The 57,671-nt window shown below is 68.9% G+C and carries 50 protein-coding genes and 4 pseudogenes (2 of these 54 cut by a window edge); 29 read left to right on the forward strand and 25 right to left on the reverse strand.

Features of this window, described 5'->3' with window-relative positions; translation table 11 throughout:
* Positions 1 to 158, reverse strand: partial view of a DUF7455 domain-containing protein gene (locus tag TY25_RS44065; RefSeq protein WP_029903635.1) — the 5' portion only. Its footprint begins 37 nt before the window's first position; the window shows 158 of its 195 coding nt (coding positions 1-158); it begins with the start codon at positions 156 to 158; its stop codon lies beyond the left edge, outside the window.
* A 312-nt stretch (positions 159 to 470) separates the two neighbouring features.
* Here TY25_RS44065 and TY25_RS16475 point away from each other — a divergent pair, with 312 nt between their 5' ends.
* Entirely contained in the window at positions 471 to 791 is a 321-nt protein-coding gene (locus TY25_RS16475) for a DUF952 domain-containing protein (protein WP_088606703.1), read from the forward strand.
* Positions 792 to 793: 2 nt separating this feature from the next.
* Here TY25_RS16475 and TY25_RS16480 read toward each other — a convergent pair whose 3' ends face one another.
* Both TY25_RS16480 and TY25_RS16485 read right to left on the reverse strand, forming a co-directional pair.
* Complete coding sequence (locus TY25_RS16480) at positions 794 to 1,441, reverse strand: response regulator (protein WP_042257123.1); 648 nt, start codon at positions 1,439 to 1,441, stop codon at positions 794 to 796.
* On the reverse strand, positions 1,438 to 2,634 hold the full coding sequence (locus TY25_RS16485) for a sensor histidine kinase (RefSeq protein WP_042257126.1): 1,197 nt from the start codon (positions 2,632 to 2,634) through the stop codon (positions 1,438 to 1,440). Before TY25_RS16485 ends, TY25_RS16480 begins: the two co-directional genes overlap by 4 nt.
* A gap of 93 nt (positions 2,635 to 2,727) precedes the next feature.
* Between TY25_RS16485 and TY25_RS16490 the strand changes: the two genes are divergently transcribed.
* The gene (locus tag TY25_RS16490; RefSeq protein WP_041562956.1) at positions 2,728 to 3,210 is read left to right on the forward strand and encodes a cation:proton antiporter regulatory subunit; all 483 of its coding nucleotides are present in this window, start codon (positions 2,728 to 2,730) and stop codon (positions 3,208 to 3,210) included.
* A 4-nt stretch (positions 3,211 to 3,214) separates the two neighbouring features.
* Positions 3,215 to 4,399 (forward strand): cation:proton antiporter, encoded by a 1,185-nt coding sequence (locus tag TY25_RS16495; protein WP_042257127.1) that lies wholly within the window; start codon positions 3,215 to 3,217, stop codon positions 4,397 to 4,399.
* Here the strand turns inward: TY25_RS16495 and TY25_RS16500 are convergent.
* Complete coding sequence (locus TY25_RS16500) at positions 4,389 to 5,147, reverse strand: rhomboid-like protein (RefSeq protein WP_226887244.1); 759 nt, start codon at positions 5,145 to 5,147, stop codon at positions 4,389 to 4,391. The two genes, TY25_RS16495 and TY25_RS16500, sit on opposite strands and share 11 nt — an antisense overlap.
* A 172-nt stretch (positions 5,148 to 5,319) precedes the next feature.
* On the opposite strand from TY25_RS16500, the gene eat reads away from it, so the two are divergent.
* The 4 genes and pseudogenes from eat (at position 5,320) to TY25_RS16520 (ending at position 10,370) form a co-directional block, all read left to right on the forward strand.
* Complete coding sequence (gene eat, locus TY25_RS16505) at positions 5,320 to 6,729, forward strand: ethanolamine permease (protein WP_042257128.1); 1,410 nt, start codon at positions 5,320 to 5,322, stop codon at positions 6,727 to 6,729.
* Positions 6,726 to 8,134 (forward strand): annotated as a pseudogene (locus TY25_RS16510) (ethanolamine ammonia-lyase subunit EutB). Before eat ends, TY25_RS16510 begins: the two are co-directional and overlap by 4 nt.
* Before the next feature lie 170 nt (positions 8,135 to 8,304).
* Complete coding sequence (gene eutC, locus TY25_RS16515) at positions 8,305 to 9,087, forward strand: ethanolamine ammonia-lyase subunit EutC (protein ID WP_042257232.1); 783 nt, start codon at positions 8,305 to 8,307, stop codon at positions 9,085 to 9,087.
* Between the two features lie 356 nt (positions 9,088 to 9,443).
* Positions 9,444 to 10,370 (forward strand): alpha/beta fold hydrolase, encoded by a 927-nt coding sequence (locus TY25_RS16520; protein ID WP_226887245.1) that lies wholly within the window; start codon positions 9,444 to 9,446, stop codon positions 10,368 to 10,370.
* Positions 10,371 to 10,566: 196 nt separating this feature from the next.
* On the opposite strand, the gene TY25_RS16525 is transcribed toward TY25_RS16520, so the two are convergent.
* Both TY25_RS16525 and TY25_RS16530 read right to left on the reverse strand, forming a co-directional pair.
* Positions 10,567 to 11,457: an AfsR/SARP family transcriptional regulator gene (locus TY25_RS16525; RefSeq protein ID WP_042257129.1), complete on the reverse strand. Its 891-nt coding sequence runs from the start codon at positions 11,455 to 11,457 to the stop codon at positions 10,567 to 10,569.
* Positions 11,454 to 11,951, reverse strand: coding sequence for a cupin domain-containing protein (locus tag TY25_RS16530; RefSeq protein ID WP_052383015.1), 498 nt, complete (start codon positions 11,949 to 11,951; stop codon positions 11,454 to 11,456). The genes TY25_RS16525 and TY25_RS16530 overlap by 4 nt, the downstream gene beginning before the upstream one ends.
* Before the next feature lie 96 nt (positions 11,952 to 12,047).
* Here TY25_RS16530 and TY25_RS16535 point away from each other — a divergent pair, with 96 nt between their 5' ends.
* Positions 12,048 to 12,965, forward strand: a complete 918-nt coding sequence (locus tag TY25_RS16535) for a LysR family transcriptional regulator (RefSeq protein ID WP_162184207.1) — start codon at positions 12,048 to 12,050, stop codon at positions 12,963 to 12,965.
* A 79-nt stretch (positions 12,966 to 13,044) separates the two neighbouring features.
* On the opposite strand, the gene TY25_RS16540 is transcribed toward TY25_RS16535, so the two are convergent.
* A complete protein-coding gene (locus tag TY25_RS16540) occupies positions 13,045 to 14,418 on the reverse strand; it encodes an RNA polymerase sigma factor (RefSeq protein ID WP_029899983.1) in 1,374 nt (457 codons plus the stop codon).
* A gap of 270 nt (positions 14,419 to 14,688) precedes the next feature.
* Positions 14,689 to 15,447: a polyphosphate--glucose phosphotransferase gene (gene ppgK / locus TY25_RS16545; protein WP_042257133.1), complete on the reverse strand. Its 759-nt coding sequence runs from the start codon at positions 15,445 to 15,447 to the stop codon at positions 14,689 to 14,691.
* A gap of 170 nt (positions 15,448 to 15,617) precedes the next feature.
* Between ppgK and TY25_RS16550 the strand changes: the two genes are divergently transcribed.
* Positions 15,618 to 16,541, forward strand: a complete 924-nt coding sequence (locus tag TY25_RS16550) for an inositol monophosphatase family protein (RefSeq protein ID WP_370466266.1) — start codon at positions 15,618 to 15,620, stop codon at positions 16,539 to 16,541.
* 64 nt (positions 16,542 to 16,605) lie between these two features.
* On the opposite strand, the gene cei is transcribed toward TY25_RS16550, so the two are convergent.
* A complete protein-coding gene (cei, locus tag TY25_RS16555) occupies positions 16,606 to 17,283 on the reverse strand; it encodes an envelope integrity protein Cei (RefSeq protein ID WP_029899980.1) in 678 nt (225 codons plus the stop codon).
* Positions 17,284 to 17,772: 489 nt separating this feature from the next.
* On the opposite strand from cei, the gene TY25_RS16560 reads away from it, so the two are divergent.
* Positions 17,773 to 18,075, forward strand: coding sequence for a DUF4193 domain-containing protein (locus tag TY25_RS16560; RefSeq protein ID WP_014986697.1), 303 nt, complete (start codon positions 17,773 to 17,775; stop codon positions 18,073 to 18,075).
* Between the two features lie 47 nt (positions 18,076 to 18,122).
* Here TY25_RS16560 and TY25_RS16565 read toward each other — a convergent pair whose 3' ends face one another.
* A complete protein-coding gene (locus TY25_RS16565; protein WP_042257135.1) occupies positions 18,123 to 18,608 on the reverse strand; it encodes a DUF3093 domain-containing protein in 486 nt (161 codons plus the stop codon).
* A gap of 156 nt (positions 18,609 to 18,764) precedes the next feature.
* On the opposite strand from TY25_RS16565, the gene dut reads away from it, so the two are divergent.
* Both dut and TY25_RS16575 read left to right on the forward strand, forming a co-directional pair.
* Positions 18,765 to 19,256 carry a dUTP diphosphatase gene (dut, locus tag TY25_RS16570; RefSeq protein WP_042257137.1) on the forward strand — a complete coding sequence of 164 codons (492 nt, stop codon included), beginning with the start codon at positions 18,765 to 18,767 and terminating at the stop codon, positions 19,254 to 19,256.
* Between the two features lie 5 nt (positions 19,257 to 19,261).
* The gene (locus tag TY25_RS16575) at positions 19,262 to 20,101 is read left to right on the forward strand and encodes a DUF3710 domain-containing protein (RefSeq protein WP_042257240.1); all 840 of its coding nucleotides are present in this window, start codon (positions 19,262 to 19,264) and stop codon (positions 20,099 to 20,101) included.
* Between the two features lie 522 nt (positions 20,102 to 20,623).
* Here the strand turns inward: TY25_RS16575 and TY25_RS16580 are convergent.
* A complete protein-coding gene (locus tag TY25_RS16580) occupies positions 20,624 to 21,346 on the reverse strand; it encodes an alpha/beta fold hydrolase (protein WP_226887246.1) in 723 nt (240 codons plus the stop codon).
* Between the two features lie 128 nt (positions 21,347 to 21,474).
* On the opposite strand from TY25_RS16580, the gene TY25_RS16585 reads away from it, so the two are divergent.
* The 3 genes from TY25_RS16585 (at position 21,475) to TY25_RS16595 (ending at position 23,362) form a co-directional block, all read left to right on the forward strand.
* Positions 21,475 to 21,852, forward strand: coding sequence for an OB-fold nucleic acid binding domain-containing protein (locus tag TY25_RS16585; protein WP_029899976.1), 378 nt, complete (start codon positions 21,475 to 21,477; stop codon positions 21,850 to 21,852).
* A 3-nt stretch (positions 21,853 to 21,855) separates the two neighbouring features.
* On the forward strand, positions 21,856 to 22,569 hold the full coding sequence (locus TY25_RS16590) for a DUF3159 domain-containing protein (protein ID WP_172595824.1): 714 nt from the start codon (positions 21,856 to 21,858) through the stop codon (positions 22,567 to 22,569).
* A gap of 166 nt (positions 22,570 to 22,735) precedes the next feature.
* Positions 22,736 to 23,362: a sigma-70 family RNA polymerase sigma factor gene (locus TY25_RS16595; protein ID WP_052281235.1), complete on the forward strand. Its 627-nt coding sequence runs from the start codon at positions 22,736 to 22,738 to the stop codon at positions 23,360 to 23,362.
* Positions 23,363 to 23,400: 38 nt separating this feature from the next.
* Here TY25_RS16595 and TY25_RS16600 read toward each other — a convergent pair whose 3' ends face one another.
* Both TY25_RS16600 and TY25_RS16605 read right to left on the reverse strand, forming a co-directional pair.
* A complete protein-coding gene (locus TY25_RS16600) occupies positions 23,401 to 24,072 on the reverse strand; it encodes a potassium channel family protein (protein WP_014986689.1) in 672 nt (223 codons plus the stop codon).
* A gap of 2 nt (positions 24,073 to 24,074) precedes the next feature.
* Positions 24,075 to 24,740, reverse strand: a complete 666-nt coding sequence (locus TY25_RS16605; protein WP_029899972.1) for a potassium channel family protein — start codon at positions 24,738 to 24,740, stop codon at positions 24,075 to 24,077.
* 240 nt (positions 24,741 to 24,980) lie between these two features.
* Between TY25_RS16605 and TY25_RS16610 the strand changes: the two genes are divergently transcribed.
* From TY25_RS16610 to TY25_RS44775, 3 genes and pseudogenes are all read left to right on the forward strand, one after another.
* Entirely contained in the window at positions 24,981 to 26,969 is a 1,989-nt protein-coding gene (locus TY25_RS16610; RefSeq protein ID WP_042257142.1) for an APC family permease, read from the forward strand.
* Positions 26,970 to 27,032: 63 nt separating this feature from the next.
* Positions 27,033 to 27,722: pseudogene (locus TY25_RS44770) on the forward strand (TRAM domain-containing protein); the annotation flags it as partial.
* 729 nt (positions 27,723 to 28,451) lie between these two features.
* Positions 28,452 to 28,688: pseudogene (locus tag TY25_RS44775) on the forward strand (class I SAM-dependent RNA methyltransferase); the annotation flags it as partial.
* A 152-nt stretch (positions 28,689 to 28,840) separates the two neighbouring features.
* Here TY25_RS44775 and TY25_RS16620 read toward each other — a convergent pair.
* Both TY25_RS16620 and TY25_RS16625 read right to left on the reverse strand, forming a co-directional pair.
* Positions 28,841 to 29,644 (reverse strand): enoyl-CoA hydratase, encoded by an 804-nt coding sequence (locus tag TY25_RS16620; protein ID WP_042257146.1) that lies wholly within the window; start codon positions 29,642 to 29,644, stop codon positions 28,841 to 28,843.
* Positions 29,645 to 29,715: 71 nt separating this feature from the next.
* The gene (locus tag TY25_RS16625) at positions 29,716 to 30,594 is read right to left on the reverse strand and encodes a CPBP family intramembrane glutamic endopeptidase (protein ID WP_042257147.1); all 879 of its coding nucleotides are present in this window, start codon (positions 30,592 to 30,594) and stop codon (positions 29,716 to 29,718) included.
* Between the two features lie 149 nt (positions 30,595 to 30,743).
* Here TY25_RS16625 and TY25_RS41705 point away from each other — a divergent pair.
* Positions 30,744 to 30,884: pseudogene (locus TY25_RS41705) on the forward strand (DUF1330 domain-containing protein); the annotation flags it as partial.
* Between the two features lie 38 nt (positions 30,885 to 30,922).
* On the opposite strand, the gene TY25_RS16630 reads toward TY25_RS41705, so the two are convergent.
* Both TY25_RS16630 and glsA read right to left on the reverse strand, forming a co-directional pair.
* Entirely contained in the window at positions 30,923 to 31,603 is a 681-nt protein-coding gene (locus TY25_RS16630) for an SIMPL domain-containing protein (RefSeq protein ID WP_042257148.1), read from the reverse strand.
* Positions 31,604 to 31,731: 128 nt separating this feature from the next.
* Complete coding sequence (gene glsA, locus TY25_RS16635) at positions 31,732 to 33,597, reverse strand: glutaminase A (RefSeq protein WP_081868917.1); 1,866 nt, start codon at positions 33,595 to 33,597, stop codon at positions 31,732 to 31,734.
* Positions 33,598 to 33,764: 167 nt separating this feature from the next.
* Here glsA and dxs point away from each other — a divergent pair, with 167 nt between their 5' ends.
* Both dxs and TY25_RS16645 read left to right on the forward strand, forming a co-directional pair.
* A complete protein-coding gene (gene dxs, locus TY25_RS16640; RefSeq protein ID WP_042257150.1) occupies positions 33,765 to 35,690 on the forward strand; it encodes a 1-deoxy-D-xylulose-5-phosphate synthase in 1,926 nt (641 codons plus the stop codon).
* A 56-nt stretch (positions 35,691 to 35,746) separates the two neighbouring features.
* On the forward strand, positions 35,747 to 36,133 hold the full coding sequence (locus TY25_RS16645; protein ID WP_146153915.1) for a DUF5655 domain-containing protein: 387 nt from the start codon (positions 35,747 to 35,749) through the stop codon (positions 36,131 to 36,133).
* 104 nt (positions 36,134 to 36,237) lie between these two features.
* Here TY25_RS16645 and TY25_RS16650 read toward each other — a convergent pair whose 3' ends face one another.
* The gene (locus TY25_RS16650) at positions 36,238 to 36,447 is read right to left on the reverse strand and encodes a hypothetical protein (RefSeq protein ID WP_042257152.1); all 210 of its coding nucleotides are present in this window, start codon (positions 36,445 to 36,447) and stop codon (positions 36,238 to 36,240) included.
* Between the two features lie 53 nt (positions 36,448 to 36,500).
* On the reverse strand, positions 36,501 to 37,235 hold the full coding sequence (locus TY25_RS16655; protein WP_063602734.1) for a CGNR zinc finger domain-containing protein: 735 nt from the start codon (positions 37,233 to 37,235) through the stop codon (positions 36,501 to 36,503).
* A 96-nt stretch (positions 37,236 to 37,331) separates the two neighbouring features.
* On the opposite strand from TY25_RS16655, the gene TY25_RS16660 reads away from it, so the two are divergent.
* Positions 37,332 to 37,745 carry an SRPBCC family protein gene (locus TY25_RS16660; protein ID WP_042257154.1) on the forward strand — a complete coding sequence of 138 codons (414 nt, stop codon included), beginning with the start codon at positions 37,332 to 37,334 and terminating at the stop codon, positions 37,743 to 37,745.
* A gap of 235 nt (positions 37,746 to 37,980) precedes the next feature.
* Here TY25_RS16660 and TY25_RS16665 read toward each other — a convergent pair whose 3' ends face one another.
* Both TY25_RS16665 and TY25_RS16670 read right to left on the reverse strand, forming a co-directional pair.
* Complete coding sequence (locus tag TY25_RS16665; protein WP_042257156.1) at positions 37,981 to 39,234, reverse strand: ribonuclease D; 1,254 nt, start codon at positions 39,232 to 39,234, stop codon at positions 37,981 to 37,983.
* A 151-nt stretch (positions 39,235 to 39,385) separates the two neighbouring features.
* Entirely contained in the window at positions 39,386 to 40,024 is a 639-nt protein-coding gene (locus TY25_RS16670) for a DUF3000 domain-containing protein (RefSeq protein ID WP_036561166.1), read from the reverse strand.
* Between the two features lie 209 nt (positions 40,025 to 40,233).
* On the opposite strand from TY25_RS16670, the gene hemE reads away from it, so the two are divergent.
* On the forward strand, positions 40,234 to 41,289 hold the full coding sequence (gene hemE, locus TY25_RS16675) for a uroporphyrinogen decarboxylase (protein WP_042257160.1): 1,056 nt from the start codon (positions 40,234 to 40,236) through the stop codon (positions 41,287 to 41,289).
* 138 nt (positions 41,290 to 41,427) lie between these two features.
* Here the strand turns inward: hemE and gyrB are convergent, their stop codons facing one another.
* Positions 41,428 to 43,401, reverse strand: a complete 1,974-nt coding sequence (gene gyrB / locus TY25_RS16680) for a DNA topoisomerase (ATP-hydrolyzing) subunit B (RefSeq protein WP_042257161.1) — start codon at positions 43,399 to 43,401, stop codon at positions 41,428 to 41,430.
* Between the two features lie 464 nt (positions 43,402 to 43,865).
* Between gyrB and TY25_RS16685 the strand changes: the two genes are divergently transcribed.
* The 3 genes from TY25_RS16685 to TY25_RS16695 all read left to right on the forward strand — a co-directional run bounded on the left by TY25_RS16685 (position 43,866) and on the right by TY25_RS16695 (position 46,532).
* Positions 43,866 to 45,212 carry a protoporphyrinogen oxidase gene (locus tag TY25_RS16685; protein WP_042257162.1) on the forward strand — a complete coding sequence of 449 codons (1,347 nt, stop codon included), beginning with the start codon at positions 43,866 to 43,868 and terminating at the stop codon, positions 45,210 to 45,212.
* Positions 45,213 to 45,530: 318 nt separating this feature from the next.
* The gene (gene hemQ, locus TY25_RS16690; RefSeq protein WP_042257163.1) at positions 45,531 to 46,226 is read left to right on the forward strand and encodes a hydrogen peroxide-dependent heme synthase; all 696 of its coding nucleotides are present in this window, start codon (positions 45,531 to 45,533) and stop codon (positions 46,224 to 46,226) included.
* 99 nt (positions 46,227 to 46,325) lie between these two features.
* On the forward strand, positions 46,326 to 46,532 hold the full coding sequence (locus TY25_RS16695; RefSeq protein WP_042257166.1) for a hypothetical protein: 207 nt from the start codon (positions 46,326 to 46,328) through the stop codon (positions 46,530 to 46,532).
* A 237-nt stretch (positions 46,533 to 46,769) separates the two neighbouring features.
* Here the strand turns inward: TY25_RS16695 and TY25_RS16700 are convergent, their stop codons facing one another.
* Positions 46,770 to 47,378, reverse strand: coding sequence for a TetR/AcrR family transcriptional regulator (locus tag TY25_RS16700; RefSeq protein WP_052383016.1), 609 nt, complete (start codon positions 47,376 to 47,378; stop codon positions 46,770 to 46,772).
* Between the two features lie 55 nt (positions 47,379 to 47,433).
* Between TY25_RS16700 and TY25_RS16705 the strand changes: the two genes are divergently transcribed.
* Complete coding sequence (locus TY25_RS16705; RefSeq protein WP_042257167.1) at positions 47,434 to 48,879, forward strand: M14 family zinc carboxypeptidase; 1,446 nt, start codon at positions 47,434 to 47,436, stop codon at positions 48,877 to 48,879.
* Between the two features lie 281 nt (positions 48,880 to 49,160).
* On the opposite strand, the gene TY25_RS16710 is transcribed toward TY25_RS16705, so the two are convergent.
* Positions 49,161 to 50,504 carry a flavin monoamine oxidase family protein gene (locus TY25_RS16710; RefSeq protein WP_226887247.1) on the reverse strand — a complete coding sequence of 448 codons (1,344 nt, stop codon included), beginning with the start codon at positions 50,502 to 50,504 and terminating at the stop codon, positions 49,161 to 49,163.
* A gap of 18 nt (positions 50,505 to 50,522) precedes the next feature.
* A complete protein-coding gene (locus tag TY25_RS16715; RefSeq protein WP_042257169.1) occupies positions 50,523 to 51,893 on the reverse strand; it encodes a flavin monoamine oxidase family protein in 1,371 nt (456 codons plus the stop codon).
* A 64-nt stretch (positions 51,894 to 51,957) separates the two neighbouring features.
* Here TY25_RS16715 and TY25_RS16720 point away from each other — a divergent pair, with 64 nt between their 5' ends.
* Positions 51,958 to 52,560 (forward strand): TetR/AcrR family transcriptional regulator, encoded by a 603-nt coding sequence (locus TY25_RS16720; RefSeq protein WP_042257171.1) that lies wholly within the window; start codon positions 51,958 to 51,960, stop codon positions 52,558 to 52,560.
* A gap of 766 nt (positions 52,561 to 53,326) precedes the next feature.
* Positions 53,327 to 57,671: the 5' portion of a type I polyketide synthase gene (locus TY25_RS16725; RefSeq protein WP_081868918.1), read on the forward strand. 965 nt of this gene lie beyond the right edge of the window; the window shows 4,345 of its 5,310 coding nt (coding positions 1-4,345); the start codon lies at positions 53,327 to 53,329; its stop codon lies off the right edge, out of view.

Here is a 57,671-nt window from a genome sequence, read left to right on the forward strand (position 1 = left end):
TCCAACTCACGCAGTCGATCCATGTGTTCGTTCGCGTGGTGCTGGCAGAAGAGCAACTCGCCACCTGCGGGCAGAACGGCGCGCACTCGAGCTGCCGCCCCGCAGCGGTCGCAACGATCGACCGCGGTCAGTGGGGTGCTAGTCAGGGTTCCTGGCATGACTCCTCCGTCCTGGCTCCCGGTTCACAGACCGTTCGCCTGGTGTGGGGCCCGTGGTCACTCCGCGGGCTCGCTACCGCTACTTCCCAGCAGTGGTATGACTACTCTGTCAGACGTTCGGGACGGGGGCTTTGTTCCCGTGAGTGATTCGGTGTGTTTTCGATAACACGACCAGGGATTTCGCTACTGGCGAACATTCCAGGTCACGCTTCGAACTCAGTTGTGGTCACCAACTCGAACAGGCCGATCCAGTTGTCTACCGGGAGATTACCCGTGACCTATGACACTCACACGCTCGTTCACATATGTACTTTGGGCGAGTGGCTTTCCGCCCGGCAAACCGGTGAGTATCGGGCGCCGTCGCTCGATGAGGTCGGGTTCATCCACCTGTCGGCGCCGGAGCAGGCGCATCTGCCGGCCAACCGGCTCTTCGCGGGCCGCCGCGACCTGGTGCTTTTACGGCTCGATCCGGCCCGGCTGGGTGCACCGGTGAAGTGGGAACCCGGCGTGCCAACGGACCCGGAGTCGATGCTCTTCCCGCATCTGTACGGTCCGCTGCCGACCGGTGCGGTCGTCGCGGTCGAGGAGTTCCAGCCCGGCCCCGACGGCTCGTTCGCGCCACTGGCGAAATGAGGCTAGCGGTCGCGAACCTCGCGCGCCACGATGGCGGCCTGAACCCGTGACCGCACACCGAGTTTCGTCAGCACCCGGGAGACGTGCGTCTTCACCGTCGTCTCGCCGATGAACAGCTTGCCCGCGATCTGCGCGTTGGACAGTCCGTCGCCCAGGCAGTCCAGCACCTCGCGTTCGCGTTCGGTGAGGTCGGCGAGCCCGTCCGGCTCCGGTTGCGCCGCATCGGGATTCACCGCGGCGAACGCCGAGATCACGGCCCGGGTCACCTCGGGGGCGAGCACGCCGTCGCCCGCGGCCACGGTGCGGACGGCATCGATCAGCGCCTGCCCCGACGACGACTTGAGCACGAACCCCGACGCGCCGGCCCGCAGCGTCCGGAAAACGTACTCGTCCAGGTCGAAGGTGGTCAGGATCAGCACCTTGGCGAGCCCGTCGGCGGTCACCCGCTCGGTCGCGGTGATGCCGTCCACCCCGGGCATGCGCACGTCCATCAGCACGACGTGCGGGCGCAGCGCCTTGGCCTGCGACACCGCGACGTCGCCGTCGGCGGCCTCGCCGATCACCTCGATATCGTCCTCGGCGTCCAGGATCATCCGCAGTCCCGCGCGGATGGCGGCGTGGTCGTCGGCGATCAGCACCCGGATTGTCATGACGCGCTCGCGATCGAAACCGGCAGGGTCGCTTGCACTTCCCAGGTGCCTGCGTTGGATCCGGCCGTGAAGCTGCCGCCCAGCGCCGCGGCCCGCTCGCGCATGTTGATCAAGCCGCGGTGCGGGTCGCCGTTCTCGCTGCGGCGCACCGTGATCGCCGGTACCGGATTGCGGACCGCCACGCGCAGTTCTCCGTCCCGCGCACTCACGTCGATGTCGACCCCTTGTCCCGGTGCGTGTTTCATGGCGTTGGTCAAAGCCTCCTGGATGATGCGGTACGCGGCCTGGTCGACCGCGCTCGGCAGTTCGGTGTCGTCGAGGGTTTCGCTGACCCGCACCGCGATTCCGGCCGCGCGGGCGGCATCGACCAGGATGGACAACTGCGCGAGCCGTCGCGGGGCGGCCACCTCGTCCTCGCCCTCGCCGTCGCTGCGCAGCAGGCCGATCATCGTCCGCATCTCCTGCAGGGCGCTGACGCTGTTGGTGCGGATGGACTGCATGATCCCGGTGACCGCGGCGTCGGGCTGCTTGCGGGCCAGCACCCCGAGCGCGGCCTCGGACTGGATCGCGATGGCCGAGAGATGGCCGGCGATCACGTCGTGCAGGTCGCGGGCCATGGTGGTGCGCTCGTCGGCGATGGCCGCACGGCGGTCGAGCTCGGCGACCAGGGTCAGCGCCTGCGCCCTGGCCCGTTCGGCCCCGGCGATGTCCTTGTGCGTGCGCACCGAATTGGCCCACCACAGCGGTGTGGCGATGAACGCGAGCACCACCAGCAGCGCCAGCGAGATGGCCCGCAGGTCGTGCGCGACGACGGCGGTGACGAGCACCAGCAGCACCGAGAACGTGGCCCAGCCGATGATCACCCCGCGCGACGTGCGTTTCGCGGAATACAGCACCGCCGCGTACATCAGATCGCCGTAGATCAGCCACACCGGCACCGAGGGGCCGATCCAGATATCGATACTCAGCGGGATCAGCCCGACGAGCATCGCGGGCACCGGCATTCGGCGCCGCGCCATCGTCAGCAGGCACAGCGGAGCGAGGATCGCGAGCCGGGCCGGAAACGGGACCGCACGCCCGAGGTCGATCAAGGCGAACAGGTTCGACGCATACAGCGCCGCGCCGCCGGCGAACACCAGCAGCGCGCCCAGCGCATCCCGCGCCGTTCCCGGAATCTCCGACCATTGCCGCACGCTTCCATCTCAGCACAGCCCTGACCAGGCGCCATCCGCCGAAGTGATGACCGCACCGGCGGACGGGCGAGACCTCGGTCTACCCTGGAGTGTGTGAATGTCGACGTCACTGCGCTACCCGGAATTGGAGTCCGAAAAGACTTCGAGGTGCGGTCGGGCCGCCGGATCGGCGTGGTCGCACACCGCGACGGCGACATCGATCTGATCGTCTCCAAACTCGACGATCCGGACGCCTGCGCCGCGCAGATTCCGCTGAGTACCGACGAGGCCGCCGTGCTGGCCAACCTGCTCGGTGCGCCCCAGCTCGTGGCCAAACTCAACGACGAGCACAGCGATCTGCCCGGCATCACCACCCGGCAGATGGCGATCGCGGAGGAGTCCCCCTACGCGGGTCGCACCCTCGGCGAGACCGCGATGCGCACCCGGACCAAGGTGTCGATCGTCGCGGTGATGCGTGCCGGGCAGTTGCATCCCTCACCCGGACCGGATTTCACCTTCACCACGGGCGACCTGCTCGTGGTGGTCGGTACCCCGGAAGGCCTCGACGCGGCCGCGAAGATCTTGACCCACGGCTGAGCCCGTGACCGAAACCGCGCTCGCCCTGATCGAGCTCGGAGCGATTCTCTTTGCCCTCGGCATGTTCGGGCGGCTGGCGGGGCGCTTCGGGATGTCGCCGATCCCGCTGTATCTGCTCGGCGGCCTCGCCTTCGGCCAGGGCGGCTTCATCAAACTCACCGCCGCCAACGAATTCGGCCATGTGGCAGGCGAAATCGGCGTCGTGCTGCTGTTGCTGCTGCTCGGCCTGGAATACACCGCGCCGGAACTGATGACCGGCCTGCGCCGTTCGTGGGCGGCGGGCCTGGTGGACCTGGTCGCGAACGCGACGCCCGGTGTGGTGGTCGCGTTGATCCTCGGCTGGGGCACGATCGGCGCCGTCACCATGGGCGGGGTCACCTATATCTCCTCGTCGGGCATCGTGGCGAAGGTGCTCGACGATCTCGGGCGGCTCGGTAACCGGGAGACGCCGGTGATCCTGTCGATCCTGGTGTTCGAGGACCTGGCGATGGCGGTGTACCTGCCGATCCTCACCACCATCCTGGCCGGGGTGAGCTTCGCCAGCGGACTGAAATCGCTCGCCGTCGCGCTGACCGCGATCACGGTGGTGCTCGTGGTGGCGCTGCGCCACGGGCGCTATGTCTCGGCCATTGTGGACAGCAACGACCGCGAGGTGTTCCTGCTCAAGCTGCTCGGCGCGGCGCTGCTGGTGGCCGGTGTCGCGTCCGCGTTGAACGTGTCCGCGGCGGTGGGGGCGTTCCTGCTCGGCATCGCGATCTCCGGATCGACCGCGCACGAGGCCGCGAAACTGCTGGAGCCGCTGCGTGATCTGTTCGCGGCGATCTTCTTCGTGGCGTTCGGCCTCACCACCGATCCGACGGCGATTCCACCGGTGCTCGGCTGGGCGGTAGGGCTGGCGGTGGTCACCGTGCTGACCAAGGTCGCGACCGGCTGGTGGGCGGCGAGCAGGCAGGGCATCCGGCGGATGGGTCGTGCGCGGGCCGGCGCGGCGCTGGTCGCGCGCGGGGAATTCTCGATCGTCATCGCGGGCCTGGCGGTGACCGTCGGCGGGGTCGACGGTCAGCTGGCCGCGCTCGCCTCGGCGTATGTGCTGCTGATGGCGATCCTGGGGCCGATCGTGGCGCGGGTGGTGGAACCGGTCGTCGGGCTGGTGCAGCGGCGTACCAAGCCCGCTGTGCTCACCGGCTGACCGGCACCGGCTCCTTCGCCGCCGTTCGCCGCTGTACCCAGCGGCCGAGCAGCGTCGCCAGCGCGCCGACGACGAAGCCGATGGCGGCCCCGCACAGGTGGCCGTAGTCGGTGAAGGTCGGCCCGATCCACAGCGCCGCGACCAGCACCACGGTGAGCGTGCCCGCCCACAGCAACCGGACCGGTCCGCGGAACCGGAACGCCATCGCGGCCAGGACCGCCGAAAAGCCGTAGCTGGTACCGACATCCGCGGCGACCGCCACCTTCAACGGAATGACGCCGCGGTCGATGGCGTGCGAGATACCGGTGACGGTGAGCAGTGTCGCGCCGATATGCCCGGTGGCGAACAGCACGATCCAGCGGCCGGTGCCGAGCCAGCGTTCGGCGTAGGCCATCACCACCAGGAAGCTGACGATGGTGGTCCACGGGAATCCGCCGTCGGTCCAGAACGCCGAGGCGACCAGCACCTGCACCGGGTTGTGCCGCATGTTGTAGAGATTGGTCGAGGCGGAGAAGATCAGCCTGCGCTCCACCGAGTCACCCACACCCCGCAGCGTCCACCACGTGACGAACAGGGTGAACGCGTAGGCGGTGCTGGCCGGGGCCGCGCCCAGATGGGTGCGGATCGCGGGGAGGACTCGGCGCAGCAGCGCGGGACGGCGCAGCCAGTCCCACGCGGTGCGCAGCTCGGTCCTGAGGTCGATGGTCTGAGTCCAGGGCGACCGGAACTGGACCGGGGAGGCAACCACCAGCCAAGTGTGCCGTGTCGTGCTGACGCAGGCACGCGACCCGCCCGGCGTGTGCGCTGCGTCACCGGCGGCGAGGCGGCGTCCGTAACCTCGTTTCACACCCGGGCAACATTCGCTCCCAAGAATTGGTCCACCGACCAAACGGTATGTGGATGAGGAGTGCGCTGCGTCTATGACGATCGAGGACATGAAGGTCACCGCGGGCGCGGACTACCTGGCCAAGCGCACCTTGCGCTCCGGTTCGGCGGGCTGGGTCCTGCTCGCCGGGCTCGGTGTCAGCTACGTGATCTCCGGCGACTACGCGGGCTGGAACAGTGGCCTCGCCGAAGGCGGATTCGGCGGTTTGCTGATCGCGACCGTGCTGATCGCAGGCATGTATCTGGCCATGGTGTTCGGCATGGCCGAGCTGTCCGCGGCGCTGCCCGCGGCGGGCGGCGGCTATACCTTCGCGCGCCGCGCGCTCGGGCCGTGGGGCGGATTCGCCACGGGCACAGCGGTTCTGCTGGAGTACGCGATCGCGCCCGCCGCCATCGCCACGTTCATCGGCGGCTACGTGGAATCGCTGCACCTGTTCGGCGTCACCGACGGCTGGTGGGTGTACCTCTGCGTGTACGCGCTGTTCGTCGGGGTGCATCTGACCGGGGCGGGGGAGGCGCTCAAGGCGATGTTCGTGATCACCGGGATCGCACTCGCCGGTCTGGCGGTGTTCGCGGTCTCGGCGTGGGGGCGGTTCGAGGTCGGCAAGCTGACCGATATCCCGGCGGATCCGGACGCGCTGGGCAGCTCGGCGTTCCTGCCGTTCGGGGTGTTCGGGATCTGGGCCGCGGTGCCGTTCGCGATCTGGTTCTTCCTCGCCGTGGAAGGGGTGCCGCTGGCCGCCGAAGAAGCGCGGGAACCGGAGCGCAACGTGCCGAAGGGCATCATCAGCGCGATGCTGGTGCTCATCGTGACCGGGACTGCGGTGCTGTTCCTCGCCACCGGAGCGAGTGGCGCGCAAGCTGTTTCGGTGTCGGGCAACCCGCTGGTCGAGGCGCTCGGCGACAGTGGTGCGGCGACCGTGGTGAACTACATCGGCCTCGCCGGGCTGGTGGCAAGCTTCTTCTCCATCGTCTACGCGTACTCCCGGCAGACTTTCGCGCTGTCGCGGGCGGGCTACCTGCCGACCCGGCTGTCGGTGACCAACGCGCGCAAAGCGCCGGTGCTGGCACTGATCGTGCCCGGTGTCGCCGGTTTCGCGCTGTCGCTGACCGGCGAAGGGGCGATGCTGCTGAACATGGCCGTGTTCGGCGCGGCACTGAGCTATGTGCTGATGATGGTGAGCCACATCGTGTTACGCGTGCGCGAGCCGGACATGCCGCGCCCCTACCGCACGCCCGGCGGGGTGTACACGACCGCGTTCGCGCTCGTGATCGCCTGTGTCGCAGTGCTTGCCACGTTCCTGGTCGACCCGGTCGCGGCGGGCTGGACGCTCGGCGCGTTCGGTCTCGCCATGGCGTACTTCGGCCTCTACAGCAGGCATCGGCTGGTAGCCGGCACGCCGGACGAGGAATTCGCCGTACTGGCCGAGGCGGAACTCGCATGACCCGCTACACGCAGCAACTCGGCGGCGTCACCTACACCTTCGACGGGTTGGTGGACTTGCTCGCCAAGGCCACGCCGCAGCGCAGCGGAGACGAATTGGCAGGCTGTGCCGCGAGTTCTGACGCGGAGCGGGCCGCCGCGCAGTGGGCGCTCGCGGATGTGCCGCTCACCCGGTTCCTCGACGAACTCGTGGTGCCCTACGAGACCGACGAGGTCACGCGGCTGATCATCGACAGTCACGATCGTCTTGCGTTCCAAGCTGTTTCGGCGCTCACCGTGGGCGGGTTGCGGGACTGGCTGCTCGCCGTCGCGGCAGGACCGGATGCGGCCGCGATCCTGCGGGCGGTGGCGCCGGGGCTGGCGCCGGAGATGGTGGCGGGGGTCAGCAAGATCATGCGCAACCAGGATCTCATCGCGGTGGCGCGGGCCTGCGTGGTGACCGCCGGGTTCCGCACCACCGTCGGACGGCCCGGCACGCTGGCCACCCGGCTGCAACCGAACCATCCCACCGACGACCCGCGGGGCATCGCCGCCGCCACCCTCGACGGACTGCTGCTCGGCTGCGGTGACGCCGTGATCGGCATCAATCCCGCGACGGACTCCCCGCAGGCGACAGCCGACCTGCTCGAGCTGCTCGACGAGGTCAGGACGCGGTTCGACATCCCGACCCAGTCCTGTGTGCTCGCGCACGTGACCACGACGATCGGGTTGATCGAGGCGGGTGCGCCGGTCGACCTTGTGTTCCAGTCGATAGCGGGCACCGAAGGGGCCAACGCGGGCTTCGGCGTGACGTTGTCGCTGCTGCGCGAAGGCAACGAGGCCGGCCGGTCGCTGCGGCGCGGCACGGTCGGCGACAATGTCATGTACCTGGAAACCGGTCAGGGATCGGCACTTTCGGCCGGAGCGCATCTGGGCACCGGTGGCAGGCCGGTCGACCAGCAGACACTGGAGGCCCGCGCCTACGCCGTCGCCCGGGAGCTGGATCCGTTGCTGGTCAACACCGTTGTCGGGTTCATCGGCCCGGAATACCTCTACAACGGCAAACAGATCATTCGCGCGGGTCTCGAAGATCACTTCTGCGGCAAGCTGCTCGGGCTGCCGATGGGCGTCGACGTCTGCTACACCAACCACGCCGAAGCCGACCAAGACGATATGGACACCCTGCTCACCCTCCTCGGCGCCGCCGGTTGCGCCTTCGTCATCGCGGTGCCCGGCGCCGACGACGTCATGCTCGGCTACCAGAGCCTCAGCTTCCACGACGCCCTCTACGCCCGCCGCGTCCTCGGCCTGCGCCCCGCCCCCGAATTCGAGTCCTGGTTGTCCGGACTCGGCATGATCGACACCGCAGGTCGGATCCTCCCCGTCCACCCCTGTCCTCGCCGTTGCGCGCACTGGCAGGTGCGTGATGGAGGTGGGAGATGTTGTGCCGCAGGGGATTGGCGGGCGGTATGTGGGCGATGAGAGTGCGGTGGTGCGGATTGCCTCGGCGGCAGGTGATGGATGGCGTGCGCAGCCGGAGTCGCAGGATCCGCCGGTTGCGGCGGAAAGTGCTGCCGAGCAGCAGTTCTGGCAGGAGTTGCGGCGCAGTACGCAGTCCAGGATCGGACTGGGGCGCTGCGGTGACGCGCTGCCCACCGCGCGGGTCCTGGAGTTCCGTGCCGCACATGCGGCCGCACGCGACGCGGTACACACCCCACTGAACCTCACCGACCTGACCAGTCGCGTCGCCGCGCTCGGCCTGGGCGATCCGGTCCACGTCCGCAGCGCGGCTCGCACCCGAGCGGAATACCTCCGCCGCCCAGACCTCGGCCGAACCCCCGGCGAATCCGCCACCCTCGCAACGGGTCCGAATCAGCAGCCGTTCGAGATTGCCGAAGGTGCCGTGCCGTACAGCGGAGCGGAGATCGGGTTCGTGCTGGCGGACGGGCTTTCGCCACGCGCCCTCGCCGACCATGGCGTCCAAACCTCGGCCGCCCTCATAGCCGAACTCGCACCGCACTATTCGCTCGCGCCGCCGGTGATCGCGACGCAGGCCCGCGTCGCACTGGGCGACCACATCGCCGCAGCGTTGGGCGTCCACACCGTCATCGTCCTGATCGGCGAACGCCCAGGGCTCTCGGTAGCCGACAGCCTTGGTATCTACCTCACCCACCGACCCCACCCCGGCCGCACCGACGCCGACCGCAACTGCATCTCCAACATCCACCCCCCAGACGGCCTCACCTACACGCGAGCCGCAAAAGTAGCGGCAGCCTTGGTCACCGGCGCCCACCGCCTGGGCCGCTCCGGCGTCGACCTCAAAGACACCTCCCGCGCAGCCCTCGAATCCCAGGAGGGCTTCATCGTGGATCGGATTTGACGCAGGTCGGTGCTCGAGATTCGGGCGAAGTGGCGGTGAAACTCGGGGTGGGTGAGGGTGGAGGCGTAATCAGGGGCCCGCGGAGGCGAGCTACAGCTGTACCCAGATCGTCATGCTCGGGGAGCGGTTGCCGTTCCCCAAAATCATCGCCAGTGATGCGATCACCTGTACCGGGTTGCCGCGCGAATCAGGTATCCAGTGCGTGAATGCCGAGTACGGGTTCAATGTGTCGCGAACCAAGTACATGTTGCGGTGAGCGGGATCCCGGCCGCTCAGCGGAATAGCCCTGGGGTGGTGCAGCGGGATCGCCCTGCGGTATGTGGCGTGACCACGGAGGGAAAGCTAGCGTCGGCGGCATGGCACGTGGGATGCGGTTCAGTAGGCGGCGATTCGCCCAGCTGGGCGGGGTGATGCTGGCTTCGGCAGGGGCCGCGTCCGCGTCCGCGGCCCCTGCCGGGCTGGACGCGGTCAGGATTTCGACCGACGTAGGCGTGTTCGAGGCGGTGTCCGCCGGACCAGCGCAGGGCCGGGAAGTGTTGTTGCTGCACGGTTTTCCGGAGCTGGGCATCGAATGGGATCAGCAGATGGGGGCACTCGCCGCGGCGGGGTGCCGGGCGGTCGCGCCCGATCAGCGGGGGTATTCGCCGGGGGTCCGGCCCGGGCGGATCGAGGACTATCGGCTAGACCTGCTCGTGTCCGATGTGTGGGCGATCGCGGATGCGTTGGGGTGGCGGCGGTTCGACCTGGTCGGGCACGACTGGGGTGCGGTCGTCGCGTGGGTCGCGGCGGCTGATCGCCCAGCTCGAATCCGTTCGCTGACAGCGGTTTCCGTGCCGCACCCGGCCGCTTTCGCGGACGCGCTGCGGAACGACCCGGCACAGCAACAGGCTTCGGGCTACATGAACAGATTCCGGCAACCGTCGCCGATCCCCGAGGACGCGATCCTCGCCGGTGGTCCACCGAAGCTGGTGGGGGTCCCGGAATGGAAGAGCGCCGAGTATTTCCGCCGACTAGCCGAGCCGGGCGCGCTCACCGCCGCGTTGAACTGGTACCGCGCCAACGACTTCGAGGGCTACCGCACGCCCGTCACGGTGCCGACGCTGTTTCTTGCCGCCACCGACGATCGCATGGTCGCGATGTCGGGCATCCAGGCCACGAGAGATTGGGTCACCGGCCCGTATCGTCTCGAAGTCCTCGCCGGCGCGGGCCACAACATCCCCGAGTACGCCGCGGTGGCAACCTCCGCACACTTGCTCGCGCACGTGTTGTCTGTCCCTTGCTGACCCCGGTCGCACCCCTTCTGCGGCTTCGCACCCGCTAGGGCACGCCACAGCGGGTGCGAAGCCGCAGAAAGAGTGCGGGAAAGTGGAAGGAGCGGGTTGCGGAGGTGCTCGCCGTCGCCACCGAGTGGATGCGGCGGGTCAGGAAAGAAGGCCTGCTTGCGGTGAATGATGCTGCGCGAGAACGCACAAGCATCGTTCACGATCTCAGCTCGGGCCGCCGGAACCGGTGCGCCAGCAACGTGACGTCTCGATGCCGCACCAGGCGCAGCGTGGCAGCCGTTGGCCTGCTGGGCTTTCCGACGATCAGCGTCGGATCGTGGCGCAGGATGCGCACTTCCAGGTCGACGGTGTCCGGTGCGAGTGCCGCGCCGAATTGCTCGGCGAGCGCGTGCCGTAGCCCGCGCAGCTGGTCCAGGGCGTCGACCTGCCTGCCCGCGCGATACAGGGCGAGCGCGTGCAGTCTGGTCAGCGGCTCGTGCAGCGGATATTCGCCCGCGAGCACGGCCATGGTCCGCAGATGTTCCGTGCCGGAACCGACCCGCAGCGCGGAATCCAGTCCGGCGATGGTCAATTCGAGCCGCCACTCGTCCAACCGGGCCGCCTCGACCTCCGCGTACGGCGTCCAGCGCAGGTCGGCGAGCGCGGGCCCGCGCCACAGGCGCAACGCTTCGTCGGCGGCCGCGTGGGCGGCGGCGTGCTGTCCGGTCCGGCGTGCGGCGTATAAGCGATCCGCGATCGATTCGGCGGCGAGCAGATCACCCGCGACGATCGTGGTCCGGTAGCCCGCGGGAGTGCGCAGCACGGCCGCACCGTGCGGACCCAATGCCGAACGCAGCCGCGACACCACGACGCGTAACCGTTCGATCGGTCGCGAGAGTTCCCCCTCGCCCCACAGATCGGCGGCGAGCCGTCGATCCGGAACCGGCACCCCACCGGCGAGCGCCAACCGCACGAGGGCCGCACGTTCCAGCGGTCGATCCACCCCGATCACCATGTCAGCGGCGCTGACCTGCACCGGCCCGAGGATCCGCAGCTGCGCCGACGCCGGTACGGCATCAGGTAGGGGACGGGCGGTGGGCGCGGTCATACCTGCCACCCTGTTCCCGCGGCCGGGCCGACGAGGGTGACCCCGTAGCGGGCGAACTCGGCCTCGATCTCCGCCTGCTCGCGCTGTCGCGGGACAGCGGGCGGCAGTACTCGGCTGGGGGCCGCGGTGCCGAATGCCCGGTGCGCCTTCTCGATTCCGGCGGGCGTGTACTGGTGCAGCACGCGCGCCGTGTCAGTGTGCACCCGAAATCCGTGCTGGATACCGCGCGGCAGCCAGACCGAGGTGCCGGGGCCTGCCGCTATCCGATCGAGTCCGCGATGCATCGTCACCTCACCTTCCAGGACGAAACACAGTTCGTCTTCTCGTGAATGCAGATGGATCGGCGGTTCGCTGCCTCGCGGCACTACCATCTCCGCGACCGAGAGCACCCCGCCCGTGGTCTCGCCGAGCTGATGCCAGACGATCAGGCACCCGAACGCCCACTCGGCGATCGGCTCGTACGGCCCGAGCTCGTGACGTCGTTGTTCCGGCAAGGCGCTCCTCGATTCGTGATCCGCTGAGAACCATGCTCGATGCGCCGAGCCGAGAACGGAAACACCGATCGGCTGTCGGATCTACAATCCTGGCTTGTGGATGTGGAACTCCGGCACCTGCGCGCTTTCCACGTACTCGCGACCGAGCTGAACTTCACCAAGGCGGCCGCGCGCCTGCACCTGACCCAGCAGGCGCTGAGCAACCAGATCAAACAGCTCGAAACCCGGATCGGCGCAACGCTTTTCCAACGCAGCACCCGGCAGGTGACGCTCACCGACGCGGGCCGGACGCTGCTGGCCAGGGTGCCCGACATCCTCGACACGGTCGGCGCGGCGATCGCCGACACCCGCGAGACCGAGTCGGGGGAGCGCACCGAATTGCGGATCGGCATCCGCGGTGTCACCGGATTGGACGTCACGCCACGGATATTGCGGGCCTTCGCCGCCGAATATCCGCATGTGGCCTTGACCGTCGGCAAGGTCGAATTCGACGACCCGAGCGCGGGCGTGCTGGCGGGCACCGCCGACATGGGGCTCATCTGGTTGCCCGCGCCCGACGGTCTCGAGATCACGCCGTTGCTCGCCGAGGAACGCATCGCGCTGCTCTCGGCCGACGACCCGCTGGCCGCGGGCCCGGCGGTCTCGCCCCCCGATCTGGCGGTCCAGCCGTTCGCCTGGTGGACCGACAACCGGCATCTGGCCGCCCAGCACTTCATGACGCTGGGCGACTACCGCGACGGCCCGCCGGCCATCGGCGCGTACGTCACCACCCTCGAGGATCTGCTCGCCGCGGTCGGCAGCGGCCAGGCGGTCGCCGTGTCGGTGGCCTCGGTCGCGCATTTCTTCCCGTGGTCGGGCGTCGTTGCCCGCCCGCTGCGTGATGTCGCCCCCGCGGTGCTCGCCCTCGCCATCCGAGAGGGCGACACCCGCCCCCTGGTCTCCGCGTTCACCCGCATCGCCGCCAAGGTCGCCGCCGAACTCATCGCCGAAGGCACCTGCGCTCCCGCCCCATAGCCGAAAACCCTTGCGCCACTGCGTACTTGAACGAAAACCCCGCATGCGGTGCGCGCATGCGGGGTTTTTCGGAGTGCGGCTAGTCCAGGTAGTCGCGCAGGACCTGGGAGCGGCTGGGGTGGCGCAGCTTGCTCATGGTCTTGGACTCGATCTGGCGGATGCGTTCGCGGGTGACCCCGTAGACCTGGCCGATCTCGTCCAGGGTGCGCGGCTGGCCGTCGGTGAGGCCGAAGCGCAGCCGGACCACGCCCGCCTCGCGCTCGGACAGCGTCTCCAGCACCGACTGCAGCTGATCCTGCAGCAGCGTGAAGCTCACCGCGTCGACGGCGACCACGGCCTCGGAGTCCTCGATGAAGTCACCGAGCTGGCTGTCTCCCTCGTCGCCGATGGTCTGGTCCAGCGAGATGGGCTCACGCGCGTACTGCTGGATCTCCAGCACCTTCTCCGGCGTGATGTCCATTTCCTTGGCCAGCTCCTCCGGGGTGGGCTCACGGCCCAGGTCCTGGAGCAGCTCGCGCTGGATGCGGCCGAGCTTGTTGATGACCTCCACCATGTGCACCGGGATGCGGATGGTGCGGGCCTGGTCGGCCATGGCGCGGGTGATGGCCTGCCGGATCCACCAGGTGGCGTACGTGGAGAACTTGTAGCCCTTGGTGTAGTCGAACTTCTCGACGGCACGGATCAGACCCAGGTTGCCCTCCTGGATCAGATCCAGGAACGCCATGCCACGGCCGGTGTAACGCTTGGCCAGCGAGACGACCAGGCGCAGGTTGGCTTCCAGCAGATGGTTCTTGGCCCGGTTGCCGTCGCGGACGATCCAGTTGTAGTCGCGGCGCATCGCGACCGGCAGCTTCTCGCCCTGCTCGGTGAACTCGCGCACCTTCTCCGCCGCGTAGAGGCCCGCCTCGATCCGCTTGGCGAGTTCGACCTCCTCTTCGGCGTTGAGCAGCGCGACCTTGCCGATCTGCTTGAGGTAGGCGCGCACCGAGTCGGCCGAGGCGGTCAGCTCGGCGTCCTTGCGGGCCTGGCGCAGGGCCTCGGATTCCTCTTCGTCCCAGACGAAGTCACCGGAGGCCTTGTCGGCGGCGGAGGGCTCGACCTCTTCCTCGGCGGCCTCGGCCACTTCCTCGACGACGAGGTCTTCGGCTTCCTCGGTCAGGTCGTCCTCGGAGACCTCGAGATCACCGAGATCCTCGATGTCGAGCGACTCGTCGTCGATGACCTCGTCGGCACCGGGCTCGCCGTCGCCGCCCACCTTCTTGGTGGCGGCCTTCTTGGCCGGCGCCTTGGCCGCCTTGGCGGCGGCCTTCTTCGCGGGTGCCTTCTTGGCCGCGGCCTTCTTCGCGGGGGCCTTCTTCGCGGCAGCCGCCTTACGGACCGGCCGTGCTTCGGTTACATCTGCGGAATCGGCCTCGGCCGAATCGGCGGTCTGACGGGTATTCGTGGCTACCACGTACGCCCTTTCGTGACGGTCTCGTGCGGCGTCACGCCAGAGTGGTCTTCCGGCGGAGCGGTCTGTCGGGTTTCACCGGCGGAGGGCCGGTCGGGTTGCACCGGCTCACGACTGCGTCGTGGGCCGAGGGCGCTGTGCCTGTGATTCACTCGCTTGCGTTCGTGAACAGGCCGGGCACGTTCCATTGTAACGATCTAACCAGGGTACCTTCGCCCGCGATGTCGCCTACGGTGCGGGAGCGTTTACGGATTCTCGCATGCCGCGCCCATGTTATGGCGCGATACCGGCATCGATGGCCATCGCCGCGCCGACGATGCCTGCGGTGTTCCTCAGGTGCGCGGGAATGACCTGAGTTCGATTGGTGAGCAACGGAATCCACAGGTCGGCATCGCGGCTGATACCGCCGCCCGCGACGAACACTTTCGGCCAGAAGAGATTCTCCAGGCCGATCAGGATGGTGCTGACCTCGGCGGCCCACTGTTCGAAGGTGAGACCGTCGCGATCCTTGATCGACGCGGCGGCGCGATGCTCGGTCTCCATGCCGCCGACCTCGAGGTGGCCGAGTTCGCTGTTGGCCACCAGCGTGCCCTGGTACAGCAGGGCCGAGCCGATGCCGGTGCCGAAGGTCAGCAGCAGCACCAGCCCGTCGAAATCCTTTGCCGCGCCGTAACGGTCCTCGGCGAGGCCGGCCGCGTCGGCGTCGTTGAGCACGGTGACCGGACGCCCGTCCAGCGCGGTCGAGAACAGGGCGCGCGCATCGGTGCCCACCCACGCCTTGTCGATATTGGCGGCGGTACGGGCGACGCCGTCGAGTACCACCGACGGCAGCGTGATGCCGACCGGACCGTCCCAATCGGCCTGCGCGACCAGCTTTGCCACCGCGTCGGCGACGGCCTGCGGGGTGGACGGCTGCGGTGTCGCGATCTTGATCCGTTCGTGGACCAGCTCGCCGGTGGCCAGATCCACCGCGCCGCCTTTGACGCCGCTGCCGCCGATATCGATGCCGAATGCGTGCCCCCGAGCGGACATGACCTACCCCTCGTTCCTGTGTCTGGCGGGTGTGGAGCACAACGCCGAGGCACAGGCTCCTACCGCGTCGGCGCACGCATTGCGGTGAGGTGCCCGACGACGGCGTTGTGTCGTGCACGACAAGAGTAATGCGCGATCGATGCTGCGCGTTCCCGAGGATCTGTGATGCGATGGAGAGCGTGCCGGAAACCTCATCACCAGTGTCCGACTACACCTCCGAGATCATCGTCGCCCGCGGCGACGAGGCCGAACTGCGCAGAGTCGCGGTCGACCTCGCCGAAACCGCCGCCGCTCACGTCCGTGCCCGCCGCCCCGAGGTCTTCGGGCAGGCCGGTGGCCCCGCAGACGGCGCGGTGCAGGCCAAGGCCCACCCGACCGATCCGGTGACCATCGTGGACACCGAGACCGAAGACCTGATCCGCGGCCTGCTCGCCGAGCAGAGACCGGGTGATCCGATCCTCGGCGAGGAGGGCGGCGGCAGCCTCGCCGACTCGGCCGCCGACGTCGTGCACTGGGTGGTCGACCCGATCGACGGCACGGTCAACTTCCTGTACGGCATTCCGGGCTACGCGGTGTCGGTGGCGGCGCTGCGGGGCGGCAGGCCGGTCGCGGGCGCGGTGGTCGACGTGGCGCGGCGGGCCACCTACAGCGCCGGTCTCGGCCTCGGCGCGATTCGCGTCGACGCCGACGGCGCGGTCGAGCACCTGAGCTGCACGCCGGTCGAGACCGTCTCGATGTCGTTGGTGGCCACCGGTTTCGCCTACGGCAAGCACCGGCGCACGCGACAGGCGCAACTGATCGGCGAGGTGCTGCCGCAGGTGCGCGACATCCGCAGGCTCGGCGCGGCCGCCCTGGACCTGTGCCACGTCGCGGCGGGCCGGGTGGACGCCTACTTCGAGCACGGCCTCAACGCGTGGGACTGGGGCGCCGGTGCGCTCATCGCGGCGGAAGCGGGCGCGCGGCTCACCCTCCCGCCCGCCACCGCGACGAGCGTGGCGGGCGATCTGGTGCTCGCCGCCGCGCCGGGCATCGCCGACGAACTGGCCGAACTGCTCGAGCGGATCGGCGCGACCGAGCCGATTCCCGACCTGTAGTGACGACTGTGCCCCTCGAAACCGGCGGTCTCGAGGGGCACAGGGCAACGCCGGACGCGCCGCGCTAGCAGCGCGCCTGGCGGGCGGCGTCGAGCAGCTTGATATCGATCTGCGGCGGTCCGCCGGGCGCGGGGTTCTTCAACGACCGCAACACCTCTTCGGCGTCGTTGCTGGGCCGGATGTCGCGGAACAGCGAACCGAGCACCATGTCCACGGTGTCGTCGCTGCGCTGATCTTCGATCAGCTCGGCGCACGGCACCACCAACTGCACCGACGCGGCGGCCGGCCGGCCGTTCACGCCGAACCGGATCTGGCCGGTGCACTCGAGATCGCCGTTGACGTATACCGAATCGTTGCCGAACTGCGTCCCCGGCGCGCTGGCGAACCCGAGATCGCCGAACTGGGCCGCGACATGGGCCGCCTGGCCGCGCTGGTTGTTCGCGTTCAGCACGCGCACCTTGGCGGCGGCCAGCGGCGCCGGTTCCACGTCCTGTAACCGCCCGTTGCCGACCCGCTGGCCGAGCGCGACGGGCTGCCCGGCACCGGGATCGGTGGCCGGGCTCGGCGAGTTGCAGGCCATCGCGCTGGTGTCTCGTTCGGTCGTCGTCAGTGCCTTGACCCACACGATCGTGCAGATCAGCAGCAGGACGCCGAGCATGATGAGCCAGGGCTGCGGTCGTCGGCGGAGGAAGGGCCTGCCCTGGGAATCCACGGGGCGGCCTTCGGTGATCAGTGAAACCACCAGCACACTCTACGAAAAGGATTCGGGTCCGGGCGCAGGCAGGCCGACGGAGTCCGGGGCCGCGGTGCATGCTGGGCCGACGCTGCCCGGCTCGGGCGTGGTGCGCGCGGGCGGGCCGCGAACCGGGCCTCGGTGCCCGGCAACCGCGCCTCAGGTCTCGGTGAGTTCGACGGGAGGTGTCGATTACCCGTCGGTTTCGAATCGTCTGTGTTTTGATTGCGACTTTTGTCGCGGGGTCCGCTATTGTCTGGCGGCCCAGATCGAATCGCCGGTGGCGAAATTGGTGGTCGGTCGCGGGAACAAGTAGGGCATGTCCTGCGTTTACCGAGCGCTATCCGGAGTGGATCAGCCCGATCCGCCCTGATGAGTGACCGGTGTGCGTGTGACGTGCACCACCGGCGGGGCGGTACGAGTCACGGCGATTCCTCGAAGAATCGGTGTGAGTGGACCGGTCCGGGATATACGAAGTAAGGACGAGGGGAAGACGACATGGCAACCGACTATGACGCACCGAGGCGCACCGAAACCGACGATGTGTCGGAAGATTCGCTGGAGGAGCTGAAGGCTCGTCGTAACGAGGCACAGTCCGCCGTCGTGGATATCGACGAATCCGATACCGCGGAGTCGTTCGAGCTTCCCGGCGCGGACCTGTCCGAGGAAGTGTTGACGGTTCGGGTGATCCCGAAGCAGGCCGACGAGTTCACCTGTTCCAGCTGCTTCCTCGTGCACCACCGCAGCAGGCTGGCCAGCGAGAAGGGCGGTCAGATGATTTGCATGGACTGCGCGGCCTGAGCGCGAGCACACCGCTCGGCCCCCGATCTCGATGAGGGTTCAGGCCATCAGCCCGCGCTCGGCACTCCGAGCGCGGCCAGGACCCGTTCGGGCCTGCGCGTACTGACCAGCCAGTACGGCGTCGGGTCGTCGGGATCGTCGAGCACGAGCAACACCATCGGCCCGATCCACGGCCGGTGCTGTACATAGGCGGCGGGGTCGAGCTGGCGACCCAGCGCCGCACTCTTCGCCGTGTGGGCAACGACGGCCGCACGGGCAACGAAATTCACCGGCAGGTGGGCGCGGTCGGCGCGCAGTTCGAGCGTGCCCGAGGCATCCGGCGCGACCTCCACCCGGTGCCTGCTCAGCCACAGCAGCACCCACACCGGCACCGGGAAGAGCAGGACGTAGGGCAGCCAGGCGCGCAGACCCGGTGCGCCCATATGGATTTCGGCAGCCAGCAAGCCGGTCACGGCGAAGGCCACCGGCCACCACCACAGCGGCACCCAGAGGCGCTCGCGGTACGGCTGTGGGCTCGGCTGTTTCTCGTCCATGGTCACTGGGTTGGGCTGGTCCGACACGAGTCAACACTAAGTCACGTCTGTCCGAGCTGTACGCGTAGGCTCGACCAACGTGAGGGAGCGAAGCGAGCGAACCATGGACACACCGAGTCCCGCTCACGACGGAGCCGAGAACCCGGAGGCCGAGTCGTGAGGAATGAACTGCCGCCGATAGCGGTGCTGCGGCTCGATCCCGGCATTCCCCTGCCGACGCGCGCCCACCACGGCGACGCGGGCGTCGACCTGTGCACCACCGCCGATGTGATCCTGGAACCGGGGGAGCGGGCGTTGGTCGGCACCGGCCTCGCGATCGCGCTGCCGGTCGGCACGGTCGGCCTCATCCACCCCCGCTCGGGGCTGGCCGCGAAGGCCGGTCTGTCGGTGGTGAACACCCCGGGCACCGTCGACGCCGGCTACCGCGGCGAGATCAAGGTGTGCCTGATCAACCACGACCCGCGCACGCCGATCGAGTTGCGCCGGGGCGATCGGATCGCCCAGCTGCTGGTGCAGCGGGTCGAGTTGGTGGATTTCGTCGAGGTCGACTCGCTCGACGAAACCAGCCGGGGCGCGGGCGGTTACGGATCCAGCGGCGGTCACGCGAGTCTGACCGGGGCGGGCCGGGCAGCCGGCAAGGAGGCGTAATGGGACTGTTCGGAAAGAAGAAGCGGTCGGCGGACTACGACGACGACCGGTATCCGGCCGACGAATACGACGAGGCCGAGGAATACGACGAGGACGACTACGACACCGACGAGCACCCGATCGTGCCCGTCGGCCGCCATGTCGCCGCCGACGAGCCGCCGTCCGGCCCGCACGACTACGACGACGTGGCCGACCTGCTGGACCGGGTCGCCGAGCAACGGCTCGATCTGGGCTCGGTGATCCTGCCGGTGCCGCAGGGCGGGCAGCTGCAGGTCGAGATGACGCCCGACGGCGCACCGCAGGCGGTGCACCTCGCGACCGAACACGGCCGGATCACCGTCGCGGCGTACGCGGCCCCCAAGTCGGCGGGCCAGTGGCGCACGGTGGCCGCGGATCTCGCGGACTCGCTGCGCAAGGACGGTTCGCGGGTCGCGGTGGAGACCGGCCCGTGGGGTCGCGAACTGCTGGCCGTCACCGAGGGCGCCGATCTGCGGTTCATCGGGGTCGACGGACCGCGCTGGATGGTGCGTTTGGTCGCGGCAGGCCCGTCCGGTGCGGCGAACGACGGCAGCCCGCTGGTCGCCGCGGCCCGGGCGATCCTGCGCGAGACCGTGATCCGGCGCGGCGAGGACCCGCTGCCGGTGCGCGAGCCGCTGCCCGTGGTACTCCCGCAGGAACTCGCCGAACAGCTGGCCGCGGCCCATCAGGCCCAGGTCGACGCGCAACAGCAGCAGCTGGCGGCCCAGGCGCAAGCCCAGGCCAACCCGCAGCTGCCGCCGCGCCTGCCGGAGGGTCCCCGCCGCGGCGCCGACGGTTCGGCCATGCAGCAGCTCGGCCTGAACTAGCGCGCCGAAACCCGAACCTGCACAGTCCGATTCGCGCGGATGGACGCAGTCCGGTCGACCGCGGCACCTCGGCCGCGCACGCGAGCTGGTGCGCTTCCACCGGCGATATCGCGCGCGGTCGCTACTGGTCAGTTGATCACCAGGTAATGGTGGCGGAAGCCTCTCGGCCGATGCCGCCACCATTACCTGGTGATCGGCTGACCAACTGGGGAACGCGCCCATTTCGTCCGGGGCGCGGCGGTCGTGGTGTTTCGTCTCGGGCGGCGACGGCTGCGGCGTTTCGCCCGACGTGTGGCGGGGACGGCCGGTCGGCGCTGTGGCGAGATTCGGCGGCCACCCGACGGTGGGTTGTAGTCTCGGGGCTCCGTGCAACGCGAGGCTCCGTGTGACCGGACCAAGCCCAAGGGGGGCGGGTCGGTTGCCTACTGATCGGCCTGCGCGGGCCGGGGGTAGTGCGCGCGGTGGCGTACCCGGTTCGCAGCCGAGATCCGTTGCGCGCCTACCTGATTCGGCAGGCGACGCTCAGAAGGCGCCGGTGCGGGTGAGGGCGGCGAAGCCGGTGTGGCCGAGGACGGCCGGTTCGGCGCCCAGTTCGGCGAGGGTGATGCGGTGGATCGCGGAGCGGGGGATCAATGCGGCCCACTCCTCGGCGATGGCGAACGGGTGCACCGGGTCGTCGACCGCCGTCACCACGGCCACCGGCACCTCCAGCGTGCTGAGACATTCGGTACCCGGCCATTTGTATTCGGCGGCCTCGTCGAGCGCGTCGGGCAGACCCGGCCACTGCGAGCGCCAGGATTGGGTGAGCGCGTCGGCGAGCCAGGTGGGGCTGCTCGCGCGCATCCGCTCGACCACGGCGTCGAGCCCGTCGGCGCGCAACTGGGCCGCGGTCACTCCGGCGCTCACGGTGGCGGGGCACGCGGCGGTGTCGGGACCGGTCCACGCGGGCAGGGCCGCGACCACGCCCGCGGTCAGTTCGGGATGTTCGGCGGCCCACTCGATCGCGACCGCCGCGCCGAGCGAGATTCCCGCCACAACAACGGGACCCGTCGCGGCCGCGGCCGCGAGCGCGGCCCGATAACTCGCGACGACGGCGGCCGGGTCCGGCTGTACCGCGACCACGTCGAGACGGCGCGCTCTGCCCGCCGGTTCGAAGGCGCGCCGGGCGAAATCCGCGTCGGATCCGCTGCCGGGCAAGGCCACGACGACCTGAGCGGGCGACACGGAGTGTGGGGAGTCGAACACCGGTCCGAGCGTAGCGGGGGTGCTCTGGTGCATCTACAGTGGCGGGGGTACGGCCACAGCCGGTCGTATGTGGAAACCACGATGGTGTGCGACCCACACTGTCTGCTCTATGCAGGAGAGCGTGCGAAATGTCATCCGCAGCCTCAGGGTATTTTCGACGTCTGGGCCGCAGACTGACCGAAGATATCGACCAGTTGGACGCAGAAGAACTCGCCGAGAAATCCGAAGCCTCCGGCGCGTGCCGGGCCTCGGAGTGTCGCCGCGGCGACGAGGCCACCATGCTCGGTAGGCTACGCAGCGTCGAAGCGTGTCCGAAGTCCGCGGGCGCCAGTGTGCAGGCGGAATTCTTCGACGGCACCGATGCCATCACCCTGGTGTGGATCGGCCGCCGGCGCATTCCCGGTATCGAACCGGGACGACGTATCTTGGTGCGCGGCCGGGTCGGCGATCGAGACGGCCGCAAAGTGATCTACAACCCCTACTACGAATTGCGCGGGAACAGCTGACGTATGCCATCGAGCAACGACAACGCCGCCCCAGGCGAACAGACCGAGCCCGCAACGGCTCTCGACCCGGACCGGGTCGACCCTGACGAAGCGGTCGCCGAACAGACCCTGCTAGAGCAGCTCGGCGGGTTCAGTGGCCTGATCTCTTCGACAGTCCCCGTTGTCGTCTTCGTCCCCGTGAACGGTTTCGCGGGCCTCACCGCCGCCATCTGGGCCGCGCTCGGTGTCGCCGCGCTGATCCTGATCTGGCGGCTCGTCCGGCGCAGCCCCATCCAGCCCGCCATCTCCGGCTTTCTCGGCGTCGGTATCTGCGCGTTCATCGCCTACCGGATGGGGGAGGCGAAGGGCTTCTTCCTGTTCGGCATCTACACCAGCCTGGTGTACGCGGGCGTGTTCCTGGTCTCGATGCTGGTGCGCTGGCCGCTCGTCGGCGTGATCTGGGGCGTGCTCAACGGTCACGGCACCGACTGGCGCTCCGATCGGCGGGTGCAGCGCCTCTACTACCTCGCCACCACCACGTGGGTGGTCGTGTTCGCCGCGCGCTATCTGGTGCAGTCCCAGCTCTACGACACCGACCGGACCGGATGGCTCGCCGTCGCGCGGATCGGGATGGGCTGGCCGCTCACCGCGGTCGCGCTCGTGGTGACCGTCTGGGCGGTGCGCCGGGCGGGTCATCTGCCCGTGCGCCGGGGCGCCGCCGCGGCCGAACCCGCGTAGGGCGTTAACTTCGCGGGTGCGTCCCGCGAAAACACAGTGGGTGGGGCGTTTCCCACCGCAGAGGTGGGTGGTTACCCACCCTGGGGTGCCTGGAAGGCGACCCGAGTTCGGCAGACGATCAGTGCGTCGAGAAAAACACGCACGATCGCACGAAAGGACTCGGACCGTGGCCCCCGAGCACAAGACCGCAGCACCGTCGAAGAACCACCATCCGGCCCTGTCGGAGAGCCGCCGGGTCGGCGCCGAACTGGACAAACTGATCGGTCCCGCGGCCGCGGGCGATCGCGGCGCGGTCAGCGAGATCGTCCGGATCGTCCATCCGCTGGTTCGCCGGTATTGCGGTGCGCGCCTTGGTAATACGGCTCATCTGCAAGTCACCGCCGACGACGTGGTGCAGGAGATCCTGATCGCCACCGTGAACGCCATCCCGCGCTACCGGGACCAGGGCAAGTCCTTCCTCGCCTTCGTCTACGGCATCGCGGCGAACAAGGTGTCCGACGCGTTCCGCCGCTCGCAGCAGCACCCCACCTATCCGATGGCGGAGATGCCGGACGCGCCGTCGACCGCCGCCGGGCCGGAGGAGTGGGCCCTGGCGTCCGAACGGCGCGTGGCCACCCGGGAACTCATGAAGATCCTCGCCCCCGCGCATCGCGAGGTACTGGTGATGCGGATCGTGCTCGGCTGGTCGGCCGCGCAGACCGCCGAGGCGATCGGGACCAGCCCGGGCGTCGTGCGGGTGATGCAGCATCGCGCGCTGAACAAGCTGCGCGCGGAACTGAAGCTGGCCGCGTAATCCGGTCGCGACCGTCGCGCATCAGCCCTGTCGGGGAGTCAAGGCTTGATGCCGTGGTTGGCGAGTTCGACCCGCAGGTCCTCCTCCGCCTCCACCGAGGTCACGAACAACAGCTCGTCGTCGCCCTCGAACGGATCGTCGGGCTGCGGCACGATCACCCGGCCGCCGCGCAGGATCGTCACCAGGGCGGCGTCGCGCGGCAGGGTGAGCGTGCGCACCGGCTTTCCGGCGAGAGCGGTGTCGCCGGGCAGGGTGATCTCGACCAGATTCGCCTGCCCCTGGCGCAGCGTCATCAGCCGCACCAGATCGCCCACCGTCACCGCTTCCTCGACCAGCGAGGCCAGCAGCCGAGGCGTGGACACCGCGACGTCGACACCCCAGGAACTGTCGAACAGCCACTCGTTGCGCGGATCGTTCACCCGGGCCACCACCCGGCGCACGCCGAACTCGGTCTTGGCGAGCAGGCTGTGCACCACGTTCGTCTTGTCGTCACCGGTGGCGGCGATGACCACCTCGTAGGTTTCCAGACCGGCGTCCTCGAGCAGCGCCAGCTCGCAGGCGTCGGCGTGCACCCAGACCGCGTCCGGGATCGCCTCGGGGTCGATGTGGTCGAGCTGGCGTTCCAGCAGCATGACGCTGTGCCCGCCGCGCAGGAGTTCCCTGGCGATGGATCGGCCGACGGCGCCTGCGCCTGCGATGGCCACCTTCATGTTCAGTCCTCGCTCACGGGGGGCTTGCCTGCCAGCGCGATGGCCTCGCCCACCGAACCGGATGTCGCGGCGACGTAGACGAGATCGTCGGCCTGCACGATGGTCTTGCTGTCGGGCAGCAGACCCTGGCCGAACCGGATGATGAACGCGACCCGGATCCCGACCGCCTGCTCCAGATCCCGGACGGTGCGTCCGTACCAGTCCTCGTGCAGTGGCAGCGGGGTAACTGCGACCGTGCCGGTGGGATCGCGCCAGGTGGTGGTGCTGCTGTCGCTGATGAGCGTGCGCAGGAACCGGTCGGTCGTCCATGGCACCGTCGCGATGGTCGGGATGCCCAGCCGCTCGTACACCGCGGCACGTTTCGCGTCGTAGATGCGGGCGACCACCCGCTCGACGCCGAACATCTCCCGCGCCACCCGGGCGGAAATGATGTTGGAGTTGTCGCCGGAGGAGACCGCGGCGAACGCGTCCGCCCGCTCGATTCCCGCCCGCACCAGCACATCTCGGTCGAAACCGACGCCGGTGACGCGCTCGCCCGGGAAATCCGAGCCGAGCCGCAGGAAGGCGGCGGAGTCCCGGTCGATCACCGTGACCTCGTGGCCCACCCGCACCAGGGCGCGAGCCAGCGCCGAACCGACGCGCCCACACCCCATGACCACTACGTACACCGTGCAACCCTCGTTCCTGGAACCGTGGTGTTCGGTCTGCTCATTATCCGGTCGAACGGTACCCGTCGAATGATTCCATCGGCCACGTTCCCCCTCGGCCCCCGCGCCAAACCTGACAGTCGCGTGCGCAACACAACTGTGCCGGCGCGCGCGCCGAAACGCCGCGCGCGAGGGTTGCTGCGTGGTTACACAGCGCCTGCCGAGTCCGGATACGGCGATGGTGCCGCTATGCTCGCTCCAGTGTCCAAGTTGACGACGGCAGCGAAACGAGTGCTGCTGGGCAGGCCTTTCCGTAGTGATTCGCTTGGCCATACCCTGCTGCCGAAGCGCATCGCGCTCCCGGTGTTCGCCTCCGATGCGATGTCCTCGGTGGCCTACGCGCCGGAGGAAATCTTCCTGGTGCTCTCCGCCGCGGGCATCTCCGCTTACATCTACGCCCCCTGGGTCGGTTTGGCCGTCGCGTTCGTGATGGCCGTGGTGGTGGCCAGCTACCGGCAGAACGTGCACGCCTACCCCTCCGGTGGCGGCGACTACGAGGTCGCGACCACCAACCTCGGCCCGACCGCCGGGCTGACCGTCGGCAGCGCGCTACTCGTGGACTACGTGCTCACCGTGGCCGTGTCGATCTCCTCGGCCGCCTCCAACATCGGCTCCGCCATCCCGTTCGTGGCCACGCACAAGGTGTTGTTCGCCGTGGTCGCCATCGCCGTGCTCACCGCGATCAACCTGCGCGGCGTGCGGGAATCGGGCACCGCGTTCGCGATCCCGACCTACGCCTTCATCGTCGGCATGTTCGTCATGCTCGGCTGGGGGCTGTTCCGCATCTTCGTGCTCGGTGACGATCTACAAGCCGAATCGGCGGGATTCGGTTTGAAGGCGGAGGACGAGCATCTATACGGACTCGCCTTCGCCTTTTTGATCGCCCGCTCGTTCTCCTCCGGGTGTGCCGCGCTCACCGGTGTGGAAGCGATCAGCAACGGTGTGCCCGCGTTCCGGAAGCCGAAGTCGCGCAACGCCGCCACCACGCTGCTGATGCTCGGCACGATCGCGGTCGTGCTGCTGATGGGCATCATCATCCTGGCGCAGAAGATCAAGGTCGTGTACGCGCACAACGAGTCCGACCTGATCGGCGCGCCGGCCGGATACCACCAGAAGACGCTGATCGCGCAGCTGGCCGAAACCGTGTTCCACGGATTCCCGCTCGGGTTCTTCTTCATCACCACGGTGACCGCGCTGATCCTCGTGCTCGCCGCGAACACCGCGTTCAACGGGTTCCCGGTGCTCGGTTCGATTCTGGCGCAGGACCGTTACCTGCCCCGGCAGCTGCACACCCGCGGTGACCGGCTGGCGTTCAGCAACGGCATCCTGTTCCTGTCCGGTGCGGCGATCGCGTTCGTCGTGCTGTTCGGCGCCGAGGTGACCAAGCTCATCCAGCTCTACATCGTCGGCGTGTTCGTCTCGTTCGTGCTCAGCCAGACCGGCATGCTGCGGCACTGGACCCGGTTGCTGCGCACCGAGACCGACCCGGCGCAGCGTGCGCGGATGAAACGGTCCCGCGTGATCAACGCGGTCGGCCTCAGCGCCACCGGCACGGTGCTGATCATCGTGCTCATCACCAAGTTCTTCGCCGGCGCCTACATCGCGATCGCGACCATGGTCGCGATCTTCATCGTAATGAAAATGATTCGCAAGCACTACGATTCGGTGTCTCGCGAGCTGGAGTCCCAGGAGTGGGACGCGGTGCTGCCCAGCCGTTCGCACTCGATCGTGCTGGTGTCCAAGCTGCATCTGCCCACCCGGCGCGCGCTCTCGTATGCCCGCGCCACCCGGCCCGACACGCTCGAGGCGATCACCGTGAACGTCGACGACGCCGACACCAGAGCGCTGGTCCGCGAATGGGAGAAGAGCGATATCACCGTGCCGCTCAAGGTGATCGAATCGCCCTACCGCGAAATCACCAAGCCCGTCCTGGATTACGTGAAGCGGGTCCGCAAGGACGCCCCGCGCGACGTGGTGACCGTGTTCATCCCCGAATACGTCGTCGGTCACTGGTGGGAACAGGTGCTGCACAACCAGAGCGCGCTGCGGCTCAAAGGCAGGCTGCTCTTCGAACCCGGCGTCATGGTCACCAGTGTCCCTTGGCAATTGAGCTCCTCCACCCGTGCCCGCACCCCCGGCGTGGTGAACGCGCCCGGTGCGGTCCGCCGCGGTTACGACGATCGATCGTGAGTGGGCGTCGGCAGGAGACAGTGGTGATGTGGTCGCGCGGCGCGGTGCGGAGGGGAAACCGGGATGAGTGATTGGCAGGGCAGCACATTCGAGGTGCGGCTCGGGCCGCCCGGGCACGGCGGATTCTGTGTGGCGCGGCACGAAGGGCGGGTGGTGTTCGTCCGGCACGGGCTGCCCGGCGAACTGGTGCGGGTGCGCGTCACCGAGGACCGCGGCGGATCGTTCTGTCGCGCCGACGCCATCGAGATCCTGGACCCGTCGCCGGATCGCGTGCCCGCCACCTGCCCGGTCTCCGGGCCCGGTGGCGCAGGTTGCTGCGATTTCTCTTTTGCGACACCGAAAGCGCAGCGGGCGCTGAAAGCTTCGGTCGTCGCCGAGCAGCTGCGCAGGCTCGCGGGGATCGAACGGGACGTCGTCGTCGAACCGATCACCGGTGCGGGCGACGTCACCAGCGGCTGGCGCACCCGCATCCGCCTCGCGGTCGACGCGTCCGGCCGGGCCGGCGTGCACCGCTACCGCAGCACCGAGGTCATCCCCGATCTCCGCTGCCCGCAACCGGTTTCCGGGGCCCTCGACGGCGTCGCCGACCGCCTGTGGACCCCCGGTGCCGACCTGGTGATCGCCGTCGACGGTGACGGTGTCCGCCACATCGTCGAACTGGCCCCCGCCGACCGCGGCCGACCCGAATCCCAGGATCGCCGCGGACGAGATCGCCGCGGCCGCCGCTCCACCCCCGACCCCCGCGAGTCGAGCGCCGAATGGGACGACACCGGCAGTCCGTCCGGCACCGGTCGGGGCGACAGTTCCGGCGCGCAGTCCGGCCGCCGGTCCGACGGCGGTACTGATGCGTCCGATGGTCGAAATGCGTTCGGCGACAGGCGATCCGGCGCGGGTGGGGCGGGGGCCGGTCCGGGTGGTGCGCGGGGTAGGCGGCGGCCCGGGGCGATCGGTGGGGTGCGGCATGGGGGCGATGGTCGTGGGAATCGGCGTCCGGAGTCGTTGCGGGCGGAGGCGGGGGAGCCTCGGGACGAGGTGCGGTATGCGGCCGACGGACGGTTGGAGGGTCCACAGGCGCAGGAGCGGCGCAGTGCGTCGGCGCGGCGCGCGGCCACGCATGCGGCGCGGGACGAATGGGTGGTCGCCGGAAGCGGGCGGGCCGTCGAATATGTGGCCGGGCGTCGCTGGGAGGTCGCCGCGACCGGTTTCTGGCAGGCGCACCACGGTGCGGCGCAATGCTATTCGGATCTGGTGGCGGAGTGGTCCGGGCTGCTGCCCGGTGGTATGGCTTGGGACTTGTACAGCGGCGCAGGAGTTTTCGCGGCCCGGCTGGCCGACCAGACCGGTCTGACCGGTGCGGTGTTCGCCGTCGAATCGGCCCGTCCGGCCGTCGCCGCCGGTAAAGCCGCGCTCCGCGACCTGACTTGGCTGGAACAGCACGCCCAGCGGGTAGAACGCTGGGTCGCCGACCGCATCGACGCCGCCGCCCCCGACGTCGTCGTCCTGGACCCGCCGCGCGCGGGCGCGGGCAAGGAGGTCATCCGCGCTTTGACCACCACCGCCCCCGCCCGCATCATCCACATCGGTTGCGATCCAGCCTCTTTCGCCCGTGACCTCGGCCTCTATCAAGCCGCAGGCTATCGCCTGGCCGACCTGCGCGCCTTCGACGCCTTCCCCGGCACCCACCACGTCGAATGCGTAGCCCTCCTCGACCGCCCCTGATGCCAGATGGCCGGGCCCCCCATTCGGCGCGGATGTGGCGTCGATCAGTTGACCAACGCCGCACCCATGCGGCGCGGGTGTGTCGGCGCGCCGGCGGCGGCACTGCGCCGCAGAGTGGCGTTGTGCGGGCCGGTTCGATCGGCGCCCCTGATTCAGTCGGTGTAGGTGGGTGGGCGGCGGTCGCGGCGGGCGCGGATCGCTTCGTCGAAGTTGCCGGTGGTCAGGCGGACGTAGAGCTGGGCCAAACCTTCGTGTTGCAGATGGGATTCGAAGCTGCCTGCCTCCATGCCGCTCCACAGCATGCGTTTGGTGAGTTCGGTGCCGACGCGACTGAAACCGATGATGCGCTCGGCCAGGTCGTAGCAGGTGTCGAGCAAGTCGGCGGCCGGGACGGTGCGGGAGACGAGGCCGATGCGTTCGGCTTCGGCGGCGTCGACGTCGCGGCCGGACAGCATGATCTCGAAAGCCCGGGACGCGCCGATGGCGCGCGGCAGCAGGTAGCTGATGCCGAGTTCGGTCGAGGTCAGACCGTTGTTGATGCCTGCGGCGCGAAAGTAGGCGGCCGGCGCGGCGATTCGGATGTCGGTGGCGACGCTGAGGCAGAATCCGCCGCCGATCGCGGCCCCGTTGATCGCACCGATCACCGGCTGGTGCATGCGGCGCAGGGTGATGATCACATCGTTGAGCAGATCCATCGACCGGCGCGCGACACTGGTGACGGTGAGCCCGTCGACATTCGGCACTGTGCCTGCGCTCTGCAGGTCGGCACCGGAGCAAAACCCCTGCCCCGCTCCGGTCAACACCACAACCCGAATGTCGTTGTCGGCGCTGATCTCTTCCAGCGCCTCGCGCAGCGGAATCATCACGTCGAACGCCATCGCGTTCATCCGATCCGGCCGGTTGAGCGTGACAACGGCAATATGCGGCCGCGGCGTATCGACGAGCACGAACGACATACGGTCTCCTTGACCCCCGGCAGCAAACTGAAACAGGTTCTACTGTAGCCGCCGCCCCATGCGGCCCTCTATCAGCCGAGGGAGGGTTGAGGGTGGGGTGGGAGGGGGTGTGGGCGGGGTGCTCGTGGCCGGATCGGGAACCAGGCGAAGAGGGCGAGGGCGGTGACGGTGAGGACGCCCCAGCCGACGAAGCCGTAGCCGGCGAATAGCGGGTTCGGTTCGTGTTCAGGGGAACTGACCAGGCTGAACAGGACTGCGCCTGCGTTGAGTGCGGCGTGGGCGACGGCGCAGGGCCAGATGCTGCCGGTGTGCAGCCGTAGCCAGCCCAGGATCGCCCCGAACGGTACGCAGAAGCCGATGAAGGCGAGGGCCGCCCACGCGCCGAGGTTCGGATAGTTGTAGCCGAGCAGGGTCAACGGCGCATGCCAGAGCGCCCAGATGACGCCGGTGGCGACGAGTCCGGCGGCGATACCGAGCCGCCGCGTGAGCTGCGGCAGTAACCAGCCGCGCCAGCCGATTTCCTCGCCGAGCGCGAAAGGCAGTGTGCTGAGCGTGGTCACGGTCAGGGTTTCGGCGAGCACCGCGGCGAGGGTGTGCGCCGAACCGAACTCGAACACGTACAGCCCGGACAGTGCGCTCAACGCGAACGCCACCCACAGGAACAGCGGCGCCGCGAACCAGGCCACCACCGTGACCCGCACCGTATGCGGGGGCCGTTTGCCGAGCCGTAACCCGTTCTGGCTCAACAACTCCGCCCAGCCGAGCCGCCGGTACCGCCACACCGCGAGCACGCCCAGCGCAGGCGTCAGCATCATCACCGCGGCACCGGTGTGCAACCACAGTCCGGAACGTAAACCCGCACCGTCGATCCATGGACCGGCGGCAACCGCCCACGCGGCGCCATAGGCCACCAGCAGGAACAGAACGAAATCAGTGCGCCGAGCGATCATCCGACATCCTCGCCAGAGTCGTGCTGTCTTACCTACTTCGACGCACGGTCCATCGGCTCGGTTCCATCGCGGCCGAAATCCCCTCGGGCGCAGGGCGTCGCAAGATCGAGTCGGTACCGCCTCGGCGCGCGGGCCCTAGAGTCGCGGACATGACCGTCTATGTGATCGCGCAGATGAAATTCACCGACCGCGCCGCCTACGATCGCTACCAGGCGCGCTTCCTCGAGGTCTTCGCCCGCCATTCCGGCACGCTGCTCGCGGCCGACGAGTCGCCGCAGGTGGTGGAAGGCACGGGTAAGTCATTGCGCCACAATCGGTAAGCGGCGAGCTAGTCCAGCTGCCAGGTGACGCGGATACCCGCGGAGATCTCGCTCTCCCCGAGTTCCACCGGCACCGGTGCCGCGCCGTAGGCATCCATCGCCACCGACATCGCTTTCAGGCGGGGCGCCGAAGGCGGTGCGGCAGAGGTGTTCTCGGTGATCTCGAGGACCGCGCCGAGCGAACGTCCGGCCCGTTCGGCGTACTGCTGCGCCTTCGCCACCGCGTTCTCCCACGCGGCGTCGCGCGCCTGCACGAGCAGCGACTCCTGGTCGGCGAAGGTGAGATTGAGCCCGCCGAGGCGAACGTCGTCCCCGCCTGCGTCGACGGCGTTGGCGATGATCACCGCCGGACCCGGATCGGCGTCGTCCCCGATCTCCCGCAGTGCCACGGTCAGCGAGGTGCTCGCCAGGTATCCGGTGATCCGGTTGCCCTCACCCTCGGTCCACACCGTCTCGGTGTGGATCGACAGACCGCTGGTCGCGATATCGGTGCCGGCGACCCCGTCGGAGCGCAGCGAGGCGCTGACCGCGGCGATCCGCTCACCGGCCCGGCTGTAGGCCAGCGCGACCTTGTTCGCCCGGCATTCGATGGAGATCGTGACGCGCATCAGGTCGGGTGTCGCGCGGGCGGTGCCCTGGCCGAACAGGGTGACGGTGCCCGCCTTGCGGGAATCGGACTTCTTGCTCACTGCACGCTCCTCGGTCGGTCGATGGTTCGGGCTCCGGTCTGCTCAACGGTCGGCGGCGCGAAATCGTCCCCGCCGCGCGCTACTGCGTGCCACCTCTCGTCACCACCCGCGACACGCACGCGCACCACTCAATAGTCGCCGCCGCGCACCGCGATCGCGCGCACCGCCGCGTCCATCTGCGCGTACGCGCCCGCGGCGAGTCGCTCGAGCAGCGCGAGCTTCAACTGCGGCGCCTGCGAGGTGAGCTGATCGAAGCGCGCAGGACTGAGCACCGCCACCCGCACACCGGCCTCGGCCCTGGCCTCGTTCGCGAACGCCGCGCCGACCAGCATCGGAATCTCGCCGAAGGACATCCCCGCGGACAGGCTGACGAGCCGATGGGTGCGGGAATCGCTGCCCAGGAACGTGATCCGGACCCGGCCCTCCAGGATCAGGTACAGGCCGGAGCGGGCGCTCCCGCGGGCGGCGATCACCTCGCCGCGCGCGAACGTGCGCACTTCGAATTCCTTGGCCAGGCGTGTCCGATCATCCTGCGCGAGCGACATGAGCGCCGGATGGTCCTCGATCGCGATGGAGGTGCACACCGGTTCGTCGGCGGGCCGGTGTCGCTCGAGCACGATGTCCTCGCACCATTCGGTGGCGGTGTCCCGGTCGATGAACACCCGGCCGCGCGGGTCGTCCGGGTCCAGGCTGGACACCATGTGCCCGAGTTTGGCGTCGGGATCCACCAGCGCGACCCGCACGCCGACGGCGGCGAGTTCGGTGTGTAGATCGTCGAGCATCCGCACCGCGATCGTGCTCACCTCACCGACCCGGCGCAGGTCGACCACGAGCGCCTCGAGCTCGCCGGCCTGCTCCTCGATGCTGCGCACCGCGCTCTCCGCGCCCGCGAACAACAGGTCACCGTGCAATTCGTAGACCCGGGCGCGGTGCCCGTGCTCGGCCAGCACCGCGATCTCCTCGGTGGTCCGGCGCAACCGCGAGGGCACTTCGGCGACCGAGTAGCCGGCCCGGATCGCGGTCCGCGCCGCCCGCGTGACGTGCAGGAAGTGCAGTTCCAGCCGCTGCGACAGCTCACGACACGCCGAGACGCCACGCACACTGTTGCCGTGCGGGTCCAGGCGCGGCGAGTACACCGCGATGCCGATCTGGCCGGGCAGCACCGCGACGATGCCGCCGCCGACCCCGCTCTTCGCGGGCAATCCGACGGTGCTGACCCAGTCGCCCGCCGCGTTGTACATGCCGCACGTGGTCATCACGCTGAGCACCCGCTCGGTCAACGCGGTGGTCAGCGCCCGCTCCCCGGTCACCGGGTTGCGCCCGTTGTTCGCCAGCGTCGCCGCCATCAGCGCGAGATCGCGGCAGGTCACGTCGATCGAGCACTGCCGGAAGTAGCGGTCGACCGCCTCGTCCGGATCGGAATCGATGATGCCGAACGAGCGCAGCATGTAGCCGATCGCGCGATTGCGGAATCCGGTGCGCGCCTCGGAGGCGTACACCGCCTCGTTCATGCGCAGTTCGCGGCCCGCGAAACGCGAATAGCAGGCGCGGATGCGTTCGAAACGCTCAGCGGCGTCGTGCCCGGTGATCAACGACGCCGCGGTGATGGCGCCCGCGTTGATCATCGGATTGCGCGGCCGCTCGGTCACCGGGTCCAGACTGATCTCGTTGAACGCCTCGCCGGAGGGTTCCACGTCGATGCGCTCGTCCACCGCGTCGGTGCCGCGATCGGCCAGCGCGAGCGCGTAGGTGAACGGCTTGGAGATCGACTGAATGGTGAACGAAGTCTCCATCTCGCCGGTGCCGTATATCCGCCCGTCCGCGGTGGCCAGGCACAGTGCGAACGAATCCGGCTGCACCGCAGCCAGTTCGGGAATGTAATCGGCCAACGCGCCGGATTCGTCGGAGCGGCACAGCTGGTAGACGTCGCTGACGATCCTGGACACGACGCCCGGTTCGATTGTCCTGTCGATCGCCTCTTCGGCCTGGGCCACACGATCACTCTAGGCCGAGTACGGTATGCCGAGGCTCACATTTCGGTTCGATGTCGGCTGGTGATCGTCGTGGCAGGGTGGGACAGTTGGGTTCTCGTATGAGGGCACTGCCGACCGCTCCGTAGACTGATCGGATCAGAAGCGCTATCCGGAGGGAGCGAGTTCAGGTGGGAGTGCTTTCCCGGGTCGACACGCCCGAAGATCTGCGTCCGCTGACCGCGCCGCAGTTGCGTGAGCTGGCGGACGAAATCCGCGAGTTCCTGGTGCAGAAGGTCGCCGCGACCGGTGGGCACCTCGGCCCGAACCTCGGCGTGGTCGAGTTGACCATCGCCCTGCACCGGATCTTCGACTCGCCTGCCGACCCGCTGATCTTCGACACCGGCCACCAGGCCTACGTGCACAAGATCCTGACCGGCCGCAAGGACCAGTTCGACGACCTGCGCAAGAAGGGCGGCCTGTCCGGCTACCCGAGCCGGTCCGAGAGCGCGCACGACTGGGTCGAGTCCTCGCACGCGTCCGCGTCGCTGTCCTACGCGGACGGGCTGGCGAAGGCGTTCCAGCTGAGCGGGCAGAACCGGCACGTGGTCGCGGTCGTCGGCGACGGCGCCCTCACCGGCGGCATGTGCTGGGAGGCGCTCAACAACATCGCGGGCGCGCCGGACCGTCCCGTCGTCATCGTGGTCAACGACAACGGCCGCTCCTACGCGCCCACCATCGGCGGACTCGCCGACCGGTTGACCGCCCTGCGCACCCAGCCCGCCTACGAGCACGCGCTCGACGCCGGGAAGCGGATCATCAAGAGCATCCCGCGGGTCGGGGAGTCCGCGTACTCGATGATGCACGCGGTGAAAGCCGGGATAAAAGACGCGGTCAGCCCGCAGGAGCTGTTCAGCGACCTCGGCATGAAATACGTCGGCCCGGTCGACGGACACGACATCGTCGCGATGGAAGCCGCGCTGCGCCGTGCCAAGGACTTCGGCGGACCCGTCGTGGTGCACGCGGTGACGCAGAAGGGCCGCGGTTACGCGCCCGCGGAGAACCACATCGCCGACCAGATGCACGCCTGCGATCCGATCGATCCGCTCACCGGCCGGCCCGTCGGCGGGCCGAAGGCGCTGGGCTGGACCGCGGTGTTCTCGCAGGAGCTCATCGCGCACGCCGAGCAGCGGGACGACATCGTCGCCATCACCGCCGCCATGCCGGGCCCCACCGGGCTCGCGCCGTTCGGTGAGCGCTTCCCGGAGCGGATGTTCGATGTCGGCATCGCCGAACAGCACGCCATGGCTTCCGCGGCCGGGCTCGCGCTCGGCGGCATGCACCCGGTCGTCGCGATCTACTCGACCTTCCTCAACCGGGCCTTCGACCAGTTGCTGATGGACGTCGCGCTGCTGAAGCAGCCGGTGACCATCGTGCTGGACCGCTCCGGCATCACCGGGCCCGACGGCGCCAGCCACAACGGCATGTGGGACCTCTCGGTGCTCGGCATCGTCCCCGGTATCCGGGTGGCCGCGCCGCGCGATGCCGCCACCCTGCGCGAAGAACTCGCCGAGGCGCTCGCCGTCAACGACGGGCCCACCGCGATCCGCTTCCCCAAAGGCAGTGTCGCCGACGATATCTCGGCGGTCGAACGGCTCGACGGCGTCGACGTGCTGCGGCTGGCCTCGGTCGACCGCAGCGACGACACCGCGCTCGACGGCGGCGGTTCGGTGCAGGCGGTGCGCGGTGACGTGCTGCTCGTCGCGGTCGGCTCGTTCGCCGAGCTCGCCCTGCAGGCGGCGGATCTGCTGGAGAACGAAGGGGTTTCGGTCACCGTCATCGACCCGCGCTGGGTCCTGCCCATCTCCGACACCCTGGTCAAACTCGCCGAAAACTACCGGCTGGTGGTGACTTTGGAGGACGGCGGGCTGCACGGCGGCATCGGCTCCACCGTTTCGGCCCGCCTGCGCAACTCCGGCCTCGACATCCCCACCCGCGACCTCGGCGTCCCCCAGCAGTTCCTCGACCACGCGTCCCGCGGCGAGGTACACGCCGAACTCGGTTTGACGGCACCGGATATCGCCCGCCGGATCGGTGGGTGGCTCGCGGCCCGATAACCGCGGCATCGCACCGTACGCGGGCCGCAGTGGACGGGACGGGCGATAATGCCGGGGTGGACGAACGTGCCGTCGAGCGGTTGTTCGCGGATCGGCCCGAGGCCTTGCGGCTGTTCCGTGCTTTCGTGCCGCGGATCGCGGAGTTGGGTGGGATCGGCGCCGAGGTGATGAAGACACAGGTCTCCTTCGCCGCGGACCGCAAGTTCGCCTGGCTGTGGCCGCTGCCGGTCAGCCGGGGGACACCACCGGACGTCCTGATGCTCACCCTGGTCACGCGTTCCCGGTTCACCGACCCGCTGATCCGCAGCGCGGAGCAGAACCGGCCCGGCACCTGGACCCTGCAGATCCGCATCACCGACGAGTCGGTCATCGAGCGCGTACTGGACGCCGGTTGGCTCGACGCGGCCTACGACTTCGGCCTCCAGCGCCCCCGCGAGCCGTAACGCGTAGAACCCGCACCCCTTCTGCGGATTCGCACCCCGACTTGCCGTGGGACACGCCGTGGTTCGTGCCGGAAAGGGTGCGGGATGTCCGGGTGCCGCACGACTCAGGCGGGCCGCTCCGGCTCCTCGCGGTGCGCGATCGGCGCAGCCCCCTGAACCGCCCTGAGCTTGTGGACGTTGGCTTTCGCCCAGGCTCTGATGGCGATGTCTTCCGGGCTCGCGCGCGGCGTCCAGCGGCCGTGCCGCACGCTTTCCGCGCGCATCCGGTGTGCGGTGAGAAGCTGCGAGAGCTGTTCGAACTCGGTCGGTGTCACGAAGGCCAGGTAGTAGTAGTCCCGCGACCGCCGAGCCGTTCGATGTTCGGTGCTCAGGGGGCGGCTCGGCGGCGGTGGGAGGCGCGGACTTTCACGCGGTTGCCGCAGACGTTCATCGAGCACCAGGTGCGGCCGCGGTTGCGGGAGTGGTCGTAGAAGGCCCAGCGACAGCTCGGTTCGCGGCAGGCCTTCATGCGGGTCCAGGTGCCTGCGCTGACGGCGGCGAAGACGTCGGCGAGCATGGTGGCGAGGGCGAAATCGACCGGGTCGTCGGTGTGCGGCACCAGACGTGGTTGCGGTCCGGTGATGTCGAGCACGAGCGGCAGCATGTCGGTGAGCGTCCGGCACTTCTGAAAGGCCTGCGGATCGAGACCGTCCGGCCGCGGGCTCGTCACGGGTGCCGCATTGTTCTCCGCCAGCAACGCCCGCAACCCCTCGCGCAAATACAACGCCCGCTGCAATCCGCCCGCGTCGACCAACCCACCCCTCGATCCAGCGGTCCCGCCGGAGTGCGGCACGCCGCGCGCCTCAGAGCGGGCGGCTCGCGGCTCCTGGTAGTGCACCGTCGAACTGGAGGCCGCATCGGCTGTGTTCGGCGTGACGGGCGCACCGCGGGTGTCGGCCGGATCCGCGGCGGGGGACAGGAGGCCATGGGTATTCAGCCACGCGAGTAGCTGGGCGGGGCTGGTCAGGTGGTCGCCGTCGGCGCGGCGGGTGTTGACGAACTCCACGATGCGGTGCAGGGCGGGGGTGCGTTGTCGGCGGGGTGGACCGGACTTGGCATCCAACCATCGTAACTACCGATTGACGGTAGGGGGTTACCTAACTATCGTTCGGCGAACGCTAGTTATTTCGCTGACGTGAGCCGAAAAGGAGATCTGGTCATGGCATCGGTACGGAAAGAACTGGTCGTGGATGCGGACCCCGCGCAGATCTGGGACATCATCCGGGACTTCGCCGACGGGCCGACGCGCATGGCACCGGGGTTCGCCGTGCGCAGCGCGCTAGAGGAGCCCGGCTATCGCGTGGTCGATTTCGCCGACGGCTCGGTGCTGCGGGAACGGCTCGTCGTCATCGAGGAGGACAAGCGCCGCTTCGTCTACTCGATCGTGGGCGGCAGCGTCACGCCCGAGCACAACAACGCCTGTATGCAGGTCTTCCCGCACGGCGCAGGGCAGACCCGCTTCGTCTGGACCCACGACGTTCTGCCGGACGCCCTGGCCGAACCCTTCGCCGCCGCGATGGACAACGGGCTCGCCGTCTTCGGCCGATCCGCAGCAAGCACAACCACACCCTGACCCCGGCCCGCCGCGGCCGCAAACATTTCGTGGCGACGAGGCACGGTGAACGCACGCCTCGCGTTGCGCCGTTCGCCGATAGAGCGGCTGATTGCAGCCAGCGCCCGGCAAGTTGCGGTGGCCCCGCAGCGCGGCTGATTGCAGCCTGCGCACGACGACTCACGGTCACGTGCGGTCCACCAGGCTCGCCGCGTGCGACGCGCCACGGTGAAGTCGCGGTCCCGCGCTCCGCAACTCAGGGCGGTGTCAGGGCGACGGTCAGTGGGGGGACGGCGAGTTCACGCTGCCACTGCCTGGCTCCGCCGGATTTGAGGAAGCCGTCGATGGCGGCGGCCAGTTCCTCGGGGGAGTCGGGGGCGCGGTCGTAGTCGGGGAGTCCGTCCCAGCAGAGGCGGCGGACGAGGTCCGGGGACAGCAGGTTTTCCACGGGAATCGAATGCTTCGTGGAGAGTTCGCCCATGGCGGTGCGCGCGCGAGTCAGCCGGGCGGCGGCGGCGGGATCGCGGCGCTCCCACCGGTTCACCGGGGGCGGACCGTCGAACGGCTGGGTGAGCGGCGGTAGTTCGGTGTCGGGCATGGTGCGGCCGCGGTCGACGGCGGCCAGCCATTCGCGCGAGTACCGCCGCTGCCGCGGTCCGCCGAACACCGGTAGTCCGCGCAGTTGAGCAATGGTTTTCGGGTCGGCCGTCACGGCGGCGATGATGGCGGCGTCGGGCAGGATCCGCGCGGGTGCGACGTCGCGGGCGCGGGCGAGCGCGTCCCGGGTGGTCCATAGTTCGCGGACGACGGCCAACTGCCTGGCCCGGCGCAGGGTGTGGATGCCCGAGGTGCGCCGCCAGCGGTCCGCCTTCGGTGCGGGCGGTTCGGTGGTCCTGACGTGCTCGAATTCCTGTGCCGCCCAATCGCTCTTGCCTTGCGCGTCGAGTTCGGCCGCTACCGCGTCACGCAGTTCGAGGAGCAGTTCGACGTCGAGTGCCGCGTAGTTGAGCCATTCGTCGGGCAGCGGCCGGGTGGACCAGTCGGCCGCGCCGTGTCCCTTGCGTAGTGCGTGTCCCAACAGGTTTTCCACCATGGCGGCCAGGCCGACGCGTTCGAATCCGGCGAGCCGCCCGCCCAGTTCGGTGTCGAACAGCCGCTGCGGGCGTAGGCCGAGTTCGGCGAGGCCGGGCAGATCCTGGTCGGCCGAATGCAATACCCATTCCAGGTCGTTGATCGCGGCGGCGAGCGGGGCCAGGGCGTCGGTCACGGGGATCGGATCGATGAGAAAAGTGCCTGCGCCTTTGCGGCGGAGCTGGATCAGATAGGCGCGCGCCGAATACCGGAATCCTGAGGCACGTTCGGCGTCGACGGCGAGCGGGCCGGTGCCCGCGGCGAGACGATCGGCGGCCGCGGCGATTTCGGCGGCGGTGTCCAGTACCGGAGGCACGCCATCCACCGGCGCGAGCAGGGGAGGCGCGCCGGTGGTTTCGGATTCTTCGGGTACGGACATGTTGTTGAACTTTACGTGCAGGGGTGCGGCCGTCGTCGTCCTATCGGACTTCCGTGTGTCGGAATGACGAACGGCAGCGCAATCGTTGTCGGCTTTCGTTCATCTCAACGCCGCGGCACCGGTCTGTCTTCCGCTCGGCCGCGAAAAATCGCTACCGCTTGTCGGCGGAACCGCCGGGACGCATCTCCAGCTGTGTGATCCCGGCCGGCGGTAGTCCGGCGGCGTAGGCGAGGACTTCGCAGAAGCCCTCCACGTGCGGCCGGATGTCGGTGGTGACGGCGGTCCAGGAGGCGCGTAGTTCCAGCTGGTGCGCCCGGGGCGGACCCGCGATATCGCCGTAGCGCACCGAACTCGTCGAGGTCACCGTGCCGCCGAGCGCGGTGAACGGCTCGGAGCGCGATTCGAGCGCGTCCACCAGCCAGCTCCACGCCACCTCGGGCAGCAGCGGGTCGGTGGCCAGGGCGGCGTCGATATCGGCCTGGATGTAGGCGACCAAGCGCAGCGTGCCGTGCCAGGCGTCGTCACCGTCGGGGTCGTGCAGCAGGATCAGTCTGCCGAACGCGTCGCCTTCCGAATCGACCGGCACGACACCGGATTCCGGATGTTTTACCTCGGCACCGAGTGCGTACGAGTAGGGAGCCAGACGTTGCGGCGGCCGAATGGGCGCAAGCTCGATCCGAGGGTGCACTGTAGCGGTCCCCATCGCATCGACCGCGGCGCGAAATTGAGCTGGCTCGCCATGAGGTCCCTCGGTCGGTGCGGCGCCGTCGCGGAAGTCGAGCGGTGTCACGAAGGGGACGGTAGACCTTGCGCACCCCGCACAGGCGGAGGCGCGCCGCTGGAGTCGGCGCGGGCTGCGCCGGAAGTTGCGTGGTAGCACAGGCCGTGCCGGCGGATCGGCCCGCGCGACGGGCGCGTCCGACCGGTCGGCAGGCTCGGGCGCGCTACGCCACCGGTGTCCGGATCGGGCCGGTTCGCGGGCCGCATACGATAGCCGTGATGAGCACATACACCCGCCGCCGCCTGACCGATGCCCCGTTCCTGGCCGCCGCCACCGGCGCGACGCCGAGCCGGCGCCCGGTGTGGTTCATGCGTCAAGCCGGACGGTCGCTGCCCGAGTACCGCGAGCTGCGCAAGGGCGTCGGCATGCTCGAGTCCTGTTTCGATCCGGAGCTGGTGTGTGAGATCACCCTGCAGCCGATCCGCAGGCACCGGGTGGACGCGGCGATCCTGTTCTCCGACATCGTGGTTCCGTTGAAGGCCGCGGGGGTCGATCTGGATATCGTGCCCGGCGTCGGTCCGGTGATCGCGGCGCCGGTGCGCACCGTCGACGATGTGCGCGCCCTGCCGAGATTGCGCCCGGAGGAAGTGGGGGCGGTGACCGACGGGGTGCGGCTGCTGGTCGACGCGCTCGGCGAGACGCCGCTGATCGGGTTCGCGGGCGCACCGTTCACTCTCGCCTCCTATCTGGTCGAGGGCGGACCGAGCAAGAACCACGAGCGCACCAAGTCGATGATGTACGCCGACCCGCAGACCTGGCACGCGCTGCTCGGCGCGCTCACCGATATCACCATCGCGTTCTTGCAGGCGCAACTGGCGGCGGGGGTCGACGCGATCCAGCTGTTCGATTCGTGGGCGGGCGCGCTGTCGCTGGCCGACTACCGCCGGTTCGTGCTGCCGCATTCGGAGCGGGTGTTCGCCGAGGTCGCCGCCGCCGGCGTGCCGCGCATCCACTTCGGTGTGGGCACGGGCGAGCTGCTCGGCGCGATGGGCGAGGCCGGCGCCGACGTGGTCGGCGTGGACTGGCGGGTGCCGCTCACCGAGGCCGTCCGCCGGGTCGGGCCCGGAAAAGCGTTGCAGGGCAATCTCGATCCGGCCGTGCTGTTCGCGGGCGCGGCGGCGGTCGAAGCCGAGGCCCGCCGGATCGCGGCCGAGGCGGACGAAGCGATCACCTTGGGCGCCAAGGGACATATCTTCAATCTCGGGCACGGCGTCCTGCCCGATACCGATCCCGGCGTGCTGACCGCGCTGGTCGAATTGATCCACGAGCTGTAGCGCGGCCGCTCGCCGCACCGGTGGCGGAATACTCCGCCACCGGTGACATCGGAGAACAGCACGTCGCCTGCGGCCGGTACCGGTGCCGCTTCGAGCAAGCCGGTGGCCGAGTACCGCCGACCCGGCCTGGGGCGGTGCTCAAAGATCCAGGAAGCGAACGTCTTTCGCGTTGCGGGTGATGAACGTGCGGCGGGCTTCGACGTCTTCACCCATCAGGATGGAGAACAGCTCGTCGGCGGCCGCCGCGTCGGCGAGCGTGACGCGGCGCAGGATGCGGGTCCGCGGATCCATGGTGGTCTCCCACAGTTCCTTGGCGTTCATTTCGCCCAGACCCTTGTAGCGCTGCACGCCGTCGTCCTTGTTGATCTTCTTGCCGCCTGCGAGCCCGTCCGCGAGGAGCGTGTCGCGTTCCCGGTCGGAGTAGGCGAACTCGGCCTCGCCGCGCTGCCACTTGAGCTTGTACAGCGGCGGCTGCGCCAGATACACGTGCCCCTCCTCGATGAGTGGGCGCATGAACCGGAACAGCAGCGTGAGCAGCAGTGTGGTGATGTGCTGGCCGTCGACGTCGGCGTCGGCCATCAGCACGATCTTGTGGTACCGCAGCTTGGCGAGGTCGAACTCGTCGTGGATCCCGGTGCCGAAGGCGGTGATGATCGCCTGTACCTCGTTGTTCTTCAATACCCGGTCGATACGGGTCCGTTCGACGTTGATGATCTTTCCGCGCAGCGGCAGGATCGCCTGATACATCGAGTCGCGGCCGGATTTGGCCGAGCCGCCGGCCGAATCACCCTCCACGATGTAGATCTCGGAACGGCCCGGGTCCTTGGACCGGCAGTCGGCCAGCTTGCCCGGCAGGCCACCCAGATCGGAGGCGGACTTGCGGCGCACCAACTCTCGCGCCTTGCGCGCGGCGGTCCGCGCCTGGGCCGAGGAAATCGCCTTGGTCACCACGGTTTTCGCGTCGGCGGGGTTCGCCTCGAACCAGTGCGTGAGGTGCTCGTTGCACGATTTCTGCACCAGCGAACGGATTTCGGTGTTGCCCAGCTTGGTCTTGGTCTGACCCTCGAACTGCGGCTCCAACACCTTCACACTGACGATCGCGGCCAGCCCCTCGCGGATGTCGTCACCGGTGAGGCTGCCGTCCTTGTCTTTGAGCAGCTTCTTGTCTTTGGCGTATTTGTTGACCACCGTGGTCAGTGCCGAACGGAACCCCTCCTCGTGGGTGCCGCCGTCCTTGGTGTTGATCGTGTTGACGAAGGAGTGCACCGACTCCGAATAGCCGGAGTTCCACTGCATCGCCACCTCGACGCTGGTGCCGGGGCCGGTGCTGGTGAACCCGATGATGGAGTTGTGGATCGGCTGCTTGGTGCGGTTGATGTGGCGGACGAAATCCTCGAGACCGCCCGGATAGCAGAAGGAGCGCGTACTCGGCTCCGTCGCGGCGGTCCCGCGTTCGTCGGTGAGGGTGATGGTGAGGCCCCTGTTCAGGAATGCCGTTTCCTGCAGGCGGCGCGCGACCGCCTCGAAGGTGTAGGTGGTGGTCTCGAAGATGTTCGGGTCGGCCCAGAACCGCGTGGTGGTTCCCGTGCGGTCGGTCGGTGCGCCGCGAACCAGTTCGTCGGGCTCGGCGTCGATGTAGGTCTGCGTCCAGTGGTATCCGTCGCGGTCGATCTCCAATTCGACTCTGGCGCACAGGGCATTGACCACCGAGAGGCCGACACCGTGCAGGCCGCCGGAGAACTCGTAGGTATCGGAGTCGAACTTGCCGCCCGCGTGCAGTCGCGTCATCACCACCTCGACGGTGGGGATGCCGAGCGCGTGCAGCTCGACCGGGATGGCGCGGCCGCTGTCGACCACCTGGACGCCGCCGTCGGCCAGCAGCGTGACGTCGATCCGATCGCCGTAACCTGCCATCGCCTCGTCGACGGAGTTGTCCACGATCTCCTTGATCAAATGGTGCAGGCCGGCCTCGCCGGTGGATCCGATGTACATGCCGGGCCGTAGGCGCACCGCGTCGAGCCCCTCGAGCACGGTGACGTTGGACGCGTTGTAGCCCTGCTTGTCCGATGCCGCCTCGGCGGATCGCGTCGGGGTGGAGTGGTTGGTAGCCACGAGTCGGTAACTCTCCTCACATGCCGTATCCGGCGGGCCGGCTCAGCGCGCAGCAGTCCCCCCGGTATGCCGACGCGGCACAACGAGTTGATCGGGGAATCAGAGACCTGTCTGCGAGCTGGACGTCGCGGCCCCACCGGAAGCGCCCAGAAAACTTGTCGTCTCCCATCATACCGTTGGCCTAGTTTCCGAAGGGGCTCATGCGATTTTGAAGGCCGATTAAACACACCTAGACACTCCTGTGGTCGTCCAGAATTGATGTTTCCAATCCCCCCTATGTGAACGGACGTCTAATCCATCCACGACGACGTTGGGTGTCATTTGGTCGAAATCGGTCAAATGAGCCAAATCGGTCAATTTCGTGGGTGATTCGGGCGCGCTGTCGTCCGGCACGGGAAGGGTGCCGCCCGTCCTCCGGCGGACCGGTGGGCCGCGCGGCCGGAACGGGGGATAGCGTCGAAGGCATGAGGATCGCGGTGGTCGGCGGCGGGATCAGTGGATTGGTCGCGGCGTATCGGATGCGGACGTTGCTGGGGACCGAGGCCGACATCGTGGTGCTCGACCGGGCCGAGCGGCTGGGCGGCATCCTTTACACCGGTGAGCTCGCCGGGGGGCCGTTGGATCTCGGGGCCGAGGCCTTCGTCGGCCGCAGACCCGAAGTCCCCCAACTGCTTCGCGAACTCGGGCTGGAAACCCAGCTCGTGACGCCCGCGGGGCTGCGTCCGCTGCTGTGGTCCGGCGGGGTGGCGCATCCGCTGCCCGAGCGGACGCTGATGGGCATCCCGTCGGACGCGGAGTCGATGCGCGGTCTGGTCGATGCGGAAACCCTGGCCAAGATCGCCGCGGAGCCGCAGCGGCCGCTGATCTGGGAGCCGGGCGCCGACATCGACGTCTATCAACTGGTCGCCGACCGCTTCGGTGCGCAGGTCGCCGACCGCAGCGTCGACCCGCTGCTCGGCGGCGTGTACGCGGGCAGTTCCCGATCGATCGGCGTGCGCGCGGCGCTGCCGACGCTGGCCGCGGCCCTCGACGACGGCGCGCCCAGTCTCACCCACGCGGTGGCGGTGGCGCTGCCGCCACCGTCCAACGCGCCCGTGTTCGGCGGAATCAAAGACGGATACCGGGTACTGCTGGAAGCGCTGGCGGCCCGATCCGGTGCGAAGTTCGTGACGGCGACGCCCGCGACCCGCCTCGCGCGCGGATTGCGCGGATGGGTCATCGATCCGGTCGGCGCGGTGGACGCCGTCGTGCTCGCCACCCCCGCGCCGGTGACCGCCCGGCTGCTCGGCGCCGTCGCACCCGACGCCGCGACCGCGCTGGCGAGCATCGAGTTGTCCTCGTCCGTCGTTGTCGCCCTTGCGCTTCCGCTGGAAGCCGAGCTGCCGCAGCATTCCGGGATTCTGGTCGCCACCGGAGAGTCGTTGCGCGCCAAGGCTTTCACCCTGTCCAGTCGCAAATGGACGCACCTTGCCCAGCGCGACACCGCGCTGGTGCGCGTCTCGTTCGGGAAATTCGGCGACGACAGCACCCTGTCCTGGTCCGATACCGACCTGATCACCACCGCCGCGGCGGACCTGGCCACCGTCACCGGCACCGTCATCGCGCACACCGACGCCGCCGTCCAGCGCTGGCGCGGCGGCCTGCCCCAATACGCCCCCGGCCACACCGACCGCATCGCCGCCGCCGAATCCGCCGTCGCCGCCCTCGACGGCCTGGCCCTGGCCGGCGCCTACCTGCACGGCGTCGGCGTCCCCGCCTGCGTAGCCTCCGGCACCGCCGCCGCCCAGCACATCGCCGCCACCCTGAACTGAACGCCCGCCAGCGTTCGCCGCTCGGCAGAGATTCGGTGACCTGCCGTGATCCAGTAGCCGGTCGCCGTCCGATGAGCGTTGGTGGCCTGGCGTGCAGGCGGCGGCCTGAGGAGCGTTGGTGGCCTGGCGCGCGGTCGCGGTCTAGCGTGTGGCGGTGGGGCCCGCCGCACCCTACAGTGCGGGAGTCCTACCGGCGCAGCAGGTTTCGCGTTTGTTGTGCGAGTGCGTCGGCGCCTGCGGCGGTTGCTGACATGCGGGCAACGGGGCGTGAGCTACCGCACGGCGGTGGCGGGTCGGGGGAGTGGCACGATGGGGGGTATGGCGCGACTGGACTATCAAGCACTCAATTCGACGATCCGGTACCTGATGTTCTCGGTGTTCCAGGTGCAGCCGGGCCTGCTCGGCGAGGACCGGGCCGCGGCGATCAAAGAGGCGCGGGCGTTCTTCGAGGGCTTGGCCGACCGGGAGGTCGTGGTCCGCGGCGTGTACGACGTGGCGGGGATGCGCGCCGACGCGGACTTCATGATCTGGACGCACGCCGAACGGGTCGAGGACCTGCAGGCCGCCTACGCGGATTTCCGGCGCACCACCGAACTGGGCCGCGCGAGCGCGCCGGTGTGGAGCAACGTGGCGCTGCACCGCCCGGCCGAGTTCAACAAGAGTCACGTCCCCGCCTTCCTGGCCGGTGAGGATCCGGGCAACTACATCTGCGTGTATCCGTTCGTCCGCTCCTACGAGTGGTACCTGCTGCCCGACGAAGAGCGCCGCAAGATGCTCGCCGACCACGGCAAGGCCGCCCGCGGCTACCCGGACGTGCGCGCCAACACGGTCAGCTCGTTCGCGCTCGGCGATTACGAGTGGATTCTGGCGTTCGAGGCCCCGGAACTGCACCGCATCGTCGACCTGATGCGCGACCTGCGCGCCACCGAGGCGCGCCTGCACGTCCGTGAAGAGGTCCCCTTCTTCACCGGTCCCCGCGTCGAACTCGACAAGCTCATCACCGCACTGCCCTGATCCACGGCGGCCGGCCCCGGTGGAATTCCGGGCATGCCCGCGGGCCCGGCTCTCGCTACGCTGCCTCCAGGTCGGGGTTCACGACTCGGAGGACGAACCATGTTGCGTACCAAGCGTTGTGCCGCCGCAATACTGGTGACGGCCGCGGTGCTGACCGGCGCCGCGCCGCTCGCCACGGCGGCACCGTCGCCGGTCGGCGCCGAGACGAGCATCTTCTCCGGCTCCGCCGACCTCACCAAGCAAATCGAGTACATCGCGTGCCTGATCCGGATCCACCTGGTCGGCGGTGCGTGCCTGCCGAAGTAGCGCCACAGAGCAATCGCCCGGCATGCCCTGAGTTTTCGGGGCATGCCGCGTCATGTCCGAAACCGTAGAGTTCGGCCCAGCGCGGAACTCCGTTGCGCTGCCCGAGGGGTGCAGTCGCAGCGCGAGGTGCGCCCCGCCAACTCCCGCACCCTTTCTGCGACGAAACCCGGCGTGTCCCATGGCGAGTCGAGGTGCGGGAACGCAGAAGGGGTGCGGGAAACAGTAGTCCTCGCCGGTTCACGCGTCCGGCGTGTCTACCAGCGTGGTCAGTTGGACCGCGCTCGCCAAGACGAAATCGCGGTCCACACTGTCCGGATCGATCACCGCGTGTTGCGCGAAGCCGGTGACCAGGGCGTGCACCGCCTGCGCCAGCTGCTGGGCCTGCTCGGCCGTGGTGCGCGTCGCGCCGATCCGGCGACCGGTGAACAGCGTCGCGAGCAGGCCGGGGGTACTCGGCACCTGTGTGTCGACCTCGGACATCAGCTGCGGGTCGCGTAGCGCGGCGGCCAAGCCCTCTAGTTCGAACGCGAAGTGCTCCCGGGCGTGGGGTGCGCCCGTCGAGTCGAGTACGGCTCTCGCGTAACCGCGTACCACCGCGCGCAGATCCAGTTCCGGGTCCGCCAGCGGCCGCAACGTCTGCTGGTACTCCTCGACCATGCGCTTGGTGGCCGCGATGAGCAGCGCGCGCTTGCTGCCGAAGATCGAGTAGATCGCGCCGGTGGTGAGCCTCGCGCGCGCTGCGATATCGGTGAGCCGGGCCGCCTGGTAGCCGTGCTCGGCGATGTCGGCGATGGCGGCATCGATCAGAGCGTGCTGGTTGACCTCCCTGGTCTCTGCGCGGCGCATACCGACGATGATAATCTGATTACTGAAATAATCGAATTATCGAAACGAGCTGTGCATGACCGAGCTGAATCGTCGAACTCTGCTGAGCCTGACCGCCCTGGCCTGTGCCACCCTTGCTGCCGGATGCGGCCGTGAAGACACGCCTGACGCGACGGACGAGGTCGCCCGGATCGTCGGCCGGGTCGAGCCCCTGGACGCGTTCCCCAAAGTGGACGAACTGAACAGCGAGATCGACCGACTGCTGGCGGCTGCGCCGGATCGATTGCGGGTCACCGAGATCGGTCGCTCCCGCGCAGGCGATCCGATCCGTTCGGTGCAGGTGGGGACGGGTGAGCGGAACATCCTGGTGTTCGGCAGCCCGCACGCCAACGAGCCCATCGGCATGGCCACCATCGCGCATTTGGTCGGCAGGCTCGCCGCAGACGAAACCCTCTCAGCCGGTGCCACTTGGCATTTCGTGCTGTGCATCGATCCCGACGGCACCCGGCTGAACGAGGGCTGGTTCGCCGGCCCGCGCACCCGCACCGACGTCGCACGCCACTTCTATCGGCCCACGGTCACCGAGCAGCCCGAATGGGCGTTCCCGATCACCTGGCGTGGCACTCCGGTCGGCACACCGATGCCGGAGACCCGCGCCTTGATGACGTTGATCGACCGCACCCGCCCGACGCTCATCGCCTCGCTGCACAACGCGGACTTCGGCGGTGGTTTCTTCTACACCTCCGGCGGCGACCAGTCCTACTGGTCGGCGCTCACCGACTCGCTGACTGCGGCCGACGTGCCGATCTACACCGGTGCACCGGACGCGCCCGGCGGGCGAGCCTGGGCCCCCGGCGTTTTCGAGGTCCCCCGCTTCGACCAGATGGCCGACGCGCTGACCGAGGTGGGCGTGGATCCGGTGGCGGCGCTCGGCGGCGGTGGCTCGCGCGACTACGCCGCGCCGTACGGCACGGCCGTACTGGTGTCCGAGTTGCCGCTCTGGGTGGACCCCCGGATCTCCGACAAAGCCCCGAGTGCCCGCTCCCGTGGTGACCTCTTCGCCGCCACCGCCACGGCTTACCGCGAACTCGCCGCCAGCACCCGCGAATCGCTCGAACGAGTAGCGGATCGACTCGACGGCAGTACCCCACTGGAGCGTTCGGTGCGGGCAACGCTGGCCGATCTGCCGAACATGGCAACGGAGAAGGAGAAGGCGCCCGACCCCGACCGTCCGGCCACGCTCGGCGAGATCTTCGTCGAGAACTACGTCTGGCTCGGCATGTTCCGACTCCGTGTCGGCGGCATGATGTGCCGCGTCCTCGACGACCTCGCCACCCGACGACCCGACGACGCCCAGGTGACAGCCGAACGCCGGCGCTTCGGCGCGATCTTCGACCAATGGAGCGCCGAGGTCGAGCGCCACGCCCCAGGTCAGCCGGTGCCCCTGGCGCGGCTCGTCGAGATCCAGTCCCGCGCCATCGTCACCGCAGTACTGCGATCCCGAGCGGGCCAACCGATCTGAGGTCTCGGCATCGGCGTACACGAGGCCGACCACCGGAGCTCAGGCCATTCAGTCAGTGGGACTGTCCGAATGTCTGGTCGATGATGTGACGAGCGGCCAGGATCAGGTTGTTGTTGCTTTCGGCGGGCAGAGCGGCGCATTCATTGCGGGTTCGGGCACCGTTGAGGCATACCTGCAACTTGCGAAACGAGTGTCACAGACGAGTGTGCCGAAGCAACCCGACGGATCGGCGTTCAACAGGGCGGCCCGGCCACCGCCGTTTTCGAGCCCGGCTGGTCTCGCTACGCGAGGCCGTCGAGAACCTCGCGGGCTGCGCGCTGGCCGGATTCGATGGCACCGTCGAGGTAGCCCGGGTGGTCGACCGCGGTTTCGGTACCAGCCCAATGGATGTCGCCGACCGGTGGGAACAAGGTGGGTATGGTCGCGTTGGTGGTGCCGGGTTCGGGAAGCGCGGTGTAGCCGCCCCCGACGTGGTCGTCGAGATGCCAGGCTTTCTCGTGCCAGCTCACCGGCTCGAGGACCTCGGTGCCCAGCCAGGAGACCAGGGGGCCGAGGACGGTTTCGCGCCGGGACGCGACGTCGAGGTGGTCGAGGGTGCGCGCGTGCGGGCCGCCCACCAGCATGCACAGGTGGCCGGGGCCGCCGGGCGGGCTGGTGTCGAACACGGCGATCCCGGGCGTATCCAGAACGATGATCTCCGTGTTCTTGCTCCGGTCTCGCCAGAACGGCCTCGGGAACACGGCGATCGCTTTGTAGACCGACCCCATGTAGGTGCGGGCCGCGACGGCGCTGCGATCCGGCGGCAGGGACGGCCGGAAATCGATGCGCTTCAGCAACGGGGGCGGCACTGTCACAACGACTTTGGTGGCGGTGATCGTCCCGGCGGTCGTGGTGAGGGTGCGGCCGTCGGCGCCTTCGGCGATCGAGGTGACGCGATGTCCGGGACGGACACGGGGACCGAGTTCGGCGGCCAAGCCGTCGATCAGGGTGCCGACGCCTTCGACCAACAGACTCTCCTGCGCACCGCCCGTGGTCGACAGCATGTTCCGGAGTCCACCCTGCAGGCGGATCAACCTCATCATCGCCTGCACCGAGAACCGGTCGAGGTCGGCGCACCACGACGTCATGGCGGCCAGTTCCAGCACTCGCCGGGGCGTGCGCCCGGGCACCTTGGCCAACCAGTCCGCGACGGTGGTGGTACCCCACCGCTGGGGCGGATGGCTGCGGGACAACGCCTCGAGTCCGATCAGAACAGTCGCGGCCGCCAGCATGGACGGCGCACCCAACGGCACCTGGTGAGCGCCGTCGAGGATGGTCGGCCGCTGCCTGGTGTGCATGCGGAACTGGGTGGCGCCCAGTTCGGCCGCCAATGCGGCGATGCGGGGATGGTCGTGGCCGATCCACTGCCCGCCCAGATCCACGCGTGATCCCAGCGCGGTGGTCTCACTCATCACGCGCCCACCCAACCGGTCGGCGGCTTCGAGCACGAGCACATCGACACCTGCCCGATGTAGAGCGCGGGCCGCTGTCAGTCCCGCCAGCCCGGCGCCGACCACCGCCACGGTCGCGGTGGTCGGCATCGAGCCTGAGGTGTCCTCGGTCTGCATCCGGTGTTTGCTGCTCATGTCTGCCTTTCCGGGCGGCTATCTGTCGGCCGCAGCGGTCGTTCGGGCACTGCTGATCTCCCTGGCGGCGCGGTGACCGGACTCGGCGGCGCCGTCGATATAGCCGGGCCAGACGGTTGCGGTTTCGGTGCCTGCCCAGTGCAGCGGGCCGATGGGGCGGCGCAGCGCGGGCCCGAACCGGGTCAGGGTGCCGGGTGTAGTGAACGCGCCGTAACAGCCGCGGCTGTATTCCTCTTCGGCCCAGTCTTTTTCGATGTAGTCGAGGGGTTGGCGGGCGCGCGGGCCGAAGTATCCGGCCAGGTCCTCGAGCACCAGTGCGCGCCGCCGTGCCAGATCCAGTCGGGCGCTGGTGTCGGCGTGGCGGCCCTCGAGAAACCCGACGAGCACGCCCGGGCTACCGGCGAAGGGCGTGTTGTCGAAGACGGTGCCCAGGGCTCGCCGGTCGCTGTTGGCCTGTCCGGACCAGCCTTCGGCCCGCCAGAACGGTTCGTCGTAGACGACGTTGACCTTGATCACCCGGCCCATCGGCATGCGCTGCACGAGTTGGTCGCGATCACCGGGCAGGCCCGGGGTGAACCAAATCCGGGCGGCCAGCGGCGGTGGCACCGCGATCACGGCGCGGCGCGCACGCACCATCCCACCATTGGCGTGGACTCGCACTCCGGTGTCGTCCCAATCGATTTCGGTGACCGGACTGTCGAGGACGATCTGTTCCCCGAGTTCGTGAGCCAGGGCCAGCGCGATGGTGTGGGTGCCGCCCACGACCCGGTCCTGCTGGGCACCCCCGACGACATTGATCAGCGCGTCGAGCCCGCCGGCGGCACCGATATAGAAGTTCGCCCACAGCGCCGACATGTCCTGCGGCCCCGTGGAGAACACGGCTTCGGTGATCAATCGGAAGAAGGCTCGCCCGCCGGAGGTGCGTGCGTGGTCGCGCAGCCACGTGTCGAAGGTCTGCGCATCCAGGGACTCCGCCAGCCTGTACTCCCATGGCTCGGTCCGGGCGACTTTGCGTGCCAACCGGTCCAGGCGAAAGCGCGCCTGGGCGATATCGACCAACGTCAGCGGATCGACCCGCGGAATACGACCGGTGTGTTCCGAGCGAGAGCCGCCCAGCTCGGCGATGTGACGCCCAGCGGTGTGCGTGGGATAGGTCCGCAGCCCCAACTCGCCGATCAACGCCATTACCCGATGCTGCGTCGGGCCGACCCACTGACCGCCGACTTCGATGGGCGAGCCACCGGGCAGTTCAGCGTTGAGCACACGGCCGCCCACTCGCTCACGCGCCTCGAGGACCAGCACCTCGGATCCGCCGCGCATCAAGTCCCGCGCAGCGACGAGGCCCGCGATACCGGCGCCAACGATCACCACATCCACCGTCTTGTCCATCCAGGCGACTCCGATCAATGCACTGTGCATCTGACATACACGCTGTATGTGCTAAACGTAGCGTATGGAGTCTTTGCGTGACAAGCACGTCGAGAACACCCGGCAGACGCTGCTCGAGACCGGGGCTCGCCTGTTCGCCGAACGGGAGTACGCCGATCTGTCGGCAGAGGAGCTGGTGCGTGCCGCCGGCCTGACCCGCGGCGCGCTCTATCACCACTTCGACGGCAAGAAGGGCCTGTTCGAAGCAGTCCTCGACGAACTCGAACAGCAAGCGGCACAACGTATCCGAGCCGCGATCAACTCGTCGGCCGATCCCTTGGAAGGCGTCGGCCGCGCGATGGAAGTCTTTCTCGACATCTGCACCGAACCCGCCTATCGCCACATCGTGCTGCTACAGGGCCCCATCGCGCTGGGCTGGCGACGCTGGCGCGAAATCGACCAGCACCACCTCAACGGACTCGTCGTAACCGCCGCCCGGAACCTGCTCGATGCCGGGCGAATACAGCCACACCCGCCCGAACTACTCGCCCGCGCTTTCTACGGCGCCCTCACCGAAATGTCGCTCGCCATCGCCGAATCCGGCGATCTCGCTCGCAGCCGTGCTCGAGCAGTAGAGCTGGCCCGGGCCATGCTCGGCGGGCTGATCACCGGCGCCGCACCGCACTGAACCTGCACGGGAACGAGACCGTCGCCATCAGGCCGTGGGGTGATCTCCGCAGCCGACCTCGAGCGTGCCGAATCCCGCTCGCAGCAGAGGTGCCGCAGACTCGAGGTGGCGACCTCGACCGGCCAGAAACAGATTGCGCTTGCGGCCGCACATAGGCGCGCACAAGTCCCGTCGGGGGACGTCGTCGACGGTGACGGTCCAGTAGGCGTGGTGCGGTGCCGCCGAGATGGCTGTATCCGCGGGGTGCGGGTGGTCGAGAATTAAAACCTTCCAGTCGGTCGACACCTGGAATACTGGATTCAATTCTCCTTCCGGAGATCTACTGCTGATGCAACAATATGTGTACTCGAGAAAGCGGGTCGCTCCTCGACCGGAGCGTCAGAGAATCGCCGCAGGGCAACTTCCCAACGGTCAGAAGGCCAATCCCCGCCTAAAAAGCTTTACCCGGAAAGCCTTGCGACGCTTGCCCTCCCGTTGCATCGGGGCTGCTGGTGTCGCCGTGGTCGGACTCCGAAGAACTTCATATCCCGACGTCGTATCGAGCTGTGTGTCCATGCGTTCATTCAACGCGCGGGCAACGCCGGCATTATCGGTTGGATCCAAACCGGTCGCGGTGCTGAGCAGTCCCAGACAATACATGGTCCTCGAATCGGCACCGAACTGACATTCGGCGTCATATTGCCGATCCCGCGGCGTTGCGGATCCAGCATCGGCTCGACTGAAGGTCGATTTGTCGTGCTTCAAAATTTATGGGAGGTGGCTGATCATGTCGGCTTCGGCGGAAGACCCGGTGGCGATCATTGGTATGGGGTGCCGGTTGCCGGGCGGGGTGAGTTCGCCGGCGGGTTTGTGGGATCTGGTGACCAGTGGTCGCGAGGCGGTAGGGCCGGTGCCGGCCGCGCGCTGGGATGCGGCTCGGTTGCAGGGGTTTCAGCATCCCGATGGCGTGAATCGTTACGGCATGGGGTGTTTCGTCGAGGGGGATCCGTGGTCGTGGGATCCGGAGGCGTTCTCGGTGGCGCCGGTGGAGGCGGCGTGGGTGGATCCGCAGTTCCGGATGCTGATGGAGGTGTCGTGGGAGGCGGTGGAGCATGCCGGTCTCCCGATCGACCGGGTACGCGGCTCGCGGACGGGCGTGTACATGGGGGTGTACTCCCCGGACAATCTGTGGCGGGAGGCCAGACCGGTTCAGGACGCGCTGGATTCGCTGTATCTGTTCGGCAATTTCCACGCCGGTGCCGCGGGCCGCGTCGCGTTCGGCCTGGATCTTCGTGGTCCGGTGATGGTGATCGGGACGCATTGTTCGTCCGGTCTGGTCGCGGTCGATGTGGCGTGCACACAACTCACCGCCGGCGATTGCGAACTGGCGCTGGCCGGGGCCGTGATGCTGATGATCGCGCCGGAGACCCACCATCTGGAGGCGCCGTACCTGCTGTCTCGGCGCGGCCACTGCCACGCTTTCGACGACCGGGCCGACGGATACGTGCGCGGCGAGGGCGCGGGAGTGCTGGTGCTGAAGCGGTTGGCCGACGCGCGCCGGGACGGCGATCGCGTGCTGGCGGTGATCCGGGGATCCGGCACGAACAACGACGGGCGATCCGGTCGCCTGACCGCGCCGTCGACGGTGTTGCAGCAGCAGCTGTTCCGACATGTGGTGGCGCGCGCGGACATCGATCCCGGTGAGGTGGGTCTGGTGGAGACGCACGGGCCGGGTACCGCGGTGGGCGACCCGGTGGAGTTCGAGTCGTTGGACGCGGTGTACGGGATCGGCCGCGGCGCTTGCGCATTGGGTTCGGTGAAGACCAATATCGGGCACACCGAGCCGGTTTCGGGGATCGCCGGCACGATCAAGGCGGTACAGGCGTTGCGCCACGGGCGGATTCCGCCGAATCTCAACTTCCGGACCTGGAACCGCCAGATCACCCGACGTGAGAATTCCCGGTTGTTCGTGCCCACCGAGTTGCAAGAATGGCCGGTCGCGGACGGGGCCCGGCTGGCGGCCGTGTCCTCCTACGGGCTGGTCGGCACCAACGCACACCTCGTACTCGAACAGGCGCCCACCGGCTCTGCGCCACGGGCGGTGACCGGCCGCACCGCACCCGCTTCGAACTCGTCTCTCGACGTGTTCCTGCTCTCGTCGGGTTCGTCGGAAACCTTGGTACGCAACGCGATCGGACTTGCCGACTGGCTCGACAGCGATATCGAGGGCAGGGCGACGCCGCCGGCCGACCTCGCGCACACACTGAACACCCGCCGCTGGCACGCGCCACACCGGGCCGGGTTGATCGCCGCGGATCGTGCCGAGATCGTCCGGTCCGCGCGTGCCTTGGCAGCCGGACACGACAGTGACTCGGTGGTGTCGGATACGGTGCGGCTGCCCGACGGGCACGCCGGTCCCGTATTCGTCTACACCGGACAGGGATCGCAATGGCCAGGCATGTGCCAGGGCCTGCTGGACACCGAACCGGCGTTTCGCCGGACCATCGACGAACTCGCACCGCTGGTCCGCGCCGAGAGTGAGTTCTCGCTGCACGAGATGCTGCGTGATCCCGCGCGGTTGCGCGGGATCAGGCGAATACAGCCCACGCTGTTCGCGGTTCAGCTCGCGCTGACCGAACTGTGGCGATCGTGGGGCGTGCACCCCGCCGGTGTCATCGGGCATTCGATGGGGGAGGTGGCCGCGGCCGTGGTGGCCGGGGCGCTGGAACCGGCCGACGCCGTCGCGGTGATCTGCCGGCGATCGGCGTTGATGCACATGATCGCCGGCGGCGCGATGGTCTCGGTACTGCTGGGCGCCGCCGCGGTGGCCGCCGATCTCGACCGTGCCCGCGCTGATCGGGTGTCGGTCGCGGTGCTCGCGGCACCGAACTCGACCGTGGTCTCCGGTGATCCGGCACAGATCGCCGAGCTGGTGCGGGAGTGGAACGCCCGCGACGTCCTGACCCGGATGATCGACGTCGACGTCGCGTCGCATTCCGCGCACGTCGACCCCATCCTCGACAGGTTGCGCACCACCCTGGCCGAACTCGCCCCGCGCCCACCGCGATTGCCGTTCTACTCCACGGTTACCGACGATGCGTGCGATCCCGGCCCGCTCGACGCTCAGTACTGGGTGGACAATCTGCGTCGCCCTGTGCGGTTCGCCGCCGCCTGTGCGGCCGCCGTGACGGCGGGGCATCGCCTCCTGATCGAGAGCTCCCCGCACCCCCTCGCGGTCGGCGCGATCATCGACAGCACCAGCGATCTCGGCATCGAGGACGTAGTCGCGCTCGGTACCCTGCGCCGCGACACCCCGGACCGCCACGCCTTCCTGACACAGCTGCTGAGTGCGCATTGCGCAGGCGCGCAGGTCGATTGGTCGTGCCGTTACCGCGACGGTGCGCTGGCGGAGCTGCCGCCCACGGCATGGCGCCGGATTCGGCACGGCGGCACCGCGCCGCCCTACCAGCTCGTCGCACCAGGTCTGGTCGGGGCCGATCAGCATCCGCTGCTCGGCGGGCATGTGCACGACCCGGAAAACCCGGGGCGGCATCTGTTCCAGACACCGATCAGTCCGGCTCGGGTGCCGTGGCTGGCCGATCACCGAGTCGCCGATGTACCGGTGCTGTCGGGCACCGCGATCGCCGACATGATGCTCACCGCGGCGACGCGCGTATTCGACACGCACAGCGTCGCACTGTCCGGTCTGATTCTCGACAAACCGCTGGTGCTCGCGCCGGAACCAACGGTCACCACGTGCCTCACGCCCAGTGCCGAGCACGAGTACCGAGCGCACGTGCGGGCCGCGACCGAGCACGGTTCGGTAGTGCATGCCCGCGCAACGGTGCGGGCGCTGCCCGCCCAGCCCGGGGCCGGCTTCGCCGCGCCTGCCGAGGACGACCCCGACTGGCAGGACGTAGTACCCGCGGAACTGTACCGGCGATTCGAGCAACGCCACAGTGTGCAGCACGGCGCCGCTTTCGCCGCCACCGAACGCCTGCGACTGCACGCGGACAACACCCACGCGATCGGGACGATCCGAATCCCCGACACCGCGCGCGTGTCCGCTTGGACGATGACGGCCCACCCTGCGCTGATCGACGCCATGGTGCAGACTGCCGCGTCGATCTGGCTGCTGCGCCACGACACCGAACCGGGACCGGTGATGGTCGCCGGCATCGGCGACATCCGAATCCACGGACGGGTCGGCCACACCCGGCTCGCACACGTCACGGTGACCGCGAGCAGCCGCCTGGAATTCACCGCGAACGCCGTGCTGACCACCGCGGAGGGTTCGGTCACCGCCGAGATCGATGAACTGCGTCTGGTGAACATCACCTCGCCCGAGCAACGGTTCCAGCAACGGGTCGCCCATCAGACATGGGAGCCGGTACCGCCCCCGGACGACACCGGTGCCACGGCCACCCGCACCCGATGGCTGGTCGTGGCCGAACCCGAAACCGACTGGGGCCCAACCCTGACCGAGGCCCTGGGCGCAGGCGCGCGGACCTTCGTGCACCCGCTCGCCGATCCCGGCGTCTTCGCCGACCAGTTCACCGCCGCGCTCGGACACGACAATGTCGCGGGATCGACCGAGCGCTGCGCCGGCGTCGTGATCGCGGTACACGACCGCGATCCCGACGCCGGCCCGAACTCGCCGACCACGGCGCGCGCCCAGGTCACCCGCGTGGCCGCAGTCCTGGCCGTACTCGCCACCCTGGCGAAACCACCACGCCTGTGGCTCGCCCTGCACAGCCGCAACGGTCACCCCTCCCCGGCAGCCGGCGGCTTATCGGGCTTGCTGCGCAGCGCCGTCTACGAATGCCCGCAACTGGTCCCCAGCATGGTGCGCACCGACGGCAGTGTCGCGGTCACCGACATAGCCCGCGACCTGCGCACCGCTGCTGAGATACCCACAGAGATCGCTTGGCGCCAGGGCGGACGCCACCTGGCGCGGCTACGGTTGGGCCTGCCCGCGCCCTGCCCGGCGTCGGCCCTGGACACCCCGGTGCAACCCGACGCCGCCTACCTGGTCACCGGCGGCGTCGGAGCACTCGGACTGACCGCAGCCCGATGGCTGGCCGCGCGCCGCGCCGGACACCTGGTGATCTGTGGCTGGAACGCCCCCTCAC

Source organism: Nocardia brasiliensis NBRC 14402 (genome assembly GCF_000308475.2).
GTDB classification, from domain to species: Bacteria; Actinomycetota; Actinomycetes; order Mycobacteriales; family Mycobacteriaceae; genus Nocardia; species Nocardia brasiliensis.

Bases quoted from the DNA above. Each gene is read 5' to 3' on its own strand.
- TY25_RS16700 (WP_052383016.1), bottom strand. From the start codon at position 47,378: ATGCGCCGCGCAGAGACCAGGGAGGTCAACCAGCACGCTCTGATCGAT.
- TY25_RS16685 (WP_042257162.1), top strand. From the start codon at position 43,866: ATGAGGATCGCGGTGGTCGGCGGCGGGATCAGTGGATTGGTCGCGGCG.
- eat (WP_042257128.1), top strand. From the start codon at position 5,320: ATGACGATCGAGGACATGAAGGTCACCGCGGGCGCGGACTACCTGGCC.
- TY25_RS16720 (WP_042257171.1), top strand. From the start codon at position 51,958: ATGGAGTCTTTGCGTGACAAGCACGTCGAGAACACCCGGCAGACGCTG.
- hemE (WP_042257160.1), top strand. From the start codon at position 40,234: ATGAGCACATACACCCGCCGCCGCCTGACCGATGCCCCGTTCCTGGCC.
- TY25_RS16550 (WP_370466266.1), top strand. From the start codon at position 15,618: ATGGAGAGCGTGCCGGAAACCTCATCACCAGTGTCCGACTACACCTCC.
- TY25_RS16590 (WP_172595824.1), top strand. From the start codon at position 21,856: ATGCCATCGAGCAACGACAACGCCGCCCCAGGCGAACAGACCGAGCCC.
- TY25_RS16660 (WP_042257154.1), top strand. From the start codon at position 37,332: ATGGCATCGGTACGGAAAGAACTGGTCGTGGATGCGGACCCCGCGCAG.
- TY25_RS16525 (WP_042257129.1), bottom strand. From the start codon at position 11,457: ATGACCGCGCCCACCGCCCGTCCCCTACCTGATGCCGTACCGGCGTCG.
- TY25_RS16695 (WP_042257166.1), top strand. From the start codon at position 46,326: ATGTTGCGTACCAAGCGTTGTGCCGCCGCAATACTGGTGACGGCCGCG.
- TY25_RS16585 (WP_029899976.1), top strand. From the start codon at position 21,475: ATGTCATCCGCAGCCTCAGGGTATTTTCGACGTCTGGGCCGCAGACTG.
- ppgK (WP_042257133.1), bottom strand. From the start codon at position 15,447: ATGTCCGCTCGGGGGCACGCATTCGGCATCGATATCGGCGGCAGCGGC.
- TY25_RS16710 (WP_226887247.1), bottom strand. From the start codon at position 50,504: ATGAGCAGCAAACACCGGATGCAGACCGAGGACACCTCAGGCTCGATG.
- TY25_RS16600 (WP_014986689.1), bottom strand. From the start codon at position 24,072: ATGAAGGTGGCCATCGCAGGCGCAGGCGCCGTCGGCCGATCCATCGCC.
- TY25_RS16480 (WP_042257123.1), bottom strand. From the start codon at position 1,441: ATGACAATCCGGGTGCTGATCGCCGACGACCACGCCGCCATCCGCGCG.
- TY25_RS16715 (WP_042257169.1), bottom strand. From the start codon at position 51,893: ATGGACAAGACGGTGGATGTGGTGATCGTTGGCGCCGGTATCGCGGGC.
- TY25_RS16705 (WP_042257167.1), top strand. From the start codon at position 47,434: ATGACCGAGCTGAATCGTCGAACTCTGCTGAGCCTGACCGCCCTGGCC.
- TY25_RS16560 (WP_014986697.1), top strand. From the start codon at position 17,773: ATGGCAACCGACTATGACGCACCGAGGCGCACCGAAACCGACGATGTG.
- hemQ (WP_042257163.1), top strand. From the start codon at position 45,531: ATGGCGCGACTGGACTATCAAGCACTCAATTCGACGATCCGGTACCTG.
- TY25_RS16565 (WP_042257135.1), bottom strand. From the start codon at position 18,608: ATGGACGAGAAACAGCCGAGCCCACAGCCGTACCGCGAGCGCCTCTGG.
- TY25_RS16520 (WP_226887245.1), top strand. From the start codon at position 9,444: ATGGCACGTGGGATGCGGTTCAGTAGGCGGCGATTCGCCCAGCTGGGC.
- TY25_RS16620 (WP_042257146.1), bottom strand. From the start codon at position 29,644: ATGTCGTTCGTGCTCGTCGATACGCCGCGGCCGCATATTGCCGTTGTC.
- TY25_RS16665 (WP_042257156.1), bottom strand. From the start codon at position 39,234: ATGTCCGTACCCGAAGAATCCGAAACCACCGGCGCGCCTCCCCTGCTC.
- TY25_RS16625 (WP_042257147.1), bottom strand. From the start codon at position 30,594: ATGATCGCTCGGCGCACTGATTTCGTTCTGTTCCTGCTGGTGGCCTAT.